Here is a 55,738-nt window from a genome sequence, read left to right as displayed (position 1 = left end):
CCCGGGCCTATTCGCAGGGGCCCGGGGCGGACCAGGGAGGCGACATCGGCTACATCAAGGCCAAAGACCTGGCAGGCCCCCTGGAACGCGTCACGCGGGATCTGGAAGTGGGAGGCGTGAGTCAAGTGGTGGAGTCGTCAGCGGGATTCTATATCGTGAAGCTTCTGGATGTGCAGAGGACGGACTTGAAGAGCGTGGATGAGAGACTGCGCGAGAAGGCCCGGCAGGAGCTGTTCCAACAGGAAGTGAACAAGAAATACGAGAAGTGGATCCGGGAGTTGGAGGCCAAGTCCTTCATCCAGGTGCACCTGGCGCCGCCCTCGGAGGGGTCCTGACCTAAGGCTACGGGGGGTGGACGGGGAATGATCAGCCAATCATGAGGTTGCCACGAAAGGAAAGGCGGTTTGCCCATGGAGGCGATGCGGGAGATCGGTGCCTTTCTTGAAGGTGAGCGGAAAAGGCAGCAACTGACCCTGGATGCCGTATCCCGGCATACTCGGATCAGTGTGAAGGTGCTGCGCGCCATCGAAGAGGGGGAGCTGGAAGTGATCGGGACGCCCCTGCTGATTCGGGGCTTCCTGAGGACCTACTGTGAGGCCCTTGGTATCGACCCGCGCCCCATTCTGGAAGAATACGGAACCGAAATCCACCAGTACGACGACGAAAGGGACCGGCTGCGGCGCTTTGAGGGGTGGATGAAGTCGGCCCCATCCCGGGGGAAATTCTTTTTCGGGGTTCTCGCCCTTTTCGCGGTGGTGGCGGTTCTGGCCGCCGGCTGGGCCCTCTGGTGGCCGGGATATCAGCAGAAAAAGGCGGCTTCCTTGTCGGAGTCACCGACGGTTCCGAGCCAACAGGACCTGCCAACCGACCTGGCGACCGGAAAATCCGCTCCGAAAACGGGGGGGCCTCCGGAAGCCGTCAGCCCGGACGAAGAGCCGGGGCGGTCCAAGGAAGCGGAGGCGCCCGCTCCTGGGGCTGGATCACCGATCGCCGTTTCCGTGCCCAAGATCGAAGAGACAACAGTGGGGGAAGACGGGGAGAACCGGGAGCCCATCTCGCCCGTTCCTTCTCCGGAAGACGGTGCAACCCCGGCAGGAAGGTCCGACGAGACCCCGTTGGACCAGGCAAGCTCGCCGGTTCTCCCGGCCGGGGATGCGGTTCCGGTTGCCATGGAACCGGAATCCGGCGGAGTGGTCCCGCCGACGGATGAATCTGCCGGGGAACCGCAGGTTGCAGTGCCCGAACTGCAAAAGACGGCGGAACCGGAAACCGGGGCGGAGGCAGAAGAGTCCCGGGCGGGAAAGCACACGGTGCGCATCGTGGCCGCTGAAGAATCCTGGGTGCAGGTTCGGGTGGACGGAGCTGCGTCTGAGAGCTGGCTCATGAAACCGGGTGAAGAAAGGGTCTTCTCTGCGCAGGAAACCCTCCGCCTGTGGGTCGGCAACGCGGGCGGCATCCGCGTCTTCTGGGATGACAAGCCCTTGAAGCCCCTGGGGCAGAGGGGCGAGGTGGTCCGCGTCAAGCTGCCCAATCCCAGGTTCATGCCCGAGCCCTGAAAGACGTGCCTGGCCCGTGAAAGACGCTCGTCTGATCCGCTCTTCCGTCCCTGGATCTTTCCGCCGGGAACCGCTTATCACGCAACAGAGCCCCGGGCCGTACCCGACGCTGGGAGGCGCGTGTTCCCAATCCCCCAATCGGCATCCTCCGGCTTGGGAACGGCCATGGGATTCATGAAAACAGTCGAGACGGAAGCCATCGTACTGCATGCCTCCGATTACGGCGAATCGGATCGCATAGTGAGTTTCTATACCCTGGAAGCGGGCCTGGTTCGGGGGATCGCCAAGGGAGCGCGACGAAGCCGCAAGCGATTCGTGAACAGCCTGGAGACCGGCAGCGTGGTGCACCTGTCCTACAGGGTGCGTCGGGGATTGTTCTGGGTGGAAGGTTGCAAGCTGCTGGAGCTTCATGAACCTCTCCGTTCCGACTTCTTCCGCTGGGGCCATGCATGCCTGCTGTGCGAGGCCGTCTTGAGGATGAGTCCCGAAGGATTGAACCAGCCCGAGCTGTTCCATCTCCTTCGCCGGGGCTTGGAGCGGTTGGGCAGCGATCGGGATCCCTGGAATGTGACGGCGCTGTTCCTGCTTCGGCTGGTGGTGCTCTCCGGAAACATGCCCGCCCTGGAACGGTGTTCCCAGTGCGGAAAAGGGTTGGAACGGGGGCAGGGCTGGATCTGGAATCTTCCGCGGGGCCTCCTCTTGTGCTCCGAGCACGGGCTGCAGCCATCGGAGAGCGTTTCGCTGGACAGGGGATCCGTCCTGCTCATGCGCCTGGCCGCAGCGGCTCCGCCCGAAAAGCTCTGGAGGATGCGCTTTCGAAAAGACGCCGCCCGGGCCCTTGTCCGAGCCATGGCCACGTGGATGGAACATCAGAGCGGGCGGAGACTCCGGTGCATGAAAATCTTGAATCCGCCGGGAGCTGTGCCGCTCCCGCAAAAGGAAAGGAACCACCGTGGAATGGATGAATCAATTTGAATCCATAGCCACCTCCAATCCCTGGCTGGCGCTTCTTTTGGCCTTCGGCGGCGGGGTCTTGGCCGGGTTTACTCCCTGCACCTATCCCATGCTGCCCATCACCGTGGCCTTTGTGGGCAGTCGGGCTCAGGGGAGCCGATACAAGGGGCTTATTTTGTCTTCTTTCTATGTGCTGGGGATCGCCATCGTCTATTCGCTGCTGGGATTTCTGGCCGCGGCCACGGGGCGCATGTTCGGCTCCCTCACCATGAACCCGTGGATCTACCTGGTGGTGGGCAACATCTGTCTCCTCTGTTGCCTGGCCATGCTGGAAGTCATCCCCATGCCGGTGCCGGCCTTTCTCAGCCGTGTTCAGGTGCGCTGTGTGCCGGGTTATGAGGTGCTGAGCAGCATCCTGGTGGGGGGGGCTTCGGCCCTGGTGATCAGTCCGTGCACCACCCCGATTCTCGGGGTGCTCCTCACCCTCGTGGCCACGGGCAAGAGTGTCCTCTGGGGGGGCATGATGCTCTTCGTCTTTGCCTATGGTATGGGCAGTCTGGTGATTGTGGTGGGGACCTTCACCGGCGTGCTGGCCTCCCTGCCCAGGTCGGGCGTGTGGCTCAAAAGGGTGCAGAGGGGTTTTGCCGTGCTTATGTTGATTGCATCCGAATACTTTTTCGTGAAAGCAGGGGAGATGTGGATATGAGGAAAGAGTTTCGATCGGCAACGGCGGTCGTGCTGGCGGCGGTTCTGGTGGCCGCCCTTTGTGCCGCGGCCCCGGCTCAGTCCATGATGGACAAGGTGATGGGCCTTATAGGTGCGGGAGGCACCGCCGAAGCGGCCGATTTTGAGCTCCCCGCCGTGGACGGAACCCGGGTGCGCCTGAGCGACTATCTGGGAAAAAGGCCGGTGCTGCTCTACTTCTGGGCCATTTGGTGTCCTGCGTGCCGGTCGGTCAAGCCCGAGGTGGCCAAGCTGAGACGGGAGATCGCCGACGACCGGCTGGAGATCCTGGCCATCAATGTGGGTTCCGGGGAATCCTTCACCAAGGTGAAGCGCTATCAGAAAGCCCATCCCATGCCCTTCAAGGTGCTCTACGACGGCAACAGCGCCGTCACGCAAGCCTACCGGGTCCAGGGGATTCCTCTTTTTGTGATCGTGGACAAGGAAGGCAAGGTGGTCTATCGGGACCATCAGCTGCCCGGGGATATGGATCGGTACGTGAACTGAGGCACCGAGTGCCCGCTATCGAAGGTGAATCATGAAGGACGTGCTGACCATCATCATGGCGGGGGGGAGAGGCGAAAGGCTGCTGCCTTTGACGCGCGACCGCTGCAAGCCGGCCGTTCCTTTCGGAGGCATCTACCGTCTGATCGACATTCCCTTGAGCAACTGCGTCAATTCCCAGCTCTACAAGATCCTCGTCTTCACCCAGTACAAGTCCCAGTCCCTGGTGGATCACCTGGAGGACGGCTGGAACATCTTCTCGGGGGCGCTGGGCCACTTCCTGAGGATCGTGGCTCCCCAGCAGCGCCTGGGCGAGGACTGGTACCGTGGGACGGCCGATTCGGTGCGCCAGAACTTGTATCTGATCGAGAGGGAACGGCCGAAGCATGTGCTGATTCTGTCCGGCGACCACGTCTATAAGATGGATTACGGCATCTTTCGCCGGTTCCACGAGGAAAAGGATGCGGACGTGACCGTGAGCCTTCTGGAAGTGGACCGGGCCACGGCCTCCGCCTTCGGCATCGCCCAGGTGGATGCGGACTTGAAAATCTGCGGCTTCCAGGAAAAGCCTGCGGATCCCACCCCCATGCCCGACGACCCCCGAAAGAGCCTGGCTTCCATGGGAATCTACCTCTTCCGCACGGAAGTCCTTTTGCGCGTGCTCAAGGAAAGCCGGTACGAGGACTTCGGGAGGGACATCATCCCCTGGCTGGTGCGGGAGGGCAACGCCTACGCCTATCCCTACCGGCGCTACAATCACATCAAGGACGACGTGCCCGTCTATGTTCCTTCGGTGGGCTATCGCTTCCAGCGGGAAGACCCCACTCGCGATTCTTCCTACTGGCGCGACGTGGGCAGCCTGGACGCCTACTGGAATGCCAATATGGATCTGACCGGGCTCAACCCCTTTTTCAACCTTTACGGGCGCCGGTGGCCCATCCGGGGCCTCACCCGGCAGGTGCCTCCCGCCAAGTTCGTCTTCGCCCGGCATGGTTCGGAAAAACAGCGGGTGGGAACGGCCCTGGATTCGGTGGTGCCCCACGGGTGTATCATCAGCGGGGGCGTGGTGCGAAATTCCGTCTTGTCCTACAATGTCATCGTCAATAGTTGGGCGGAAGTGGACGAATCGGTGGTGATGGACAACGTGGAGGTGGGGCGGCGTTGCCGGATCAAAAAGGCCATCATCGACAAGGATAACGTGATCCCGCCGGACACCCAAATCGGCTTGAACCCGGCGGAGGATCGCAAGCACTTTGTGGTGACGCCGCGGGGGATTACCGTGGTGCCGAGAGGAACCTTTCCCAGGGCGTAGCGTAAGGATTTGCGACGGGCGGCCTGCGGGTTCCTCCAGATCACTCCTCCAAAGGACGAGGAACCAGACGTTTGACCGAAACGCCTCGCACGGGATCCTTGACCGACATCTCCCGGATCAGGCTCCGACCCAAAGTTTCCGGGAGTTTCCATTGGGAGGCGGGGGCCTTGATGGTCGAACCGGCGGCGATGTTGCCCCGCACCTTGATGCACGGATTGGCGGCCCGCGCCTTCATCCATTCCACGAGGGCTTGGTACTCTTCGTGATGGTTCGCATAGAGGCCGCGCAGCTCGTTCTGCCTTTCCCGCAGCCGCTTGACCTTCTTCTTAATGGTTTCCACCTTGGCGAATAACGCCTCCAGCGCTTCCTCCGCCTCGGTCATCTCCTTTTGCAAACTCTTTTTCTCTTCTTCCAAAACGGTGTCTGGGCTGTCGGGATTGGCGGAAAGCATCTCCTCCAGCTGGCGCAGTTCCGCGTTCATTTGGTCCTGCCTCTGGACGACGATACCGATCTGCAATTCGACCTTGTCGACTGCTTCCCGAAGCCTGGATTCGGCGTTTCTCAGCCGCTCGGACTTCTTCTTGAAACCCGCCAACTGGTCTCGAAGGACCCCCAGCTTCTCTTCAAATATGGGATCTTCTCCGATGGTCAGGCGACAACCGCGCGATTTTTCCGAACCGATGTTCAGGGCATCGATGCATTCAAAGGCCACAATGTCCGTGGAAAGAATGCTGCCGCTGCTGGCATAGAACGAGCCCGAAGTCTCAATGACGGAATCCACCACGCTCGATTCCACCACCACGTCGCCGGCGGCCCGGACGCGGCTTCCCGTCATGTGCCGGGCCTTCACATGACCACCGCTGATTACCCGGCCGCCGATGATCCCGCCCGTGATGACCACGTGACCCGTCGCCACCACCTCCCCTTGATGCACTTCCTTGGCCGAAACGGATGCCGCCTTGACGCGGAATCCCGGCGTGACGGTCCCGGCGATATGCACGTGACCGTCGAAGATCACGTGACCCGTGGCGAGATCCACATCCCCGGGGATTTCCAGCTCCGGATAGACCGAAATCTTGCCGTCGGCCGTCACCAGCGGTCGTCCCGCGCTCTTGGCAAACACCTTGGTGCCGTCTTCCGAGCGGGCCGCCCCCACCCCACATCGGAGCGTCACGTCCATGGGCTTGGGGGGAGGCACCGGATCTCCATAGATATCCACGCCGGGTTTCCCGGGCTGGGGAGGGATCCTTTCGGCGAGAAGCGTTCCTTCCTGCACCTGGGGGATCTGGCCTCGGTCTCGAAAATCCATGGCCCCCCCCTCCTTGATGCGCCCCACTTGCAGGGGGTCCGTCTCGAAAAAGTATTTGACCGTAGCGTCCCGTCCAGGCTCGGGTGGTCTGCCCTGCGCGATTCGCAGCGAGCCCTTGGGGGCCGTGCGGCCTTTCAGGGCCTTCACGATGGGCTCCAGATCCACGATTCCCGCCCGGATCCCCCGGCTGCGGATCAAGGCCTCGAGGCGGTCTCGATCCATGGCCACTTGCGGTCGTTGCGACCAGGTGAGAACAACTTCCAGCTTGTCCTGACTGATCCGAATCTCGAAAAACTTCTCCAACTCCTCGATGATCGAGGGGGGGACGGCCTTCGGCTTTGCGTCTCTGGTCGGCGCCTCCTGGGCATCTTCCTTCAGGGGTTCTCCGGGCGGACCGGCGGTTTCCAGTCCCCTCCGGTGCTCCAGTTGAACCTTTTCAAGAGCACTCTGGTCCAGAACCCCTTCCTGCACCAGCACCTGCCCGACGGGCACCACGCGGCGCTCCCTCCGGAACAGCTCCATCTGTTTCTTGAGAGCGAGCTTTTCATCCCGGGGCAGGATGTATCCTTTGGAGATGGCGAAATCGAGAAAGGGTCGTTCCTTCTGGCGAAAGGAAAGAAACTGCTGGATCCGAATCAGGGCCTGGCACTGGGACGGGGTCAACACCCCCTTCTCCACCAGGATGTCGCCCAGGTGCCGCTGGTGACCGTCTGTGGCCAGTCGCTTTTGAAGGGCCAGAGCTTCGCGCACCTGCTCAGGGGTTGCCAGTCCATACTTGATGGCGAGCTTGCCCAGCAAAAGAACCTGGTCCTGGTCACCGATCCTTTCATAAAGGGTCATGGCGGCTCCCACGAAAGGGGTGGGAAGGGAAGATCTTCGGGCCTTCTGGGGCCGCAGGGCCTTGCCGCTTGCGTTGTCCCCATTGCCAAGTCTTTGCGGCTGGTTAGGCGCCCTCACCAGCCGCGCCGAATGTACACGGATCACGTCGTCGATGTCAAGTATTTGACGACATGTTTAAGGGAAAGAAGGTTTCTTATTTCCATGGTCTGTGTTTTTTTCGAAGTTATGGGCCAGCTGAAGGACCACGGCTTCGCCGAAGTGGGGACCCAAGACTTGCAACCCCACGGGAAGGCCGCCGGAGGTGTGGCCGCAGGGTACGGAAATCCCCGGAATTCCCGCGAGGCTTGCCGGCAGTGTCAGAACATCGCTCAAATACATCTGGAGCGGGTCCTGGGTCTTTTCGCCTATCTTGAAGGCCGGCGTGGGGACGACCGGTGCGATGATAGCGTCACAATTATCAAAGGCTTGGATGAAGTCCTGTTTGATCAGGGTGCGCACCTGCGAGGCCTTTCGGTAGTAGGCGTCGTAATAGCCCGCCGAAAGGCTGTAGGTTCCCAACATGATGCGTCGTTTCACCTCGGCGCCGAACCCCAGGTTCCGGCTTTCCCGGTACATGGTCAGAAGATCCCGGGCTTCCTGTTTTCGAAATCCGTATTTGACCCCGTCGTATCGGGCCAGGTTGGAACTGGCCTCGGCGGGGGCGATGATGTAGTAGGCGGCCACCCCGTAATCGGTGTGGGGAAGGGAGATCTCCACCAGGCGCGCCCCCAGGTCCCGAAAGACCGCGAAGGCCTCTTCCATGGCCCGGGCCACTTCCGGGTCCATCCCTTCCACGAAGTATTCCTTGGGAATTCCCAAGGTCATGCCGCGGATGGGCTCGTCCAGGCGCGCCTGCAGGTCCCCCACCGGCTGTTCCAGGCAGGTGGAGTCCCGGGGGTCGTGGCCGGCGACGACCTGAAGCAGCAGCGCCGCATCCCGGACGTCCTTGGTAATGGGGCCGATCTGGTCCAGGGACGACGCGAAGGCCACCAGCCCGTAGCGCGACACCCGGCCGTAGGTGGGTTTCATGCCCACCACGCCGCAAAAGGACGCAGGCTGACGGATGGATCCGCCCGTGTCGGTTCCCAGGGCGCCGGCGCACAGATCGGCGGCCACGGCCGCCGCCGATCCTCCGCTGGAGCCTCCCGGAACCCGTTCCATGTCCCAGGGATTGCGGACGGGACCGTAGGCGGAATTCTCATTGGACGATCCCATGGCGAACTCGTCCATGTTGGTCTTCCCCAGCAGGATGGCTCCGTTTTCCTTGAGGCGCGCCACGGCGGTGGCGTCGAAAGGGGGGATGAAGTTTTCCAGGATTCGGGACCCGCAGGTGGTGCGCACTCCCTGGGTACAGAGCACGTCCTTGAGAGCCAGGGGGACCCCGCCCAAGGGCTTATCCTGCAGCGGCAGGGTTCCGGAATCGTAAGCGCGCGCTTGCTCCAGGGCCTGGTCGGCCAGCACGGTCAGGTAGCTGTTGAGGCTCTTGTCCAACTCTTCGATGCGCTCCAGATAGGCCGTCACCACTTCCGTGACGCTCGCTTCCTTACGCAGCAGCGCACCCCTCGTCTCGTGAATGGTCAGCTCATGCAAACCCGCCATGGATCTTCTCTCTCCTCGCGTGGGCGTTTCCTAGATGACCTTGGGCACCACGAAATGGACTCCGTCCGTTTGGGGGGCGTTGGCCAGGGCGCTGTCCCGTTGCAGGGATGGGCCCACCACGTCCTCCCGAAAGACGTTGGCTCGTTCCACCGCATGGGTGGTGGGTTCCACCTGCGAGGTGTCCACTTCGTTGAGTTTTTCCATGTAGTCCAGGATGGCATTCAGCTGCTGGGTCATCTGGACCTCTTCGTCCGGGTTCAGATCCAGGCGCGCCAGATCCGCCACGTGCCGCACCTCTTCGCGGGTGATCTTCTCCTTCATGATTCCGTCCTTTTTTGTACGAAATGCGACCTTGTACCGTCCATGCACCTGGTGCGTAGGGGCGAATCTTCCTTGGCCCCCACGGTGGCCTGCTTCCTGAAAGCCCGTTGCATCCTTACGTTGTCATCGACTTCCGTCTCTTTCAGCCATGTCGGGTGGCAAGCCTTGCCAGGAACATTCTGTTGTTGCGCCACGCCACGCGGGGGTCCTCACAGCCCTGGCTGGGGAAGGAGCCCGTGGGCGACACTAACACAGAGCCGAACGGCCGCTCAAGGGCGGCTTCTATACAAATCAAGAGGGGGAATGGACCACCGTCCATTCCCCCTCCTGACTCCCCTCGGGAGGTAACGGCCGAAGGGTCTGGGAAGGTGTTTTGTCAAGACAATATATCCAATGCAGCACAAAGTACAAGCCTTTCTTGTGCATATCCCGCCCTTGACGGCCGGGGCCTCACCTGCCATAAAAGGCGCCTTTGCAAAACGACCTGGATCGGAAAAACAAAGGAGTGTCCGTGCGGATCTCACTGTCTGCAGCCCAGCGGGAAGCAGTGGAAAGTCTCGGTCGCCCGGTTTTGGTGACAGCCGGGGCCGGCAGCGGCAAGACCCGAACCCTCACCGCCAAGATCGCCTACCTGGTCGGCGACCTGGGATACGATCCTCGGAGGATTCTCGCCATCACCTTCACCAACAAGGCGGCCGAGGAGATGAAATCCCGGCTGCGGCAGATCACCGGCCGCCCGCCCCAGGACTTCCCCTGGGTCCGAACCTTCCACAGCGCCTGCTTCCAGATTCTCAAGGAATATTGCGAAGAATTGGGCTACCGGCGGCCCCTCACCATCCATTCCGAATACCAGCAGAAGGTGACCCTCAAAAAAGTCCTGGCCCAACTGGACCTGGATTCCAAGTATCTGGCACCGCTGCGAAGTGCCATCTCCCGGGCCAAGAATTCCGAGGATCCCCGGGGCTATCTGGCCCAGGCGAACCGGATCCCCAGGCGCCTGGAGGCCCTGGAGCTCTACAACGAGATCCTCGCCCAGCACAATGCCGTGGACTTCGATGACATTCTGGGGCTTACCCGGGACCTGCTGGCCCGAAACGAGGCCGTTCGGGAAAGATGCCGCCATCTTTTCGACTACGTTCTGGTGGATGAATTTCAGGATTCCAACGCCGTCCAATGCCGGATCATGGATCTTCTGGTGCGCGACGGGAACCTCACCGTGGTGGGAGACGACTACCAGAGCATCTACCAGTTCCGGGGCGCCGACCCCTCCCACTTCATCCACTTCCCCAAGACCTATCCCAACGCCCACGTAGTGAGGCTGGAAGAAAACTACCGTTCCACCCGGCCCATCGTGGCGGCGGCCGAAGCCCTCATCGCCCACAATGCCCATCGGCTGGAAAAGAAGTGCTTCAGCCGGCGGGACGGAGAACCGGTGGAGGTCCGAGAATTTTTGAGCGATGAACAGGAAGCGCTCTGGGTGGCGGACACCTGCCGCAATCTCCATGAAACCCGGGGGATTCCCCTGGATCGTATGGCGGTTCTCTACCGCACCAGATTCTGCTCCATGGTCTTGGAACAGGCCATGCGTCGTCGAGGCGTTCCCTACAAAATGATGGGAGGGCGCGGCTTTTTCGAGCGCCGGGAAGTCCGGGATCTCAACGCCTATCTCCTCTGTGCCGTCAACCCCCGGGACGACGTGTCGTTGGAACAGATTCTCAATGTGCCCAAACGGGGCCTGGGGACGGGGACGCTGAAAAAGATCTTCGCCATCGGGGGATCGGGCACGCCTTTACGGGAAAAGTGCCGGCGTGCACTGGAACGCGGCCTCCTTTCCAAGAAGGCCGCCCGGTCCCTCAGGGAATTTTTGGACCTCCTGGAGGAGCTGCGCGGGCTGCCTCCCGCCTCCGCCCTGCAGCGGGTGGTGGAGGCATGCGGCTATGAAGCGTATCTTCGGCAAATCAGTACGGACGAGGACGACTTCACGGCCCGCATGGAAAACATCCAGCAGATGCTCCACGCCGCCTCCCAGGCCCCAGACCTGGAAACCTACCTGGAAGAGTGCGCCCTGGTCACGGAAGAGCAGGACGACGGCGACGACGGCTACGGCGTTCGCCTTTCCACCTTCCACGGGGCCAAGGGCCTGGAGTTCGAGGCGGTCTTCGTGATCGGGCTGGAGGAGGGGCTCCTTCCCCACTGGCGCTCCCTGGGGGCGTCTCCCCGGGGCGGCTCCGGCGTCGGGGCGGAAGGGGAAGAAGACGCGCCGGGGTTGGAGGAGGAACGGCGGCTGCTTTATGTGGCCATGACCCGGGCGGAAAAGCAGCTCTATCTCTCCCATGCCAAGGCGCGCAAAGGCGACCTGGTGCGGCCCAGCCGCTTTCTGGCGGAACTTCCCGAGGAACACGTCCGCCACCGCTCCTGGTAGGGTCGGTCCCGTGGGCCCCTAAAATGCCACAAGCAGGTGCTTTCCCGCATGGGCGGGCGTGGGTGTGTTGGTCATGGTCATGAGACGTTTCAGCTCGCCCGTGATTTCCTCGATAACCGCCTGGACGCCCCTTTCCCCGTCGGCCGCCAGGCCGTACAGGATGGGTCTTCCCAGGCCCACCAACCGGGCGCCGAAAGCCAACCCTTTCAAAACATCGCTCCCCCTGCGGAAGCCTCCGTCCACGCAGATCACCGTATGCCCCCCCACCGCCGCTACGATCTCATCCATTACCTGCAGGGGATGAGGCAGGTAGTCCAGGGTGTGTGCGCCGTGGTTGGACACCACGATGGCGTCGGCCCCTGCATCCACCGCCTTCACGGCATCCACGGCGCTCAGGATCCCCTTGAAGATCAGGGGCCGGTCCACCATGGCGCGGATCTCCCGAAGCTCCTTGGATTGGAGCGGGGAGCAGTCCTTGGCCATCTGACGGTCCCTCACCTTGGTGCCCTGGCCGGAATCGATCTCAATCCCCACCTAGTGCACCCCTTCCTCCTGCACGGCCTCGACGGCCTCGAACATCTTCTTTCGATCGCTGAAAGGTTTCACGTTGGCGGCCAAGGGAACCAGGGCGGCGAGACGGGCCAGGTTCTGGGGGATGGGGGTTCCCGTCCACATGAGGCTCCCGGCGTTCTTGAGTCCCCGGGCCACCTGCTCCAGGGCGTCTTCTCCCATGGACGGGATGGGCATGGTCATGGCGGACATGACGACGGGAGTGGCCAGATCCACGCCCAGAATGCGGCAGCGCGTGTCCGCCTTCACCGCGTCGATGCACTGCTGACGAAAGGTGTAGCGGTCCAGAACCCGCCGGTCGTTTTCCAGGATGAATTCCGTCTCCACGCCGTCCAGAAAGAATCCGATCTCCTTTTGCCTCAGGGCCGCTTCGCCCCGGGTGTAGATGTCGGCCAGGCCCATGCTCTTCCTCCCTGTCATCCGGATGATCCTTCGTTCACGTTGATTGGGTCCATTCGCGGTTCCCCGCCACACTCAAGCTATCTTGACCTTTCCGCTCCCTCACGGCAAGGCTTCCCCGTGCCTTCGAAAGTGTGGTACGCAGAAGACACGCATTGGCCGAGGGGAACGCTTTTGGTCCCCATGTGTTCCCGCGTTTTGCCCTTTCGCCGGCGAAGGAGGTCGTTATCACCGTGATTTGCCCTTTCTGCGGCCAGGAAACGGGAGAGCCCGGGGGCCACGTGACCCAAAGAGAGTGCCGTGAGGCCCTGTGCCGGCGCCTGGAGGCCCTGCGCCGCCAGCTGGAAGGCGCCCACGAAGTGAAATTGAGCGGCGTGGCGACGGACGATTCCCTGGACGCCCTGTGGCGGGAGATGGAATCGGTCAGTCAACGAATCAATGATCTGCAGAAAATCGACGGGGCCCTGAAGCACGCCCGCCTGCTGGGGACGCGCTCGGCCTGGGAGCACTTGCTGCAAACCCTCGAGGCATGGAGGAACAGGACATGGGAGGAAGAATCTTCCGGTTCCTGATGACGGCTCTTTTGGGCCTTGGGATGGCGGCCCCACAGCCGGCCTCGGCCGTGGAGCGCGCGCTCACGATCACGCCTTCCGACGGGGCGTGGGTGAGGGAACGAATGACCGTCCGAGTCGATCCCGGCAGGCGGACGATCAGTCTCAACGGCTTCCTGCGGACCGTGCGCCCGGAAACGGTGGAACTTCGCCTGCCCTCCCCGGAGTCCGGCGTCCGTGATCTTGGTCTCGTCTTCCGGTACCGGCCGATCAACCGGGCCAATCTGCTTCGGGAATACGAGGGCAAGGACGTGCAAGTCGTGCTCTTTGACCCGCGCGGTGCCCAGAACGCGCGGGTGATCAAGAGCGCCCGGGTGCTGGATGCCGGAGGAGGCGGGGAGCCTGTCTTTTTGTTGGACGAAGGGGTCTGGGCGGGCGACGTGGAAGCCGTTCTGTTCCCGGAGGTTCCCGATGGCCTGGACGGGGAGCCGCGCGTGTTCTGGAACGTGGAAAATCTCGGATCCTCCCCCGTGGAACTGGATGTGGAACGAACCTACGAGGCGGGCGGCTTCGGCTGGAAGGCCCTGTACGTTCTCACTTTGGAGGCGGATTCGGAGAAAGCACACCTGGCCGGGGATGTGCTGGTTCAAAACGCAAGCGGCTCGGACCTTTCCGGTGCCCGGGTGGTGCTGCTGGCGGGGGATCTCCAAAGGGTTCGAAGCCGCCGGGATGACGATGTCATGGAAATGGCGGCGGCCCCCATGCGCCTGAAGGCGGCCCCCGTGGAGGAAGCCCCGGTCCTCGAATATCACCTCTACCGGTTGGGTGATCCGGTGGATCTTCGGGACGGGGAGCGGCTTCGCCTGCCCCTGGTTCGGGGGGCTGCGATCCTGGTGAAGAAGCGACTGGTGAGCACGGGAAACGCGGCCTTTTACGGGAGCTGGAGAGGGGCCGAAGAAAGCCGGCCGCAGCCGGTGGATGTTTTCTTGGAAATCAAAAACGAAGCGTCCAACGGCCTGGGAAAGCCCCTTCCCGCCGGGGTGGTCCAGGGGGCCATGGTCACCGACGCGGGGGCCCGGGTGCCCCTGGGCGAAGATCGGATCGGACACACCCCGGAAGGGGCGACCATGAAACTCCACTTCGGTCGCTCCTTCGACGTGCAGGTGCGCCGCCGTCTCACGGACTTTCAGCGGATTTCCCAGCACACCACCCGGTGCACGTGGGAGCTGGAGGTGCAAAGCGGCAAGGCCCGGCCGGAAACGGTGGAACTGGATGAACAGGTGCCGGGCCGCTGGCAGGTGCTCCGGTCCAGCCACCGCTGGGAGAAGGTGAGCGCTGGACTCCTGCGGATCCCCGTGGAGGTGCCCCCCCAGGGGGTGGTGCGCGTCACCTACGAAATCGAAATGGACACCCGGTCAGGGTAGCCGATGGGACGTGACGGGGAGTTCTTTGTGTGTAGGGGCGAAAGATCTTTCGCCCCCACGGGCTGGGAAGCCGGACACCGTTCCTTCAATGCTTAGAACCGCCACGTGAAGCCGAAATCCAGGCTGTTTTCGCTCAGGGAGGATTCCAGGTTGACCGGCTGGCCGGTGATGTCGGTTCCCGATTCCTTGATGGTCTTTTCAAAAGCGTGGACATAGCCCGCGTGCACGGAAAAGCGCGGGGAGAAGTCATAGCCCACGCCGAAGGTCACATGGTGTTCCACCACGGCCGGGAAGCCCACGATCCGGAAGGTTTCGTAATAATATTTCATCATGGATTTCCCCTGGACGGAAACCACTTCCTGACCGTTGAACCCGTTGTGCTCCTTCACCGGGTTTTCCGCGTAGTTGTAGCCCACCCGAAGGGTCAGCTTGGGATGCACCTTGTACTGGGCGCCCACCGCGAAAACCCATTGGTCGTTCCAGTCGAAGTCTTCATACCCGTTGGCGTTGGACCAGTTGAGCCACTTCACGTCCGCTTCCACCAGGAACTTGTTGGTGGGCTGATAGGCCACGCCGAAGGCCACCTGGTGGGGCGATTCCAGCTTGAGCCGATCCAGGGTGCCGTCCTGGTCGAAGTCGGCCACATCGTCGTGGTTCACGTTTTGAGGTGAGGTGTAGCTCAGGCCGAAGGACCAGGTGTCGCTGGCCTTGTAGATGGCGCCCAGCTGCACGCCCAGCCCGTAGCCGGTGGACGAACCCGCCCGGAGATCCAGGGTGGCGTAGTCCACGTGGAGGGCCGCCCCGAAGGAGAGCTTTTCGAAGGGCTGGAAGGCGATGGCCGGTGCGAACTTCATGATGGCCAGCTCCGTGTAGACGCCGGAAGCATAGGGGTATCCGCCGAAGTAGGGATTACCCCGGTCCACGGCCTTGCCCTTGTAGTCCACGCCCAGACCCGAGACGCCGTAGGCCGAAAGGCCGAACCGCCAGAAGGGGGGCTTGTCGGTCAGGGGCACCGAGAGGCCGATGGCGGGGATGGGATAGACCTTTTCCTCGCCGTCCGAAGAGACGTTGGCGGAGGGGGTGTTGGGAAAGCTGATCTTGGTGTCCACCTTGGGCATGAAGAGCGTGCCGCCGAAATTCACTTCCGATGCGGGGCAGTAGGGCCCGAAGCACATGGCCGCCGGGTTCACGAAGACCGCGCCGATGGCGTCCTGGGGTGCCGCCACGCCCACGCCGCCCATGGCGCGGGAAACGGGGCCCACGGCGATGAGGTTGTCTCCGTTGGTGGCCTGCGCCGGGGGCGCGGCCAAGGCCCCTAAAAGAAACAGTAAAAAGACAATGGAAAACGTTCTTTTCATCTCAACTCTCTCCTTCCAATCGATCTGTTAAGGGATGTTCCGGCGGGGTTCCGAGCGCCGCCGAAAGGCGCTTTGCATCCTTGGTCAGGGATCACCTCCTTTCCTTGTTGGGGATTGTGGGCGGGGGTACGAGCCGACTTTGTGTCTTTTGGCACGTGCCCCCTTTCAAAAAAAGGCCGCCTGCCTCGGCAGCGGGCCCATCATCCGGATCCGGCCGTCTCCATCCCTTTAAGAGCTCGGCCGACGGCGAGAAAACGGCCGTTTGTCTCGTGGCGAAGCCCTTGGGGGCTGCTCCTGAATGGGACGGTCCCTCCCCAACGTGTGCTTCTTGCGGGCGGGCGTAAAGCCCGCCCCTGCGAAGGAAAATGAACCTGCTGGGTAGGGGCGGCGGGGTTGATCCCCGCCCGCTCATCCCGCGGGGATGGAAGAATCTGACAATCGTTTTTCTAGATCACCAAAGCATCAGCCACCATGGAGGTGAGAAACTGCACGTTCATGCCCAGCTTGTAATGGTGGTTCAGGTTTTCCAGCTGGGTGTGGCAGTTTTCGCAGGCTGTGGCCAGAATGGCCGCCCCGGTCTTTTGCACCTGCTCGGCCTTAACCCGGGCCGACTTCATGCGGAAGTCCAGCGTCTCCTCGCCCAGGGCCACCAGGCCGCCTCCGCCTCCGCAGCAGTAATTGTAGCGGGGGTCGGGAGCCATCTCCCGGTAGTCGTCGGTGAGGTGCTGGAGGATGTAGCGCGGTTCCTCCAGGATCCCGCCGTTTCGGGCGATCTGGCACGGGTCGTGGTAGGTGACGGGCCCCTGGAAGCGGCTCTTGTCCAGCTTGATGCGCCCTTCCCGGATGTAGCGGGCGTGCACCTCGGTGACGGAGGAGACTTCAAAGGGCTGCTTGCCGGAAAGCTGCTTCATCACCCGGTAGGCCGTGCCGCATTCGCAGATGCACACCTCCTTGACCTTGAGGCGCTTGGCTTCGTTGACGATCCGATCCAGGATGAGCTTGGTCTTGGTGGGATCGCCCACGAAGGCGCCGAAATTCACCGCTTCGAAAAAGCTCAGGGTCCAGTTTTCGCCCGCCGCGTTGAAGACGGCCGCCGCCGGAATGATGGAGTGCGCCCCCGCCAGAGCCACGTAGAGCAGATCGGCGCCCTCCACGTCCACGGGAATGACGGTCTTTCCCTCCGCCTCCAGCTTCCACTTTTCCACCACCTGCTGTTCCAGGTTCTTCACCCCCTGGAGAAAGCCCTCCTTGAAGAACTCAATGGATTTTCCCTTCTCGATGGAGGTGTCCGCCAGCAGGGTGAGGATTTCCGGTTCGGCATGGGCGCCCACCAGAAGGAGCTTGGCGATGGACATGATCATCTGGGTGTCGATGCCGAAGGGGCAATAGACCATGCAGCGCCGGCATCCCGTGCAGGAATAGGCCGCCTCGTAGAGCTCCTCCAGGGCCATCTCCGTGAGTTCCTTGGCCTCGCCGTAGGACGGCCACACCTTGCCCTGGCCCTTGAAGTATTTCTTGTAGATGCGCCGCACGATTTCCGCACGATAGGCGGCGATGTACTTGGCCTGGGGCATGGACTGATAGACGTGACAGGCGGTGGTGCACACGCCGCAGCGGGTGCACGTCTCCAGATAGTAGGTCATGGCCCGGTTCAGTTTGGACTGAAACAGCTGCAAAAGGTCGTCACGCGTCTTGGCGTCCATGGTTAACCTCTTCTCAGTTTGTTCACGGGCAGCGCGAAGAAGGTGTGCATGATCTTGCTGAAGGGAAAGACCATGAGGAAGATGTTGGCGAAGAAGACGTGGAGCACCAGCATGAAGGAGTGTCCGGAAAAGAGAATCTCATCGGGCACCTGGGGCTGGAAAGTGATGAGGCTCCACAGGTAGGTGCGGTAGGCGTCCACGCCCATCACGTCGTAGTCGTACCAGCGCCGGGCCCAGTCCATTTCGCTTCCGAAGATGACCGTGAGGAAGAGCAGGATGAGCAGGTAGTAGTCCTCGGCCACCGAGATGTCCCGCACGGGCGAGGTGAAGCGCCGGAAGAGAAAGTAGAGCAGGGAGACGGCGGCGGTGAGTCCGACCAGGCCCTTTCCGATGAAGACTTCGTGGGGAATGATCTGAAAGAGAGCGAAATCGCTGAAGAGCTCCAGGTGTCCGATCACCAGCAGCAGGACGGCGCCGTGGAAGAGAACCAGGAAAACCCACAGCAACGGGTTGTGTTTGAGCACCGTGGGCATGAGGAAGGTGTCCGAAAGGGCATGGAGCCAGGCCGGTTCCTTCTTGGGAAAGATCTGGAGCGTCGTGGGATGCTTGGGAGTGCGAAGGATCTTGATCATGCGGACGATCGAACCCACGATGAAGACGGCGAAGGCCGCATAGACCATGGGGACGAGAACCAGGTAATAGATCGTGTGCACGGGAATCCCCCTTGTCGAATCCTCATGGGAAGGCGGGGCCCGAAGGGGCCCCTTCCCGTTAGACGTTCCTCTTGATGAAGATGCGGATCACGCCGTTTTCCTGGATCGTGTCCACGATCTCGTTGCCGCTGGTGCGAGCCCAGGCGGGAAAGTCGGTGAGGGAGCCCGGGTCCGTGGTCTGGGCTTCCAGGATCTGGCCCACTTCCACTTCCTTGATTCCCTTGCTCACCTTGACCACCGGCATGGGACAGGGCAGTCCCTTGAGATCCATGACTTTGTCGGCTTGAATGGCGTTGCTCATGATGGTTCCTCCTTTTGGGATGGGGATGGTTTCCCATGTTAACTGAAGCCTTCCGGCTTCTCGGCTTGCTTCCCAGGAGCCTGTCCGACAATGTCTCTCCGAGACAAGAGCCGGGGCTATGGCCCCTCTTTTCGTAGCCGCGGGGCCTCAGCCCCGCGGAAAGGGCCATCGTAACTCCATGAAGTGACAGGAAATACGGGATGGTCCATCCAACGTTCGAGGGTTCTTCCGCAGCCCTAAAGGGCTGCGCTACGAGAAAAGAGATATCCGCGACGTTTTCGGACAGCCTCCTAGATGAACAGCTGCACCCGGCTGTCCATGGCCTCTTCCAGGAACTTGGCCACGCCGCAGAAGTCCATGGACGGATAGTCGATCATCTCCTCTCGCTTGAAGCCCATGAGGTCCATGGACAGTTCGCACACGTAGATCTGCACGCCCAGCTCTCCGGCCAGCTCGATCATCTGATCCAGGGACGCCACGTTCTTCTGCTTCATGAGGTTCTTCATCATGGCCGTCCCCATGCCGCCCATGTTCATCTTGGACAGCTTGACGGAACAGGCCCCCTTGGGCAGCATGGTGCCGAACATCTTGCCCATGAGGTCCTTGTCGTCCACCTTCTTCTTGGGATCCCGCAGGATGGGCGTGGCCCAGAAGGTGAAGAACATCACCACTTCCATGCCCATGGCCACGGCGCCCGTGGCGATGATGAAGGCGGCCAGGGCCCGATCCAGGTCCCCGCTGAAGACCACCATGGAAAGCTTGTTGGACGGGCTCTTCTTCTGGAGCGCCTCCAGCTGGGCCTTCATCTCGGCGATCTGCTGTTCGATCTGCGCCAGTTCTGTGCTCATGAAAAGGTCCTCCCGCATTTTTTGTTAATACTATGAACCACCAAATCAAAAAAAGGGGCTCACATCATCCGTTCCTTCACCGCCTCCATGCTGGTGCGCAGCCGCTCCAGGGCCGTCAGAACCATCTTGCGCTCCTCCGGCTCCATCTCCAGGAGGATCATCTCGTGCATCCGGCTGCTGAGTGAAGCGATCTCCTCCGATTTGGCGCGGCCCTCCCGGGTGAGGCTGATGAGCTTCACGCGGCCGTCCGACGGGTCGTCGATCCGGGTGACCAGCCCCTTTTCCAGAAGGCCGCTCACGATCTTGGTCACCCGGCTCTTGGCCACATCCAGCTTCTGGGCGATGCCCTTCACCGTGAGGTACTTTTCTTCCCGAAAGAGCATGAGGCAGCGCAGCTCGGCGCTGGGAATGCCGAACTTTTCGGAGAAGTAGGCCGTGCGCGTCTCACAGCACTGAACCACCTCTGCCATGAGTTCCTGGAAGCGCCGGGCCTGGTAGCGAAAGAAATCGTCTTTGAAGGGCCTCATCTCGTTCATAGTGTGATCTATATAGCCGCCGCGCCGGCCCCCGTCAAGGGAAAAAACGAGATGGGCGAAACTGGGTCAACCGTACGTAAGGAAAGCATAAACGGACCGAGAAGGCCCAGGAAAGGCCAAAAAACAACCCAAAGGAATCGATTATCAGAATAAACGATCTATTTCCTCAACCGGGAAAGAAAAGGTAGAACAGGACGGCGAAGAGGGCCACGCTGGCGGCCCGAACCGTCTGGCCCAGGCAGAGCAGTGCCAGGCCCAGTCGGGGGGTGTAGATCCCCATGTAGTAAGGCAGTTGATGGCGCAGGGCGCGAATGGGGGTGGAGATGATGTTTCCGGCCAAGAGGGCCAACACGGTGGCCTTGACCGAGAGGGTGCCGGCGTCCAGGAGGGCTCCCGCGGCGGCGGCGCCCGCCGAGAATTCGGCCATGATCTGGAAGGCCACCACGGTCACGGCTTCCACGGGGACGACGTGGGTGGGGACCCATCGGGCCAGGTGCGTCTCCAGCCATTCAAAAAGGCCGATTTGGTTGAGCAGGAAAAAGAGGGTGTAGATAGGCAGGGTCCAGCGGAGCACCCGGAGGAGCCGGCGCCGGAACTTCCGCCAGGTCTTTCCAAGTGCTTCTTTGAGCGATGGGGAAGATCCGGGTTCCCCGCTCGCTTCCTTCCCATGGGCTGGCGGTTCGGGCAGCAGGCGGCGTCCCACGCCCAGGACGGCAACGGTGCGTGTGATGGCGGCGCTCAGGGTGACGGCCAGGTACAAAATCCCCGCTTCCCGCACCAGCGGCAGGAGGATGAAGAAGGTGGTGGGAAGGTGCAGGAAGTAGGACGGCAGGGTGTTGACCAGGCAGGACAGGGCCAGTTCCCGGGTGGTGAGGGTGCCGTCCTTGTGGGCGTTCATGAGCAGCGTGTTGGCGGTGACGCCCGAAAAGAAGGCCGCCATGAACGCCACGGCGCTCTGATTCCCGAGCCGCCCCCAGCGCAGGAGCGGGCCGGTGAGGTGCCCCAGGGCACGGGTCCATCCCAGGGCTTCGATGACGTTTCCCACGAAGAGTCCGATGGCGATGAAGATGGTGAGGCGCACCAGGGGTTTGATGAGTCTTTTCTGGATCGTCGGCCACTGGAGCCATGAAGGCCGGAGAATCTCCGAGGTCTCGCGGGGGCTTGGCTGCCCGGCCACCTCGCCCACATATGCGCGGGGGCCGTTTCCGCCCGTGTCAGCTGATGCCGTGGGGGCGAACAGGTCCGGATGGAGCTGGCGCGCGAGCATTTCCACGGCGTCCACGCATCGCGGTCCCGGCCGGGAAAAGAGATGTTCGTCCACAACCAGAACCCGACCGGCCTGCACGGCCCGAAGTCTTTGAAAGTGGGGTCGCTGGGAAGGCGGCTCGGGATTCCGGTTCATGGGGCCTTCCTGGACGATGTACACGTCCGGATTTAGAGCCAGCAGGGCTTCCTGGCTGAAGAGGACCACGGCGCCGGGGTGGGTCACGGCGTTTCGGGCTCCCGCCGCCTCCAGGATCTGGTGGGCCATGGACCCCGTGCCCGCCACCGTGAGAGGCCGGCTTCGGATTTCAAAGACGACCCGAGGCCGATGAACGGCCTTGGACGTCGTGCGTCGGACGGCCTCCAGCCTTCGGCTCAGTCCCCGGACCGCCTCCCGGGCTTCCCTTTCGCGCCCTGTCAGGATTCCCAGGCGCTCCATGGTCCGGAAGACCCCTTGGAAGTCCTTGGGAGCGAAGATGGCCACGGGAATTCCCACTTCCTGCAGGCGCTCCATTTCCGGGGTGGCGGTGCGGCGGCTGGCGCTCTGAATCACCAGGTCCGGGCGAAGTCCCAGGATCATTTCCACGTTGGGCCGCATGTGGGTGCCCACGGCGGGGAGCGGCCGCACGGCGTCGGGATGGGCATCGGCCTGCGTCCGAGCGATCACCCGGCCGCCGGCCCCGATGGCGTAGAGCATTTCGGTGAAGGCGCCGTAGAGGGGAATGACACGACTCGCCGGTTGCTCCAGCCGAATCGTTTGTCCCCAGTCGTCCGTGACGGAAACGGCGGCTTGGGAGGCGCCGGTGAGCGCCAGGAGGATGGACAAGATCAGGGCCGGCAGGCCGTATCGACGGGTTGTCACCGATGGGCTCCTTCCGTATCGGGGACGAAGAAGACCTGGCGGGCGCCGTTTCCCGGAACGTCGTAGACCACGGCCGGGCTGTCGTAGACCCGTTCCAGGGTGGCGGGAGTCAGCACCTCCCGGGCGGGGCCGTCGGCCACCACGGCCCCGTCCTTCAGGAAGATGAGCCTCGGGCAGAAGACCGCTGCCAGGTTCACGTCGTGCAGGACGGCCAGGATGGTCTTGTGCTCCTTGCGCTGCAGGTGCGCGAGGAGCCGGAAGGTTTGAAGCTTCCAGTGGACGTCCATGGCGGACGTGGCCTCGTCCAGGAGCAGCACCGGGGCGTCCTGGGCCAGGGCCTTGGCCACCAGCACCCGCTGCCGCTCCCCGCCGCTGATGTCGGAAACGGGCCGTTGGGCCAGATCCAGGGTGCGGGTGAGCTCCATGGCCCGCCGGACCGCCCGGGCGTCCCGAAGCGTGGGGCCGCGCCAGCGGCCCTGGTGGGGATAGCGGCCCATGGCCACCACGTCGGCGCAGGGATAGGGAAAGCGCACCTGGGTGTCCTGGGAAACCACGGCGATCCTTCGGGCCCGGTCCCGGGACGGGAGATCTTCCAGGCGATGCCCGTCAATGGTGATGGTTCCTTTTTCCGGCCGGAGGATTCCGGTGAGGGCCAAGAGAAGGGTGGTCTTGCCCGAGCCGTTGGGCCCCAGGATTCCCACGAACTCTCCGGCTTCCACCTGGAGGTTCACATCCCGCAGAACGGGGCGCCCGGGATAACCGCAATACAGGTGGGACACACGAATCACGCCAGCACCGCTCTTTTCTTGTGGAGGAGCAGGTAACAGAAGAAGGGAGCGCCCAGGATGGCTGTCACCACGCCCAAAGGGATCTCCTGCCCGTGGGGCAGGAGGGATCGGGCCAGGGTGTCGGAAAGCAGGGTGAGGAGGGCTCCCGTCATCATGGCCGCGGGCAGCAGACGCCCGTGCCGGGGGCCCAGGAGAAGCCGGACCAGGTGGGGAACCACCAGTCCCACGAAGCCGATGACGCCGCTCACCGCCACGGCCGCGGCGGTGATGAGGGAGGCGGCCGCCAGGAGGCGGAAGCGCACCTGGGAGACGGCCACGCCCATCTGGTGAGCGGGGATGTCCCCTAGGGCGAGGATGTCCAGCTCCCGAACGTACAGGAAGATGACGCAGGCTCCGCCCAGAAGGTACGGCAGAACGATCAGCACGTGTTGCCAGCTCCTTCCGGAAAGGCTTCCCATGATCCAGAAGACGATGGTGGAAAGGGAGTCCTCGTTAAGGCTCTTGAGCAGGCTGATCCAGGCGGAAAGAAAGGTGGAGACGATGATGCCCGCCAGCACCAGGGTGGTGGTCTGGACCCGGCCTTCCACGCGCCCCAGGAGCAGGACGAGAAGCAGGGCCCCCACGGCCCCTGCGAAAGCCGCCAAGGGCAGCGTGCCCAGCCCGGCCAGGCGCCACGCCGTCCACCCTCCCAGGATGGCCAGGGAGGCCCCGAAGGCCGCTCCGGTGGACACCCCCAACGTGAAAGGATCGGCCAGCGGGTTGAGGAGCACTCCCTGGTAAACCGATCCGGCCAGCGCCAGGGCCGCCCCCACCAACAGGGCCAGGACCACGCGGGCCAGGCGCACGTTCAAGACGATGTAGCGCGCCGTCTCGTCGATCCCGGAGGCCGATCCGGCGTCCAGGGGGTGGGTGATGATCCGCCACACCCGGGAGGCTTCCACATGGAATGGGCCCACGGCAGCGCACAAAAGGGCGGCCGCGGGTACCAGGAGGCCAGCGACGGTCCAGAAGAGGAGCAGCCGGTTTCGGCCCGAACGGGTGGCTGGAGTCATGGTTCGAGGCCCCGTTTCTTGAGGATCAAAAGGGACAGGTAGTGGGGGTTGAGTTCCGAGAGTTTTTCGAAATCCTTTTCCACCGTCTGCCCTTCCAGGCCGCACCGGCTCACGAAACAGCACCGGTCGGCCAAACCCATGGCGCGGATGCGGTCCAGGATTTCGGGAAATTTCTTGTAGGTCTTCATGAGCACCACGTTGTCGGAAAAGGGAAGGACGTGGGGAAGGGCCTCTCCGCCCTTGGCCCCGGAGATCACGGTGAAGGTCTCTTCCGCTTCCGCCAGGGGCACGCCGGCGCAGGCCGCGGCAGCCTGGTATGCGGTGATGCCGGGGACGGTGACCACGGGCACCTGGGGCAGCCGGCTGCGTACCTTCCGGAGCAGGTAGATGAAGGTGCTGAAGGTCATGGGATCCCCCAGGGTCACGAACGCCACGTCCCAGCCGGCTTGCAGCTTTTCCACCACGGTGAGGCAGTTGGTATGCCAGGCCTCTTCCAGGCGGGCCTTGTCGAAGGTCATGGGAAAGTCCAGGAGGCTCACGGGCGTGTCCGCCGGCACGTGTTGCCGGGCTATTTCCAGGGCCAAGCTGTAATCGTTCTTGCTGGATGCCGCCGCGAACACGTGCCGCACCTTCTTGAGAGCCCGGACCGCCTTGAGAGTCAAAAGCTCCGGGTCTCCCGGACCCACACCGATGCCGTAGAAAGTTCCCAGCATGTCCTTGTCCTTTCGTTTAGGAAGGCCTTGATCCCTTTTGGGGATTGTGCCTCGCCGGTTCACGGAGAGACGGTTCGCGAACCGCCCCCCCAAGAGCGGATCACCTTCTCGGGTAGGGGCGGGGTTTCTCACCGCCCGCTAAGCTGACAGTCACCGCTTTTCTCGTGGCGCAGCCCTTCAGGCCTGCGGGCGTCCACCCGAACGCAGGACAGGCCTTCGGGTGGTGCATGGCATTTCATGGGGTTGCGACGGTCCCTTCCCGCGGGGCTGAAGCCCCGCGGCTACGAAAGAAGATGGGTCCCTTGGCGGTCGATGAAGGGACCCCGTTCCCGGACAGGTCCCTGTTAGCCTGTCCGGGAACTCCCCCAACCGTCACTCCCGCGCAAGCGGGAGTCCATAACTTACTGGAAATCCTGGATCCCCGCTTTCGCGGGGATGACGAATGTGCGTTGAACGACGCAAATCAATCGTTCCCGGGCAGCCCCCTAACGCGATTCCTTTTGGGCCAGTTCCAAGAGGGCGTGGAGAACGGCCACGGCCACCGTGCTGCCGCCTTTCCTTCCCTTAACCGTAATGGAGGGGATCCGGTCCGCTTCCCAGAGGGCGTCCTTGGCCGTGTCGGCCTGAACGAACCCCACGGGAACCCCGATCACCAGAGCGGGGCGCACGCCGTCCTCCCGCCAGAGGCGCAGCACCTCCAGGAGCGCCGTCGGTGCATTGCCCACGGCCACGATGTTTCCCGTGAGGCGCTCGCCCATCTTGCGAAAGGCGGCCACGGAACGGGTCAGTCCCAGCTTCTCCGCCATCAGGTGGGTTTCGGGATCAGCCGCCGGCGTGAAGACCGGGTTTCCAAACCACTGGAGCCTCCAGGGGGAAAGTCCCACCTGGATCATGCGGGTATCGACGTAGATGGCGGCTCCGCCCCGGAGGGCTCGGACGGCGGCGGAGACGGCTTCCGGATGGATCCGGATGAGCTGCGCGTATTCGAAGTCCCCGGTGGTGTGGATGATCCGTCGCACGATGGACCAGGCCTCGGGATCGAAAGAGTGGGGGCCCATTTCGGCCTCGATGATGCGAAAGCTCTCCTCTTCGATATTCCGGCCGGCCTGTACCAAGCCGGGACGATACGAAGTGCCGTTGCTCTCCTCGCTCATGACTTTCCCCGCTTTTCCAAAAAAAAATCCTTGAAGCCTTGCGGCTCCAAGGATTGCACCCGTTTCTCTTCATCCCCTGTGACGAAAGGCTCCCGTTTATGGGATATGCCCTTCGCGGAAAGACGCCGTTTCCCATCCGGTGTCTCTCCCCGCAGGTCTCAGGCAGGTCTTCTGGCTCACGGATCCTCCTACTGGCCGCCCTTCCCATTGCAGGCGTGCTGCAACAGTGGCCATGCGGCGTTCGTCCCCGTTCACAGCGGCGGGACCGCGACGGATTTGCACCGTCTTCCCTTTTAAGCCCGTCCGGCGGGCACCTGATCCTGGCTCAATGTCAAGGAACCTTGCACCCTCCTATTTAGCCAAAGGTTTCCGTCCCGTCAATGAGGGATCTCTGGGTTGAGTGATGAGTGATGGGGGATGCAGCGGTGGGCGCGCCGGGGTGGACAGGCGGACGGCTTGGTGTCAGAATGCGTTTTCTTCGGATCTGGGGGCATCGCGGTGGGCGCGAAACGGAAAATTCGGGTTTTGATGGAAAAATGAGCGGCACGAGCGGGCAAGAGACGGCGGGGCGCCGCCGGCTTCGCATGGGCTTCAGTACCGGCACGGCCATGACGGCGGCCGCGAGGGCCGCCGCGCGGTGTCTTCTTTCCGGCGAGTGTCCTTCGTCTGTGGCGGTCCGGCTTCCGGCGGGCTACTACCTGCCCGTGGAGGTGGCCCGTTGCGTTGGGCACGGCGACTGGGCGGAGGCCTGCGTCATCAAGGACGGCGGGGACGATCCCGATGTGACCCACCGGGCGCGGGTTTGCGTGCGGTTGTGCCTGGGGCGCTTTTCATCGGATCCCGAAACAGGCGGGCTGGAGGTCGGTGCCGGTTGGATTCGCCTTACGGCGGGGGCCGGAGTGGGCCGGGTGACCAAGCCCGGACTCCCCGTGGCCGTGGGGGAGCCGGCCGTGAATCCGGTGCCGCGCCGGATGCTGGCGGAGAACCTTCTGGAGGAAGTGGGACGGGTGCCGTCCCAGGCGCTCCATGGGGTTCCCCTGGGTTTCGGAGCGGATCGTGTGCCGTGGGAGTCGCCTGCCGGAAGCCCGGGGGTTTGGATCCCGGCGCCCGGCCCGCTCGAAGCGGCGCCGGCGGTCACCGTCCATGTGGAGGTGTCTGTTCCGGGAGGCGAAGATCTGGCGCGCCACACACTCAATGCCCGGCTGGGCGTCCTTGGTGGGATTTCCATCCTGGGCACCACGGGCCTTGTCAGACCGTTTTCCCATCAGGCATACGAAGAAACGATCCAGGTGGCTCTGGACGTGGCTCGGTCCACCGGATGTTCCCAGGTGGTGCTCAGTACGGGCGGCAAGAGCGAGAAGATGGCTCGCGCCCTTTTGAACGGGCTGCCGCCGGAATCCTTCGTCCAGATTGCGGATTTCTTTGCCTTTGCCGTCAAGAGAGCCGTGGCGGAGGGTTTCCGCTCCATCGTCCACAGCGTCTTTTTCGGCAAGGCGGTCAAGATGGCCCAAGGCCACCCGTACACCCATGCCCACAAGGTGGCCATGGATCTGGAAGCCGTGGCTCGGTGTGCGGCGGAGATAGGCATGCCGGATGAAACCGTCCGGCGGATCCGCGGGGCCAACACGGCGCGGCATGCCCTGGAGATTCTCAAGGCGGCATCCGGCCGGGAAGGATCGGAAGTCCGGGACGCTCCCCCACGGCACACCCTGCCGGTCCACCGGGTGGTGCGAAGGATTGCCCGGGAGGCGGCCCGGCAGTCCAAGGCGCTGGCGGGCCGGGAAACGGACGTGCGGCTGCTCCTTTTCGATTACGACGGGGCGCTTCTGGCCGATGTGACGGCTTAGCCGAAGGTGCAAAAACGGGCGATTGCCTATTCCATCGCAGCGCAACCCTGTCATGGGGAAGATAACCGCGAATGAATGCAAATGCGTCGTTTGCAGCCTAGGAGCGGCCTTGGCCGCCAGGTCGCAGGCAAGCCGGCTCCCAGGGAACGGGATTCCAGGTTCGTTCTCTCCTAATCGGGGGGGATTCTTTATCGTGGCGCGCTCCTGAAGGGCGGGCGTAAAGCCCGCCCCTACTGAAGCGCGTTGATCCAGAGGGTAGGGGCGGGGTTTATCCCCGCCCGCCAATGGCGCGGCAGACCATTTCCAGCGGAGGAGAGGGTGCAGGAAGACCTGAAGATCCGGGAGATAACCGCTGAGGACGTTTGGGAGCCTCCCACGGTGGCCGTGATCGGAGTGGGCGCCCGTCCCGAAGAGTGCTCCGGGCGTGCCTTGGAACTGGTCCGGCGGGCTCAGGTCCTGGTGGGCGGGAGCCGGATCCTGGCGCTGTTCGACCACCACACCGGAGAGAAGGTTCCGATCCGGTCTCCGTTGGATCCCGTTCTGGACCGGATCGAAGATTGGAGCGGGTCGCATCGGGTGGCCGTTCTGGCGTCGGGAGACCCCCTCTTTTTCGGGATCGGGCGCCGGCTGTTGAAACGTTTCGGAAGAGATCGTCTCCTTTTCGTTCCCGGCCCCACCACGGTTCAGGTCTTCTGCGCCCGGGTGGGAATGCCGTGGGACGATGTGCGGGTGGTGAGCCTTCACGGACGTGAGCCCACGCTGGAATGGCTGTGGCACCTTCGCTTGGGCACTCCGGTGGCGCTGCTCACGGACGCCCGACACTCGGCCGCCTGGGTGGCGGCTCGCCTGGTCGCCTCGGGGTTGGAAAGCCTGCCGTTTTGGGTGGGCGAAGACCTGGGGCTTTCCTCGGAGCGCATTCACTGCTTGACGGCGGCCGAAGCCAAGGGCCAATCTTTTTCGTCCCTCAACGTGGTGCTGGTCCAACCGTCGGCGGACACCGGGCTCTCCGGGACGCCGGAGCCTCCTCCCTTTTGCGGGATCGACGACGAGGCCTTTGCCCACCACCGGGGGCTCATCACCAAGCGGGAGGTGCGAAGCGTCGTCCTGACCCTGCTGGGGCTTCGGCCGGGCCAGGTGCTCTGGGATCTGGGGGCGGGGAGCGGAGCCGTCTCGGTGGAGGCCGCCCGCCTCGTGCCCCTCCGGGCCGTCTGGGCGGTGGAACGGGTGCCGGAAAGAGTCGCCCAGATCCGGGAGAACGTGCGCCGGTTTCATTGCGGTGAGATTTGCGTGGTGGAAGGGGACGCCCTGGAGCAGGTGGACAAGCTTCCGAATCCGGACCGGGTCTTCGTGGGCGGAGGCGGAGCCGACCTGCGGGCCTTGCTGGAAAAGGTACGGCCCAGGATACGCCCCGGCGGACGCCTGGTCGTCACTTCCGTCACCTTCCGGAGCCTCGCCCAGGTGCAGGATTTCGCCCGGGCCCACGGGTGTTCCCTGGAAATGAGCCAGATCCAGGTGAGCCGTGCCGTTCCCATCGGGGATACCGCTCGTTGGGAGGCGCTCAACCCGGTGACGGTCTGTGCCATGACTCCCCGCGGGGATGCGAACTGAGAGCCGATGGAGCGGTAGACATGGCTGACGCCGAGAAAAGATGGAACGGGAAGGTCTTCTTTGTGGGGGCGGGGCCCGGCGATCCGGATCTCATTACGGTGAAGGGGCGGCGCCTTCTCCGGCGGGCGGATCGGGTGGTCTATGCGGGATCTCTGGTGCCCCGGGCTCTTCTGGACCAATGCAAGCCGGAGGCGGAGATCCACGACAGCGCTCCGCTGACCCTGGAGGAAACCCATGCCCTGTTGGTGGAGGCGGCGAAACGGGGTCGGCTGGTGGTGCGGCTTCACACGGGAGATCCCGCCCTGTATGGAGCCGTCCAGGAACAGATGCGCCTCTTGGACCGGGATGGCATCGACTACGAGATGGTCCCGGGAGTGTCCGCCGCCTTCGCCGCTGCCGCCCACATCCGCTGTCAGCTCACCCTGCCGGAGGTGTCCCAGACGGTGATCTTTACCCGCGCTGCCGGCCGCACGCCCGTCCCTGACCGGGAATCGCTCCGGAGCCTGGCCGCCCACCGGGCCACCATGGCCATCTACCTGAGTGTCTCGCGGATGGACGCCGTGGTGGAGGATCTGTGCGGTTCCTACCCGCAAGAGACGCCCGTGGTGGTGGCCTACCGGGTGGGGTGGCCGGATGAGCGCTTCCTTCGAGGAACCCTGGCCGACATCGCCGAGAAGGTTCGCGAGGCGGACATCGGCCGGCAGGCCGTGATCCTGGTGGGGGACGTGCTGGATCCCGGGCGCCACGGGACGCGATCCCGCCTTTACGATGAGTCGTTCGGCCATGGCTTCCGACCCTCCTCTCCATGACGTTTCGGGACCCACGGCGGTGTTGGCGCTTACGGCGAACGGCGCCTCGCTGGCCCTGAGGCTCGGGCGGGCGCTGAAGCGCGCCGTCGTGCACGTTCCCCGGCGCCATGGCTTCGCGCTGGCCATGGGCGCCGAGCCGTTCGACCGCCTGCGCGACCGCGTGACCGAGCTTTGGAAGGATCATCGCGCCCTGGTCTTCATCATGGCCACGGGCATCGTGGTGCGCTCCATCGCCCCTCTTCTGCGCCACAAGAGCCGGGATCCGGCAGTGGTGGTGGTGGACGAGAAAGGGCGGTTCGTCATCAGCCTGCTTTCCGGTCATCTGGGCGGCGCCAATCGACTGGCCCGCCGCATCGCCCTGGAGCTGGGGGGGCAGGCCGTCATCACCACGGCCACGGACGTGACGGGAAAGGCCGCCGTGGATCTCACGGCCCGGGAGGCGGGGCTGGAGATCGAGGGGATGGAGCATCTCCCGCGGCTCACGCGGGCGGTGCTGGAAGAGGAACCTTTCTGGATCCTGGATCCGGAAGGCAGGCTGAACCCTTACCTGGATCGGTTTCCCCGGGCCGTCCCAATTTCGCTGCCACGGGAGATCCTCACCTCGCCGGAAGGGCCGGTGCGGGCCCGGGAAATCCTTTTCGATCGGCTGCGGGCCCTGGGAATGGAAATCCAGGAAGCGCCCGGTATCTGGGTGTGGGAGCGACTGGCGCCGGAGGAGGTTCGGGCGGTGAGCCTTCGCCCGAGGGTTCTCACGGTGGGGATCGGATGCAACCGGGGCACCCCGGTGGAAGAAATCGTGGAGCTGGTCCGGGAGGTGTTCCGCCGAAACGGTCTGTCCCTTCAGGCCATTCGAACGTTGGCCAGCGTGGACCTCAAGGCGGATGAGCCGGGCCTTCTGGAGGCGGCCCGCGTCTTGGATCGGCCCATTCGATTCGTCAAGCGCGCCGAACTGCGGGCCATGGAAGTTCCCAACCCGTCGTCTGCGGTGCAGGAGCACATAGGAGTGGAAAGCGTATGCGAAGCAGCGGCTCTTCGGACGGCCCCGAAAGGCCGGTTGATCGTCCCGAAGCGGAAGTCCCGAAACGTCACGGTGGCGGTGGCTCGGGACGCCTCACCGTGGTGAGTCTGGGCCCGGGGGATGCCCGCCACCTGACGCCCCGGGCCCGGGAGGCCTTGGAACAGGCGGAAGTCATCGTGGGCTACAAGACCTACGTGGATCTCATCGGTAGCCTGGTGGAGGGGAAGGATGTTCGGGCTTCGGGCATGAGGCGCGAGATCGCCCGCTGCCGGGAAGCCGTCTCGGCGGCCCTGGACGGGCGCCGTGTGGCGCTGGTATCCAGCGGGGATGCGGGAATCTACGGCATGGCCGGCCTGGTCTTCGATGTGTGCCGGGCGCAAGGCGTTCGTGTGAAGACCTGGGATGGGGCCGAGACTTCGGAAGAGGGGTGTCTGTCGGTGGAGGTGGTGCCTGGAGTGGCGGCCTTCAACGCGGCCGCGGCTCTTCTCGGCGCACCGCTCATGCACGATTTTGCCGCCGTGAGCCTGAGCGACCATCTGACTCCGTGGGAACTCATCGAAAAGAGACTGGACGCGGCCGGAGCCGCCGATTTCGTCATCGCCGTCTACAATCCCCGCAGCAAGAGCCGCCCCGATCTGCTGGAAAAAGCCCGCCGGATCCTGATGCGCCATCGGAGCCCGGAGACGCCCGTGGGCGTGGTGCAAAAGGCCATGCGGGAAGGGCAGCGCTGCCGGATCACCACCCTGGGTGGTCTCAACCCGGAGGATGTGGACATGCAGACGGTGCTGCTGGTGGGAAACAGCCGCACGTACGTGTGGGAAGGACGGATGGTGACACCCCGGGGCTACCTGGACAAATACGCCGGGGACGTTTGACCGAGCACGCGCCTAGAAGCGTATCCGAGAGCGGGTTTCCTTCATCAACCGACAAGGGACCTTGGTTCGCGGCCGCGGGGCTTCAGCCCTGCGGAAAGGGGTCATTGTGACCCCAACACGTGACAGGGAACATCCGTCGGCGCACCCGAAGTCCGAGGATTTCTCCGCAGCCCTGAAGGGCTGCGCCACGAGAAATTAGGTCCTAAACTGAGCGATTTTTTCTTCGGGTGTCTTTTACACCGCGTGATTAGCGGGCGGGGATAAACCCCGCCCCTACCCAATGGATCCGTGCCCTTTTGTAGGGGCGGGCTTTACGCCCGCCCTTCAGAACCTGTCCATGAGAAAGAATCGTCCAATTCAGGTAGGTGATTCCCGGCGGTTTCACACAGGCTCCTGGGAGCGTGTCCGAGAACTTCCCCAACCGTCACTCCCGCGCAAGCGGGAGTCCATAACGTGCCGGTGATCCTGGATCCCCGCTTTCGCGGGGATGACGAATGGGCGTAGAACGGCGCGAATCTGCCATTCTCGGACAGCCTGCTAGGAGAGCGCTCCGGCTTCCTCCTGGAAGTTCCGGCGGATCTCCTCTTCCAGCGCGGCCAGCTTCTCTGCGCTCAGTTTCAGCGCCTTGGCGCTGGGAACGCCGGTCATGTCCAGTTCCGGCTTCTTGGTGGGACCCAGTTCCAGCTTGTGGCAAAACGCGTTGGCCAGATGAACGATCACGGAAAGAGCCGGCAGGATCTTGGCCCTGGCCGGGTTGTGATGGCAGCCGATGGCTTCGTCGATTTCTTCCGGAAATTGCCACTTTCGGGCCAGAAGCCGGCCCACCTGGGCGTGGTCGAACCCGAAGGTCTCCCGTTCCAGCTTGGCGAAGGACAGGGAAGGGTCATTGTAGACCTCCTGGATAATCAGGCGCATCTGGTCGGGAAAACGGGTAAACAGGATCATCTTGCCCACATCGTGCAGAAGACCCGCCAGGAAGGATTCGTCCACCCGGGAATAGCGAAGACGGGTGGCGATGGTTCGTGCGCCCAGGGCGCAACCCACGGAGTGCTCCCAGAGGAGCTTTTCCGTGAGGCCGAAGGGGTCGAAAAGATCCCGCGTAACGGACGCCACCACCAGGGAGCGCACGGTCTTCATCCCGATGATCACCACCGCGTCCCGCAAGGTGGCAATGCTTCGGGACCGGGCGTAGAAGGAGGAGTTGGCCAGCTTGAGCACTCGGGCGGCCAGGGACGGGTCCTGTGCGATGAGTTTCTGAACGTCTTCGGCACCGGCGTCGGGGTCGCTGATTTTCTTGATCACTTGACTGGCCACGTGGGGCATGGCCGGCAGGTCGCCCGTCAGTTGAACGAGCTTGTCCAGATTGGGAGAGGTCTGTGCTGCTTCCATGGAGATCCTGTCCTTCAGCAAGAGGTGGTCAGTCGCTCGGTCCTTTGTTTTAATCGTCCGGATAGTCGGAAAACTTTAATCAAAACACACGCCCACGCGACGGCCGGCTTTGGCGTTTTCCGACACACGCGCTTGAAGGACACGATACCTCAAGATAACGAGCTCGCTGCCGGCCCGTTCCACTTCTTCAAGGGAGAGATCCATGGCCACGTCTGGGGAGAAAAGGCCGAGACCGGTGCCGAAGATCTTCGGGGAAAGGGTGACCACGACGGCATCGATGAGGCCCTTACGGGCGAAGAGGGAGTTGACGCAGGTTCCACCCGCCAGGACGACTTCACCATAGCCTTGGCTTTCCAGTCGTTCGAGAATTTGCCGGGGCGGGTCGGCGGTAAAGACCAGGTTGTCCCATGGGGACTTGCGGGATGGATCGCGGGTCATGACCACGTTCAGCCGCTCCGGAAGCGGCTTCCCAAGAGTGTCGAAGGTGCGCGATCCCATGATGACCACACCCGCCCGCCGACTCAAGGCGGCGAAGATCTTCTTGTCCTCCGGAGGCGTCCAATCAGGGAAATGGTCGGCATGCTTGGCGATTTTACCATCCAGCGTCATGGCCATGAGCAGGGTCACTTTCATGGGCGGATGCTCCCAGTTCTTTTGGGGAATGTGGATCTCAGCGAAACAGATCCAGATATTGTGGGTACCCTTCCTTCTCCAGGTCCCTGGCGGGAATGAATTGCAGGGCTGCGGAATTGATGCAATAGCGAAGGCCCGTGGGAGGCGGGCCGTCCGCAAAAACATGGCCCAGATGGGAATCCCCCAGGCGGCTTCTGACTTCCGTCCTCGTCATAAAGAGCGATCGATCCTCGTGTTCCACGATGTTTTCCGGTTCCAGGGGGCGTGTGAAGCTGGGCCACCCCGTTCCGGAATCGAACTTGTCCAGGGAGCTGAAGAGAGGCTCGCCGGAAACCACGTCCACATAGATCCCGGGTTCCTTGTTGTCCCAATATTCATTCCGAAAAGGGGGTTCCGTGCCGTTTTCCCGGGTCACCTTGTATTGCATGGGGGTGAGTGTACGTCTGAGTTCTGCGTCCGACGGTCTGGAATAGGGGGACGGGTGACTTCCTCGGGAAGCGGGTTTGGGTTCCTCCTTCCACGCCTTTTTGAGGAAGCTGTCCCGGCCCGAGTGGAACCGATAGAACCGGTAGCGAAGCGGGGACTTTTTGTAATAGTCCTGATGGTATTCCTCCGCCTCGTAGAACCGCTCCAACGGCAGAATCTCCGTCACGACGGGTTTGGAGAAACGCCCGGAACGCTCCAGTTCTTCCTTGCTTTCCAAGGCCAGCCGTTTCTGTTCTTCCGTATGATAGAAGATGGCTGTGCGATACTGGTTCCCACGGTCCACGAACTGCCCTCCGGGGTCGGTGGGGTCCACGTGGCGCCAGAAATAATCGAGAAGCTCCCGGTAGGTGACCTTCCGAGGGTCGTAGACCACCTGCACCGCCTCCAGATGACCGGTCCCCCCGGACGAGACCTCTTCGTAGGATGGATCCTCTGTGTGACCGCCGGCGTAACCGGAGACCGCCTCCATCACGCCCTCCAGTTTTTCAAAGTCGGCCTCCACGCACCAGAAACAACCGCCGGCAAAGGTGGCCCGTTCACGTTCCTTCTTCTCTTCCGCCATGACACTGTCTCCTGTCCGGACCCAGCCGGTTCCAATCCCCGCCGCAAAGACCGCGAGAAAGATCCAGAGTCTTCCCAATGTCCTCATTTTCACCGCACGCTCCTTCGCTCTTCTGCGCCGCCGTTCGGGAAGAGGCGGAGAAGGGCTCCTGTCGTTTGACGATCTTCATTGATTATAAGCATGGACGGAAAGGAACGCACGGGAGGGGGACTTGTAGTGAAGCCGAAACGGGGGGCCCGGGTTTTCGGCCCCGGAGGCCCCGTCTCAGCTTTTCTTGCTTGTTTGGGCGATGAACAGGGAGACGAGCTGTTTGACCTGTTCGTTCCGGCACTGAGGACAGTGGACCGGCACCTTTCCGTGTTCGGAGAGGCTCTGGAAGACGGCGAATTCATGGCCGCACGACTGGCACTGATATTCGTAGGTCGGCATGGCACCCTCCTTTCCGATATGGGTGGATGGTTCGCTCTTTGCCGGATCCCGGTGGTTTGGTTATTTTTTAACATCCCGTTTCACCTGCAGCCAACCCGTGAGGTAAAAACCCATGACTCCGCTGGACAGGATACACGTTTCGCTGCCTCCGCCCCGCCTGGACGGCGCGGTATCCCTGGAGGCGGCCTTGGGAAGGCGCCGCTCCGTCAGGGCCTTTGCATCCTCCCCTCTTTCACTCCATGTCCTTTCCCAGCTTCTGTGGGCGGCGCAAGGCGTGACGTCCCGGCGCGGGTTCCGCACGGCCCCGTCCGCGGGAGCCCTTTACCCTCTGGAAACCCACGTGGTGGCGGGCGCCGTGGAGGACTTGCCCGACGGGGTCCACCGTTACCTGCCCAACGAGCATGGTCTGGTCGTCGGCAAAAGCGGGGATCTTCGAGGGGAGTTGTGCCGAGAGGCGTTGCACCAGCGCTTTGTGGAAAAGGCCCCGGTGAGCGTCGTCTTTTCCGCGGTGTACGATCGCATCACCGGCCGCTACGGACGCAGGGGGGTCCGCTACGCCCATCTGGAGGCCGGGCATGCGGCTCAGAATCTCTGCCTGCAGGCCGTGGCCCTGGGTCTGGGGAGCGTCGTGGTCGGTGCCTTTCAGGATGAAGGCGTGCGTCGCGTGCTGGGGCTGGGGGAGGAAGAAGTGCCTCTGTATATCGTACCGGTGGGCCGGCCGCTACGTTCGTGAAGACGCCAAAGGGCTCGAGGGGGTCAGCAGCAGCCCGAATCCAGGCTGCAGCAGGAATCGCCTTTTCGTCCCAGCGCCGAATTGATCACCGCCTGGGCGCATCCCACTCCCGTCTGGACCCAAATGGCCTCGGCGGGGCAGTTGCGGGCGCAGGCGCCGCATTCCATGCACGCATCCCGCTCGGTGATGCGGGCTTTGCCGTTTTCCTGGACGAAGACTCCGTGGGGACAAACAATGGAACACATGCCGCACCCCACGCAGCGCGACGCTTCGTACCGGAGGGTGACGACGTCTTTCAGATAGACCAAGTTGGGGCCCATCCTCTTGCTCCCTAGCTCCATTTCACGATACCCATCGGGCCGCCAGCCACAGACCCACGAAGGCTGCAAACCCCGCGATCTCCATCGGCACGGCCCACCGCATCTCCTTCTTGACCCCCGAAAGGGACGTGTAGGTGGAAGAGCCGGTGAAATTCATGCCCAGGTAGGCGGCCACGGAAACGACTCCGAAAATCCACGACAAGGCGTCCAGGGCTCCGGAAGCGCGCCCCGGCCCCAGGGGCCACAGGAGAGCCGTCAGAAAGATCCCCGCGCAGACGCCCTTGGTGGTAAAGGCCCGCCCCGGCAGCCAGGGCAAGAGGAGCGGGGTGAGGACCGCACCGGCGAAGACCCCGGCCGCCATGGCCGTGACCGGCCCCAGGCCGGCCGCGACGGCTGCTGCCGCAAAGGGGCCGCTCCCCAGGACGCCGCCCACCCCGAAGAAGATCACCGCCGCCAGCGCCAGCCACTTGAAGGTGTGCACCAGTTCCACGGGAACGAGGACCATTCGGTCAACCGGGCCGAATCGCTTGCGGCGCATTTCCGGAGAGGCCTTGAAGCCGGCATCCAGAAACGCCGGAAGATCCCGCGCCTCCACGGGGCCGTACAGAGCCTTGAAGCCGCAGAGGGACTTGACCTTGTGGGCGGCCACCCCCGGAGCGCTCAGCTGCGGCAGGATGAGCCGACGGTGACTCACCACCTTGTCCAGACCGCTGGCCCGGACCCGGAAGGCCAGCTCGTCGGTCCCGAAGGTTCCCTTGCCCGCCGCACACCACACATTGATTCCCTTGGTGTCCAGAACCAGGATCCAGGCGGACCGGCCCGGCAGGGCGGATCGCAGGCGGTCGAAGCTCAGCTTGTAGTTGGCCGTCACCAGCACCGGATCGTCCGGTCCCGGCTGGCCCAGGGCGTACAGGCCCGGATCCACCGTGTAGTGCATGCGGCCGATGCCCCAGCGGGCCTTGATGGCCCCCCACCGGTCCCGGCCCGTGAGTCGGCTGGAAATCCGGGGAAGGGTCCCCGCGGGCGTTTCCACCCGGCCGATGACGAACGGCTGGTCCAATCGGGGCGGACTCGCCTGAGCCGCGGAAGAAGGACATCAGCCGCCGGGCCTGGCGGGCTCGCACGACGAGGGCTGCGCCAAAGGCAGGCTCTGACGGGTTTGTTCACCTTGCATAAAGGCCTTTTGGTTCATGGAGAAGTCCTCTCATCGGATCCTAAAAACTTATTGACGTGTAAGACCTAATCTGAGCGATTTTTTCTTCGGGTGTCTCTTACGCCGCGTGATTAGCGGGCGGGGATAAACCCCGCCCCTACCCAATGGGTCCGGGGCTTTTTGTAGGGGCGGGCTTTACGCCCGCCCTTCAGGACCTGTCCATGAGAAAGAACCATCCAATTCAGGTAAGAATATACAGGGCCCGGCCGCCTATCAAGTGGGTTCTCCGTCGGGGCGCGGCGCGCGGCTGAGAAAACAGAGGGCGGCCAGGCTTCCCACGATGGAAACAAGCGCAATGGGCTGGAGGGCCCCGAAGTGTTCCCACAGGGCCGGGCCCACCATCGCCCCCAGGACTCTTCCCGCCACCAGCAGGCTGTAGTTGGCGGCCAGCCATTTTCCCCTTTCGGCGGGTGCCAGTTGGGAAATGTAGGGAAAGGAACTCACCACGGAGAATTCAAAGAAGTAGGCCATGGCCATGAGGCTCGCCAGGGCCAGCACCAGGGTGTCGGCCACGAAGGAAAGAAGCAGGTAGCTGACGGCCGTTCCCACAATGCCGATATAGAGACCCCTTCGTTTGCCCAGGCGGTCCACCAGGAGGGCCACGCTGATTTCCGCGCTGAATTCCATGAGGCCGAGCAGGGTGGAGAAGAGACCCAGCGACTGGACGCTCAGGCCGAACCGGCTTTCCATCCAGGCCCCATAGACGATCATGACGTTTTCATTGCCGAAAAGGATGCAGAAGGTGACCGCCAGGGCCAGCCAGATCCTCCGAGGAGGCACTCCGGGGGGGGGGCTGTGGGAGCCGGAGATTTCGGAAGAGGCGGGTGTGGGCTCTTCCCCGGACGGTGCATCGGGCAGGCGAAAGGTGGCCGCAAAAAGAACGGCTCCGAGCACCAGAAGGAGCAGGTACGGGGAGTCCCATCCCCATCGGGCGATGAGCAGGCCGCTCAGGGGAATGCCCAGAAACCAGCTGGCGGACCAGGAAGATTCCACCAGGCCCAGGGCGCGGGCCCGATGCCGGTAGGGCACGTGGGCGCTCACGTAGGACTGCACGGACGGGTTGTAGACGGCCGTGGCCAACCCCATCACCACGAAGCCGACGAAGACGATCCAGTAGTTTTGAAAGGCGGTGACCAGAAAACAGCTGACCAGAAGAAAGGCGATTCCCAGAAGGAGGCCGGCCTTGTACCCGCGCTTTTCGGCGAAAATCCCGAAAGCGATCCCCGAAAGGCCGACGAAGGAGCGGGCGGCCACCATGAACCCGGCCTGCTCCAGACTGATGCCCAGACCTCGGGCCATGGCGGGCAGGAAGGGATAGGCCACCCGGAAGCTCATATTGAGCACGATGCGGCTGAGGATGAGAAGGAGCCAGGTGCGGCCCCGCATGCCCAAAAACACTTTCTCCGTCCTGGTCCGGGGAACGATGCGAATCCACAAGACAAACCAGGAACACATACTCCGAATCGGAGGTCGACACAAGCGGTTCCTGTGGGAAGGCGGGAATTCGGGAAAGGGGGCGGGCTTTACGCCCGCCCATGAGAAAGGACGTATATGAAACGCGACCTCGTTCCGTTCGTGCGCGCGGCGTGTAGGGGCGAATATTCATTCGCCCCTATCAGGGGCCTGCTTCCCAAAGGTGCGTTTCATCCTTCGTTGTCACGGGGCTCCCCGTGATGGGGGGCCTGTGAAAGAGAACCGCGAATGAACGCCAATAGACGGAAATGAGCTTTTTCTTTTGTAGGAGAAGCCGTAAATTCCCGGGCCTTTGGAACGGAAAAGCCGTTTTCGGACACGCTGCTAGCTCCAGTGGCCCTCCACGTTGGGACCGGCACTTTCCGGGTATTTCCCCCGTTTGAAATTTTCCACCGCCTCGCGAACCGTCCCGGACACCCCCGTGTAAACCGGTACGCCGGCGGCTCGAAGGGTCTGAAAGGCCTTGGGGCCGCAATGGCCCGTGAGGACCGCGTCGGGCTTATGGCGGGATACGGCGGCTGCGGCCTGAATACCCGCCCCTTGAGGCGCCTGAAGGTTCTGGGTGTTGGGGATGACTTGGCAGTCGAAAGATTCCGTATCGATGATGAGAAAATAGGGTGCCCGTCCGAAGCGGGCGTCCACCGGGCTGTCCACATCCTTTCCCGAACTGCTGACGGCGACTTTCATGGTTTTCCTCTCCCTTCAGTGATCACAGACGTTGGCGCCGGTCACCAGGGTCCCCTGGAGATAGCTGTTCACCAGGGTGGCGGGATCCAGAGGGGGAGCTCCCGTGATGACGCGGACCCCCCGTTCCTGGAAGAGGCCGATGGCCCGTTGCCCCATGCCGCCCGCGATCACCAGGCTCACTCCCAGCTCGGAAATCCAGCGGGGAAGCACGCCGGGTTCGTGGGGAGGCGGTGTCAGCTCTTCCAGGCTTACGATACGGCCCTCCTGCACGCGCACAACGGCGAAACGTTCGCAATGTCCGAAGTGGTTGCAAAGCAGTCCGTTGGCCGTGGGAACGGCCACCTTGAAGCTCTCCTTTTCCATGGGCGGAACCTCCTTTTGATCCTTGTAGGCCGTCTCTTCGGTTTTTTCTTCGGGCAAAGGCGGGGAACACCTCTCCTGGACCGTGGATAGAAGCTGGTCGAGTTTCTCCAGGAAAGAACTTGGCGTATCGGAGTTACCCAGCAGGGGGGTGCCGCTGTCTCCCGCCTCCACCACGCTCGGTTCGAAGGGCAGAGAGCCCAGGAAGGGAACGTTCATGCGCTCAGCCGTTCTCTTGCCGCCTTCGGAACCGAAGAGGGGGATGCTCTCGCCGCAATGGGGGCACACGAGACCGTTCATGTTTTCCACCAGCCCCAGGATGGGCAGGTGGACCTTCCTGCAGAAATTGATGGACTTTCTCACATCGCTCAAAGCCACTTCCTGGGGGGTCGTAACGATGACAGCGTGGGCGTCCGGGATGACCTGCGCCACGCTCAAGGGCTCGTCCCCAGTCCCCGGCGGACAGTCGATGACCAGGTAGTCCAGATCCCCCCATTGAACCTCCGAAACGAACTGGCGGATGACTCCGTGCTTGACGGGACCGCGCCAAATAACGGCCGAATCCGGGTCTTCCAGAAGGCATTGGATGGAAACCACTTCCAGGTTTTCATGGAGCTTGTGCGGGACCAGATTTTTCTCCTCGTCCACTTGGAACATTCCCGAAATGCCCAGGATATTGGGGATGCTGGGACCGTGCAGGTCCGCATCCAGAAGCCCCACCCGATGGCCCCTTTGGGAAAGCCCCAGGGCCAGATAGGCGGCCACGCTGCTCTTGCCCACACCGCCCTTGCCGCTCATGACCAGAAGCTTGTGCCGAATTCGTCGCAGCTGGTCTTTCAACCGGCGGTCCTCACCGCCTTCCTCTCTTTGGGTTTCCTCTGCATGTGATGCGCATGTACGTGAACCACACGATGTGCCCATGATCTCCTCTCCTTTTCCATTGGAAGCTGGAACTCTATTGCCGAAAGAAGGACGCCGGTTTGGAAAAGGCCTCCTCCGGAACGGAGGATTAGTCAATTTCCGTGCCGGGCGCCGGAAAAGGGCTTTCCGTCTGGGGATGGTTGGAAAAAGGGAGACGGGCGAAGGGGTTCTCTGCCAAGGAGCGGGCGGAGTGGGGGCAAAATGCACCCTTAGTCCCGGACCGATGGGTTCATTCCGTTTCCGGACGGGTCCATGGCTTCCAGACCGTAGCGGCGGATCTTGCGCCGCAGGGTGTTCTTGTCGATGCCCAGCTGGCGAGCCGTGGCCATGCGTTTCCAGTGGTTGCGTTCCAGGGCTTCCCAGATGGCGCGCTTTTCGATCTCCTGGAGCGTCCAGCCGTGGATCGGCTGAAAGCAGGGCACGTCCTTGGCCAGGTGTTCGGGAAGATGTTCCGGGCGGATCCATCCGTTGCGGCACAAGATGAAGGCGTGCTCGATGGCGTTTTCCAGCTCCCGGATGTTGCCCGGCCAGTCGTGGCGCATGAAGATATGGAGGGCTTCCTGGCTGAGACCCCGGATCTTCTTTCCCTGCAGCCGGTTGAACCGCTCGACGAAGTGCTCCACCAGCAGGGGAATGTCTTCCCGCCGCTCCGCCAGAGGCGGCAGCCACAGCTTGACCACGTTAATCCGGTAGTAGAGGTCCTTGCGGAAGATGCCCTCTTCCACCAGCTGGTTGAGGTCCTTGTTGGAGGCGGCGATGATCCGCACGTCGGCCTTGAGGCTCTTGGAGGATCCCAGGGGTTCGTACACCTTTTCTTCCAGAACCCGCAGGAGGCGCACCTGAAGGGCGGGCGACACGTCGCCGATTTCATCCAGAAACAGGGTGCCGCCCTGCGCCATGGCGAACCGGCCGGCCCGGCTTTTCTTGGCGTCCGTGAACGCCCCCGCCACGTGGCCGAAAAGTTCCGATTCCAGGAGGGTGTCGGGCAGGGCCCCGCAGTTGACGGCCACGAATGGCCCCTTGGCCCGCCGGCTCATGGAATGAAGCGTGCGGGCCAGGACCTCCTTTCCGGTGCCGCTTTCCCCCTGGATGAGCACGGTGCTCTCGCTCTGGGCGATCTCCGGAAGAATCGAAAAAAGCTTCTGCATGGCGGGAGCTTTGGAAAGGATGTCGCCGAATCGGTACTTCTTGTGGATCTCCTGGCGCAACTTCTCCACCACGGTGAGATCCCGAAACGTTTCCACCCCTCCCACGGTGCGGCCTTGATCGTCTTTCAAAAGAGCCGTGCTGACACTGATGGGAACTTCCCGGTTGGAGGCGTTCAGGATCGCCACGGGGCGGTCCACCACGGGTCGTCCCGTTTCCATGGTGTGGCGGAGCACGCAGGCCGTCTCGCACACACTGGCCCGGAAGACTTCGCAGCACGGCCGGCCCAGCGCCTCCTCCGCAGGGATTCCCGTGATCCTTTCCGCCGCACGGTTGAAGAAGGTGATGCGGAAGTCGGCGTCCACCGTGAAGACCCCGTCGGTGATGCTGTCCAGGATGGTCCGCGTCCATTCCGGAGCCGGCATGCCCGGCTCCGGCATCCTTGCGTCTCGGGGACCTCCAGGCGAACAGGCGGCCTTGTCCATGGGATCCATCCTGCTGGGTTTCAATGTTCTAATTTCCGTCTATTCGCGTTCATTCACGGTTCTCTTTCACGTGAACCCCCATCACGGGGAGCCCGTGAAAGCGAAGGACGAAACGCACCTTTGAAAAGCAGGTCCCTGTAGGGACGAATGATTATTCGCCCCTACAGGGCCCGCGCACGAACAGAGAAAGGTCGGCTTTCATGTAGGTCCGGGAGGGCGTAAAGGGCGGGGTTTCTCCCCGCCCGCTCATCCATCCAAGGGGCGTATCGTTCTTCTCCGTCCAACTTCCGTGTGCGACGGGATCGCGGGGACATGGATTCCCGGGCTCTCCGGCCCCTCAGCAACCGTCGAAGACCCACTCACAGACGGCTTCCCATATCCTCTGCATCTCTTTCAAAGCCGGTGTTTCACCGTAATCGACCAGGCTCCGAGCGTCAACTTGGGCGCGGGTGACCAGGGGATCGAAGGGGATGCGGCCCAAGAACCGGGCTCCCGACTCCACAGCGATCTCCGCGATCCGCTCCGCCTCCTCCCTGTGGAGATCCGCCTTGTTGACGCAAACCGCCGCCGGAACCTTGAAGTGCCGGGTCAGTTCCAGAACCCTTTCCATGTCGTGGCGCCCGGAAAGGGTGGGTTCGGACACCACCAGCACCGCGTCTGCATTGCCGATGGAGGCGATCACGGGGCACCCCACCCCGGGAGGTCCGTCAGTGAGGATCCTCTCCAGCCCTTGTTCTTCCGCCACGCGCCGGGCTTCGCTCCGGACCAGAGACACGAGCTTTCCGGAATTTTCTTCGGCAATTCCCAGCCGGGCGTGGACCATGGGCCCGTGGGGCGTCCGGGAAACGAACCATTCGCCGCACGTCTTCTCCGGACAGTTGACGGCCTCCATGGGACACAGGCGCGCACAGACTCCGCAGCCTTCGCACAGGAGCGGCTCCACTCGAAAGCGTTCGCTGATGGCTCCAAAACGGCACCAGTCGAGACAATGGCCGCATTCGGTGCACTTGTCCTGATTGATGACGGCTTCATGGCCCGCGACGAAGGGATGGCGCTCCACGATCTCGGGGTGAACCACCAGATGAAGATCCGCCGCGTCCACATCCGCATCGCACAGAACCATTTTCCGCGCCAAGGCGGCGAAAACGGCCACCAGGCTCGTCTTTCCAGTGCCCCCTTTGCCGCTCAAGACGACCAATTCCTTCATGCCGCAGGCTCCTTCCGGGCGGCCGGTCCATGAGACCGCACGATCTCCACGATTCTTCCATAGAGGTGGTCCATGTGCTCTTTCCATTGGGGGAGCACTTCCACCAGGAGATTCCCGCGGGCATAGGCCTCGGCCGCCCTTCGGTCGAAGGGCACCTCCAGGAGGATCGGGATGTCCTGTCTCCGCGCGAAGTCATGGACCCGTCGATCTCCGATGTCGCACCGGTTGATCACCAGCCCCATGGGCAGGTCCAGTTTCCGCACCACCCCCACCGCCAGTTCCAGGTCGTTCAGGCCGAAGGGGGTGGGTTCCGTAACCAGCAGGGCGAAGTCCGTTCCCCACAGGCTGGTCACCACGGGACACGAGGTGCCGGGCGGTGCATCGATGATGGTGAGATCGCCGTCCGGCGCATGCTCTTCCCGCACCTTGCGGATCAGGGGCGGCGCCATGGCCTCGCCCACCCGAAGGCGCCCTTCCACAAAGGTCACAAGCCCCCGCCAGCCCCGACGCACTTCTCCCACCAATCGCTTGGACCAGCGGATGGCGTCTTCTTCGCAAACCAGCGCACAGCCCCCGCAGCTGTGGCACAGTTCCGGAAAGGTCATGGCGATCTCCGGGAGGATCGCGATGGCATTGAACTGACAAATCTCCTGGCAGGCGCCGCAGAGGTTGCATCGTTCCGCGTCGATCTCGGGAACGTCCACATGGAACGGCTCCGATCCGGTCCAGCGCGGATGGAGAAAAAGGTGGGCGTTGGGCTGTTCCACGTCGCAATCCAGAAGGGTCACGGGCCGTTCCAGAGCGACGGCCAGATTGCACGCCACGGTGGTCTTGCCCGTCCCCCCTTTGCCGCTGGCCACGGCGATGATCATGCGTTTCCTCCTCGAACCATGGACGTGCCGCATTTCGGGCATGGGGTCTGCGCGCAGGGGATGCCCCGCTGGTGTTCCGCCTTGGCTCCACACTTGGGACACACGCAGGTGCCGGCCGCTCCACCTCCGCCGCGTCCGACTCCCTGGCCGCCTCCTTTCCCTTGACCTCCGCGTCCTTGGCCTCGTCCCTGTCCCCCGCCGCACCGTCCGGATCCTCTTCCGCTTCCAAATGACATGATGTCTCCTTTCGTCCAGGGTTCCACCGCCGTGGGGCCGGCCTTTCGATAGCGTCTGGGGGCGCGACACCCGGGCAGCCAGAACCGGGCCTGGTCCAGATTTCCCTTGTCGTAGGCCTCGAGGACTTCTTCAACGTCCCCCGCCACCCCGTGGATGATGCGAATCCCCAACCCTTGAGCGTAATGGAGAAGTTCTGGACTCAGGGCGCCGCAGATGAGCGTCTGGACTCCCTGGGCCCTCAGTCTCGCCAGCCGCTCATAGGGCCGAGAATCCGCCATTTCCATGAGCTCGAAGCCGGAAGTTCCGGCCCCGCTCACCACCAGGATGCGGGTGCTCCAGTCCAACACCGGGGCCACCCTCCCTCGCAGAACGGCTATCGCCACCATGGCCCGCCTCCTTGTCGACCTTCATGGGGCATTCTTCGTGCCAGGACGGACGATTGGACCCTTCGGACGGAGAGGTTGCGCCGGCAACCGGTGAAAAACGGCAGGGTTAAGACCGGAAAGAAAAGACGCCGCCCAGGGGTTTTCGGGGGGAGGGGTGGGAGGATCAGACGCCGGTTGGGTTCAAAATGCACCCGCCCGGGAACCCCCTTTCACCGGGGAGGCTCCGCGGGTGGGGGGAGGGGAAACGATTACTTGTCTGACTTGTAGCTTTCCTGGAAGACTTGAGGGTTCACGTTTCCCGAGTCCGGACCGCCGCATTCGGGAATGTAGCAGGTGACATCGATGAATTCGCACTTTTCCTTGCAGGACGGACAGGTCTCCGGCGGGGTCACGGCGTCCAAGGTGTTGCCGCACTTGTTGCATTTCCAAACGGTCATTTTCTCCTCCTTGAATGATGGAAGCTCTCTCCAAACAGCAACCAGCTGACTCACATCTTACCTTAACCATCAGACAGCCTAGAGCCAACGCCCGAAAACTGAGGATTGAAGGATTAAGGATTAGAGGATTAAAGCGTCGGAAAAGGGTGAAAAAAGCATCACGCATCACGGCTCACGGATTACGGATCACGCATCACGGATCACGTCACCAGCAGGCTCGAACAGGTGAGGCCCGCCTCGGCCTTTCGCAACTCGGAGATGTCCACGGTTTCCACGGAAAAGCCGGCATCCCTCAGCATCTTTTCCGTTCGGGGAAACCCCTCGGCCACCAGAACCGATCGGTTGAGCCGCAGGACGTTGGCCGCTTCGGCTTCTTCTTTGGGCACTTCCAGGACGCGAAAGCCGTGGAAGGGTTCCATGTCGATCCACTCAGGATAGGCCACCAGGGTGTCCTCGTCGGCGGCCGTGACGGCGGTCTTCAGGTGGAGGCAGCCGTGGACCGATACCGCCTTCACCTGGTATCCGTACGGAGTCAGCAGGGCCCGGAGTTGCTCCAGCCCGTCCAGGTTGGTCCGGGAGGAAAGCCCCACAAACAGGGTCTTTCCCACGCGCAGGACGTCCCCGCCGTCCAGGGTGCCGGCTGCGCGGATTTCCGCCACGGGGCGGTATCGTTCCAGCACCGGGCGGATGCCGGGCACCTCCTTTCTTCGCGAGGGTGCTCCGGGCCGGCACAGGACGGCGATTTCGTCCAGCACCACGGCGGTGTCTTCCACGAAGACGGAATCCGGGAGATCGAGGTTGACGGTGAGTTCCACCACGGTGAAACCGTGGCGGCGCAAGGCATCCTGGTAGGCGGCGTGCTGGCGGCGCGCCAAGTCCAGATCCAGCGGCTCCCTGGGCCGGTGGGTCAGTTCACATCGGTGGATGTGGGGAGATACCCCATGCGTCACGGCAATCATCTCGGCTTACTCCTCGTGCAATTCATCTATCAGCCCATTCCCTGGCCAAAGCGTTCACCTAACGGTCATGACTCTCCTTGCGTCACCCCGCATGGATGAAATAGTGGGCCGGGGCAAGGGCTTTCTGTGGGAGCGCCGCAAGGCGCGACCGTCTTTGCGTGATCGCGCGGCTGTTGAATGGCCGCCCACCCTTATCGCGGCTTTCGCCGCTCCCACACACCAGTCTTTCACATTTGCGTCTATTTGCGTTCATTCGCGGTTCTCTTTCACGTTAAACGGGGCGATTTTTTCGTTGTATTCTTCTTGTCTCCTCGCGATGAGAGGGCGGTGATAAACCCCGTCCCTACTCAACAGGTCCATCCGCCTTCGTGGGGGCGGGCGTTACGCCCGCCCGCCGGAACAGATCGCCCACGGCCCTGCGCGTGTTCAACCGTCGGCCATGGAAAAAGGGAGGCGGAATCCCCCCATCCCCCGCCACCCGAACCCCATCACCCGTCACTCGTCACCCATCACTCATCACGGGCATCCTACACGAACCGCTTGCCTCTTTCCATGGGGAGGTCTATGGTCTATCCTCCTTTGGGCCTTCATGCGGAAACGGGAATTTTGCACCAGTGAAGGACACCGGGCAGCCGGTCTCGGAGCGCGAGGAGAATGGTCGGCACGGCGATCAATGTGGCAACGGTGGTGACGGGGGGGCTCATCGGCACCTTCCTGGGGGCGCGGCTTCCGGAAAACACCCAGCGGTCCGTGATGCACGGCTTGGGACTTCTGACCCTGGTCATCGGCATCCAGATGGCCATGAAGACGGAAAACGTTCTCATCATCCTGGGAGCCATCCTGGTGGGCGTCATCGTCGGGGAGGGGCTGCAGCTTCAGGCGGGGCTGGAACGGTTCGGCAACCGGCTGCAAACCCTCTTCAAGGCCGGGCCGCATTCCACGGTGAGCGAAGGTTTCGTGACCGCCAGCCTGGTCTTTTGCGTGGGCCCCATGGCCATCCTGGGATCGCTCCAGGACGGCCTGTCGGGTGACTTCAAGCTTCTGGCCATCAAATCCATGCTGGACGGCTTTGCCGCCGTCGCCTTCTCGGCCAGCCTGGGCTGGGGGGTGCTGCTGTCGGCGGGGAGCATCCTCCTGTATCAGGGAAGCATCACGCTTTTGGCGTCCGGCCTGGACAAGGTCCTCACTCCGGAAATGATCACGGAAATATCCGCCGCCGGCGGACTGCTCATCGCCGCCATAGGACTCAAGCTCTTGAACGTGAAGGATATCCGCATCGCCAACTTCCTGCCGGCCCTGGCCGTGGCTCCGGCCATCGTGGCTCTCCTGCCTTTGCTCAAGGCCTGGTGGCCCTATTGACCCCGGGACCGGCACCGAAACGCCCAGGAGTCTTTCCATGAAGTGGACCGACTTTCCCGAATCCATCCGTTCCTACGTGTTGCCGGAAACGGCCGGCCGCTATGTCTATCGCTGTCTGGGCTGCCGGGCGACCTTCGGGGTGGAGAAGCTCCTCTACACCTGCCCGGAATGCGCCAGCGTGCTCATGATCCAGGACGAGGACTGGGATCGGCTGAAGGCCGTCTCCGGTCCCACGTGGCGCCGGATTTTCGATTATCGGGCCATGACCACCGAACCGGCCCTCAAGGGCATCTACCGCTTCCATGAACTCTTGGGCTCGATCCTGCCGCTGGACGCCGTGATCTATCTGGGCGAAGGCCACACGCCCGTGGTTCAGGCCAACGGGCGCATGCGGGACTGGACGGGTCGCCCCTTCTTTTTCAAAAACGACGGGCAAAACCCCAGCGCATCCTTCAAGGACCGGGGCATGGCCAGCGCCTTCAGCTACCTCAACTATCTCATCAAGACCCAAAAGCTGTCGCAGGTGCTGGCCGTTTGCGCCTCCACGGGAGACACGTCGGCGGCCGCGGCCCTGTACGCTTCCTACCTGGTGGACGGGGTGACTTCCGCCGTGCTCCTGCCCCACGGCAAGGTGACCCCGCAGCAACTGAGTCAGCCGCTGGGAAGCGGCGCGCGGGTCATCGAGATCCCCGGGGTTTTCGACGACTGCATGAAGATCGTGGAATACCTGGCGGAACGTTACCCGGTGGCGCTCATGAATTCCAAGAACGCTTGGCGCATTCTGGGGCAGGAATCCTACAGCTACGAGATCGCCCAGGCCTTCGACTACGACGTGTCCGATCTGGTGGTGACGGTTCCCATCGGCAATGCGGGCAACATCACGGCGGTCATGGCGGGGTTCCTCAAACTGCACGACCTGGGGATCATCACGCAGCTGCCTTGGATCCTGGGCGTTCAGTCCCACCACGCCGATCCGGTCTATCGCTACTACCTGGAATCGGATCCGCAAAAGCGGGTCTTTCAGCCGGTGACGGTCCAGCCCAGCGTGGCCCAGGCGGCCATGATCGGCAACCCGGTCAGCATGCCCCGGGTGATGCAGCTGGTGGAGCAGTTCCGATCCATAGGCGGGGAAAAGGCGGTCCAGGTGGTCCAGGTGACGGAGCAGGAGATCATGGACGCCATGCTCCTGGCCAACCGAAACGGACACATCGCCTGCACCCAGGGTGGCGAATGCCTGGCGGGATTCCGCCGCGCCGTCTCGGACGGCAACATCCCGGACGGCAAGGTGGGGGTCCTGGACGCTACGGCCCATGCCCTCAAGTTCGCCGTTTTTCAGGAAAAGTACTTCGAGGATCGATTCGAGCCCGAATTCGGGGTGGTGCCCAAGGAGGAGCTCCGGAATCGCCCGGTGCTGGTGCGCCCTCCCCAGGGAGTGCCGTGTCCCGTGCCGGGAACCGCCATGGATCCCCAGTCCTTCCGATCCTTCGTGACCGCCACGGGCGACGCCGTGGCCGAACTGCTGGGGCTTCGCCGGTAGGAGCGTCCGGCGCCGGACTCGATCCGGCCGGCGGGGAGGGGTGCTGTGCCGGCCGGATCAGCGCAGCACCAGCACCGACGTTCGGCAGGTGCTCACGAAATGCCCGATGGAATCGGTCTTCTTCTGGAAGAGGCGCGAGAGGAGGGATTTCTTCCCCAGCCAGAGGGCCAGGAGTCCCTCGGTGACCTGGGAGGAAATGAACTGTTGGAACTCGTCGATCTCGCTGAATCGGATGTTGGTGGGCACCCCCTTGCCCTTGTAATAGTCGTAAACGGCGTTGAGCCACGGAAAGACTTCCCTTTTGATGCCTCCTCCCTTGGTGAGGCCCACCACGTCCAGTTCGGCGCCGGTGATGGAGGCCATCTGGTTGACCATCTCCAGGGCGTCCTGGGTCACGTCGCTGTCGTCCAGGCACATGAAGAGCTTGCGGATGGGGGCCGCCTCCTTCACCAAAAGCACGGACACACCGGCTCCGTCCACCACCTTTTGGGGAACCGCGGGCTCGTCCTGCCACAGGCATTGGTCCCCTCCCGTGCAACCCATCACGATCAGGCTGCAGCCTTCCTCCTTCCTTTCGCGGTCTTAAGCCCACATCGGGTTGTGGGGGTGAATCATGGTTCGCCCCCACAAGCGGAACCACGGCTTCCATTTCCTGCGATCAACTATAAGGTGCAAGGAACGGACCGGGACATCCCCCGCCGGATCTTTTGCCGGGGTTGATAAGGCGACTCCGGTGAGGCACAATCGAAGACGCCGAACAGAGGCAACCCATGAGGCCGGAGTCCCTTTTCAAGCATGCTTTTCCCCGGCGGCGATGAAAAGGTTTTTGGGAAGTCTTTCAAACGGAGACGGATAAGGATGAATCGGACAAGCTGTGGGCCGGTCGATGGACAAGGCGGATGCGGGAGGACGTCGGCATCGCCTTCCAGCGGGCACGGGGCCGTGCGGACACGGCCGGGCATCGTCCCGTACAAGGGGATCTTTCCCACGTTGGGAGACGATGTCTATGTGGCTCCGGGGGCCTGGATCGTGGGCGACGTTGAGATCGGCGACCGGTCCAGCGTGTGGTTCAACACGGTGATCCGGGGCGACGTGAACATCGTCCGGATCGGCCGGGAAACCAACATCCAGGATAACGCCACCCTCCATGTGACCGGAAAGAAATACCCGCTTTTTATCGGGGATCGGGTGACCATCGGCCATCGGGCCGTGGTGCACGGCTGCGTGGTGGAAGACGAATGCCTCATCGGCATGGGAGCCATCGTCCTGGACGGGGCCCGGGTGGGGAAGGGCTCCATCGTAGCCGCCGGTGCGGTGGTGAGCCCCGGTGCGGAGGTGCCTCCCGGCTCGGTGGTGATGGGGGTCCCCGCGGAGGTCAAGAAATACCTGGACGAGGAGGAAAAGGAGCGGCTCCGGGTCACGGCGGAGCACTACGTGGGCATGGCCCGGCGCTACCTGGAGGCGGAGGCCCAGGAGGAGACGATCCGCGTCAGAGGATTCCTTCGCTGAAGTTGGACCCATAGAGGCGGGCGTAAGATTCCAACGCCCCCTCAATCTTTCGTTCGGCGGCCTCCAGATCGTCCACCGATTGGAACCGGGATCCCAGCGCCTTGAGAATGCGGTCGTAGGGCGAGGGGCGCCGCCCCCAATGGTCGTAGGGGATGCGGATCTCCCGGTAGGTTTCCCCCTCGAAGAGGTATTTTCCAAACCGGTTGGTTCCCGGAGGCCGGAAAGGCCAGTCCAGCTTCCATCGCCACAGGGATTGGGTCGCTTTTCGAATCTCCGGCATCTGAAGCGACGAAGGGCGCACCCCTTCGCCGATCCTGTCGGAAAGGGCTTGATAGACTCCTTTCACCAGGTCGATGTCCGTGACCACCAGCCCGTAGAGATACCAGTCGTCGATGGATTCCACCACGAAGCGCTGCTCGTCTTCCGAAAGATAGTAGTAGCTCAGGCAAAAATGCCCGTCGCACAACTCCTTGCCGTAAAACGAGACGCTGCGAAGATCCGTGCCCCCGTTAGTTGCGGGATGGAGAAGGCATCCCACGCGGCGCCGCTCCGAATCCAGGAAGCCCACGAACTCGCAGTTGAAGACCGTCTGGAACCGCCTGGCCAGGCCGTTGTCCAGCGGTCGGTAGCAGTCGCTGTGGCAACGGAGGTCTTCCCGGTCCTTGTCTTCCTGCAAAAGGACGGTATTTCGAAGGAGCCTTTCAGAAACGGCTCTCCGGGAATTGTCCTTGAAATTGTAAATGCCGCAGCAGGCGGCGCACGACTTTCCTGCGTCGGGCTGGCATAAATGGATGGGGAACGCGGGGCGGGGGGGCGCTGAGCTTGCTACTCTTTCCAGTTCCATGATTCCGTCGGTTGAACCTTGAGCGGGGTTTGCCCGTCCGGTGGGGTCGGGGAAAGAACGCCCAGCCGGATCAATTCTTCCAGGCCGGCGGACAGGGCTTCGTCCGAGCCCGTCCACTGATTCCGCACATTTTCCAGCGTGGCCGCCTTCCCCTCGTCCATCAGCGCGCAGATGAGGATGTAGAGGGACGTGGCTTCCACGCCGGCCTTCAGTTGGAAGATGGCCCGATCCATTTGCATGCAAAACTCCTTCCGGTTCCGTATCGGCGGCGCCCACCATAGCAACCGAACCGGTATCCGTCAATTGCGGCCGGGCACCCTTTATGCTTAAATGCGCAATAGAAACGGATGTTCGCCAACGCAATGACAAGGGGGTTCCATGCCGGGAAGAAGAGAAGGTGACCGTTTGGTCTTCGAAGAAAAGGAGTTCCGGGAGCAGCTGGACCGGAAGCTCCACAGCGTGGCGGAACTGATCACCAACATGAGCATGAGTCTTGCGGTGGTGAGCTTCGCCCTACTGTGCCTTTACTTTCAAGTCCCCACTTACGTTTATCTGTTCGCCTTCCTGATTCCCTTTCTTCTGCGGAACCTGGCGGGTCAGTGGATACGGGGGTGGCTGGACCGGGAATTCGAGATGTTGAGGAATCCCCAGGGATGAAGGGGATCTGCGGACCGCAGGGTAAAGGAGGAGTCGTGGCCGACAAGAGTGCGTTGAGTTGGGAGGAATGGAAAGAGGAGCTGGAACGGGCGTGGGCGGAGATCCCCAAGCCCTTTCAATCGCCCGCGACGGTGAGGCGAACCCTTCAGTGCCACCTTTTTGCGTGCCTTCGAGGGGCGGGGTACCAGGTCCTTGCCGACTACATGCCCCCGCGCGTCGCGGACCGCCCGGTGGATCTCCTGGTTTTGGACGGGGAGGGAAAGATCGCGGGCGCCGTCTGCTTCGACGAGGTGGTGACCCTCTATGCCGTCAAGAGCCTCACGTCCTTTGATTCGCCCCGAAAAGTGATTTTCACGGTGGGGCGGCTCAAAAAAAAGGTGGAGGAAAGCCGCTTTTTCCTGAAGGAGGGCGTGGAGCACGTGCACCTGGAGGCCCAGGGCCTCCAGGGCCCGTGACGGGCACGGCGACAGCCATTGTGCATTATGTAACAATCTAAAAACAGTTGAGAATTCCCCTTGACACCCCTCTGGACCCTGGCGTATATGCAAAGGGGAAGGTGGCAAAGGTGAAGCTGCAACTCAAGCAAGAAAGGAGGTGCATTCAACACGTAAGAAAGGAGGTGTGAAGAAAACAAGTCTTTTTTGAACCGTGCAACCAACCTCGGCTTCTCTTTCGGCGATCGTCCCCTGCGACGACGGAATGCGGCTTCCGCAGTCTCCCGTGGGCATCCAAAGGCTTTTTCTCATCTTGATCGGTTCCACAGCAGGCGTACTTCTCGCGCTGATTTCCCTACGTACTACCGAGTACCACCGGCAGTAAAGGCGTCGTCCGGCTTTCATCAACAACAACTACCGATTTCGAGCATTATTTCAGACATTTCAAGTTAGCTCCCATCGGCCATGAGGGCGTTTCTTCGGGGCAGTGGACTCTTCTTTCATTTCCCGAAGAACGTATGTTCGGAATTTCAGACGTGGGAGGATCGGTTATGGCAAGTGCTCAACAGGCAGTGGACAAGGTTCCGAGCAAGGCCTGGCAGGTGGTCTTCGCTGGAACGACCATCAATTTGTGCCTGGGCTGTCTGTACGCCTGGAGCGTGTGGGTCAAGTACCTTACGGACAAGGAATACATGTTGAGCCAGGGTTGGACTCCGCTCACGGCGGAACAGGCTTCCAACCCGGCGTCCTTGTGTATCCTGGTCTTTGCCCTCCTCATGATCCCCGGCGGCCGCATCCAGGATAAGTACGGTCCCAAGTTGGCGGCTTCCATCGGCGGCATCGCCATCGGCTTGGGCCTGATCGTGGCGGGGGCCATGAAGAGCTACGCGGGCATCCTGCTGGGGTTCGGCATCGGCGGCGGCATCGGCATGGGCATCGGCTACGCGGCGCCCACCCCTGCGGCCCTCAAGTGGTTCGGCCCCCACAAGCGCGGCCTCATCGCCGGTCTGGTGGTGAGCGGCTACGGTCTCGCCGCCTTTTATGTGGCCCCGGTGGCCAAGTGGCTGATCACCAGCTACAGCATGAGCGCCTCGTTCTACGTGCTGGGTGTGGCGTACCTGGTCGTGATCCTGGTGGCGGCTCAATTGTTGGCTTGGCCGGAACCGGGCTATGTGCCTCCGCAACCGCCTGCCACGGCGGCAACGGCGGCCCGCGCTGCGGCTCAAACCCGGGCGGACTGGACGGCCGGCGAAATGGTCAAGACGTGGCAGTTCTACGCCTTGGTGATCATGTTCTGCATCAACACCCAGGCGGGCCTTCTGCTCATCGGCCATGTGGCCAAGATGATCTCGGGTATCATGGCGGCGGGGTACCTGCTGGTTTCCTGGGGCGCCATCTTCAACTCGGTGGGTCGTATCGGAACGGGTATCATCTCCGATAAGATCGGCCGAACCAACGGTTTGATCGTGAACTACATCGCCGCCGCGGTGGTCATGTTCCTGCTGCCGTACCTCTTTGCGTTGAAGAACATCCCGCTTCTGTTCCTGGCCTGCGCCATCGGTTTCTGGTGTTACGGAGGCGGTCTCTCCCTCTTTCCCAGCTTCACCGCCGACTTCTACGGGCCCAAGAACCTGGGTTTCAACTACGGCCTGGTGTTCATCGGCTGGGGTCTGGGAGCTTTCATGCCCAAGCTGGCAGGCCGCATTTACGACAAGTACCAATCCTATGATTACGCGTTCTATATTGCAGGGATTCTGCTCATCGTGGGAATCGTCCTGGCCCTGGTGACCAAGCGGCCTCGCTACTCCACCGAGTGAGGGCGCCCCATCCCATGATCGAGCGGTGAGGTGCAACACGAAGGAGCGGGAAGCGCATCTTCCCGCTCCTTTTCTATTGGGAACCGCGAATGAACGCGAATGGACGACAAGGGGCACGAATGGAGTGTGGGGGTGGTGAGGCCCACTGTGCGGGAAGGCCCGTGATCGCAAGGTTTGGAAAAGGGCGACCATGGCGTTGATGTCCGGAACGGTACTTCTCATCGGCTGCGACCCGGAGGAGGATCGAATCCTTTCCGACCTGGTCCTGCGGGAAGAGGGCGATCTTGCCGTGGAACGGGTGGCCACGGTGGCCGACGTCCTGCGATGCGCTCCGGAAGACGTCCGTCTGGTGGTCCTGAACCCAAGTTTGTCACTTTTGTGTGTAAGTTACTGATTTTGTTGTAGAGTGTTTTCAAATTCTACACTACAAATTTTTCATTCGATGGTGGTCAGCCTCCTTAATGGTCGTACCGGCAGCCCGAGAGCATTGTAAATTTTCACGTGAACCGGTTCCGGCTCGGACGTGTGTCGTATGTGAATGACCTGCCCTTTGTCATTGACCATGCTGGTGGTCACCCGCACCTGGCCACTCAGATGCGTTCGCAAGGTGGCCCAGTGGTGACGAATTCCGCTTTCGCGAAGCGTCCTCTGGATGACGCACAGCAGATGGTAAGC

At 62.6% G+C, this 55,738-nt stretch carries 56 protein-coding genes, 1 pseudogene and 1 riboswitch (1 of these 58 cut by a window edge); of the genes and pseudogenes, 22 read left to right on the top strand and 35 right to left on the bottom strand.

All coding sequences use genetic code 11. From position 1 onward, the window contains the following. The 6 genes from BUB04_RS13035 to glgC form a co-directional block, all read left to right on the top strand. Window positions 1-335, top strand: the final stretch of a protein-coding gene (locus BUB04_RS13035) for a peptidylprolyl isomerase (RefSeq protein ID WP_084076477.1). It extends 658 nt beyond the left edge of the window; 335 of the gene's 993 nt are visible here — the last part of the coding sequence; its start codon lies beyond the left edge, outside the window; its stop codon occupies window positions 333-335. Window positions 336-410: 75 nt separating this feature from the next. Further along, a complete protein-coding gene (locus BUB04_RS13030) occupies window positions 411-1,556 on the top strand; it encodes a helix-turn-helix domain-containing protein (protein ID WP_073040212.1) in 1,146 nt (381 codons plus the stop codon). Window positions 1,557-1,730: 174 nt separating this feature from the next. Next, entirely contained in the window at window positions 1,731-2,531 is an 801-nt protein-coding gene (gene recO / locus BUB04_RS13025) for a DNA repair protein RecO (protein WP_178371988.1), read from the top strand. Then, complete coding sequence (locus BUB04_RS13020) at window positions 2,518-3,216, top strand: cytochrome c biogenesis protein CcdA (protein ID WP_073040208.1); 699 nt, start codon at window positions 2,518-2,520, stop codon at window positions 3,214-3,216. The genes recO and BUB04_RS13020 overlap by 14 nt, the downstream gene beginning before the upstream one ends. Further along, window positions 3,213-3,740, top strand: coding sequence for a peroxiredoxin family protein (locus BUB04_RS13015; protein WP_073040206.1), 528 nt, complete (start codon window positions 3,213-3,215; stop codon window positions 3,738-3,740). The genes BUB04_RS13020 and BUB04_RS13015 overlap by 4 nt, the downstream gene beginning before the upstream one ends. A 31-nt stretch (window positions 3,741-3,771) precedes the next feature. Further along, complete coding sequence (gene glgC, locus BUB04_RS13010) at window positions 3,772-5,049, top strand: glucose-1-phosphate adenylyltransferase (protein WP_073040204.1); 1,278 nt, start codon at window positions 3,772-3,774, stop codon at window positions 5,047-5,049. A gap of 40 nt (window positions 5,050-5,089) precedes the next feature. Here glgC and BUB04_RS13005 read toward each other — a convergent pair whose 3' ends face one another. From BUB04_RS13005 to gatC, 3 genes are all read right to left on the bottom strand, one after another. Next, window positions 5,090-7,198 carry a flagellar assembly protein A gene (locus BUB04_RS13005; RefSeq protein ID WP_073040202.1) on the bottom strand — a complete coding sequence of 703 codons (2,109 nt, stop codon included), beginning with the start codon at window positions 7,196-7,198 and terminating at the stop codon, window positions 5,090-5,092. 174 nt (window positions 7,199-7,372) lie between these two features. Continuing rightward, a complete protein-coding gene (gene gatA, locus BUB04_RS13000) occupies window positions 7,373-8,836 on the bottom strand; it encodes an Asp-tRNA(Asn)/Glu-tRNA(Gln) amidotransferase subunit GatA (protein WP_073040200.1) in 1,464 nt (487 codons plus the stop codon). A gap of 30 nt (window positions 8,837-8,866) precedes the next feature. Next, window positions 8,867-9,157 (bottom strand): Asp-tRNA(Asn)/Glu-tRNA(Gln) amidotransferase subunit GatC, encoded by a 291-nt coding sequence (gene gatC, locus BUB04_RS12995; protein WP_073040198.1) that lies wholly within the window; start codon window positions 9,155-9,157, stop codon window positions 8,867-8,869. A 511-nt stretch (window positions 9,158-9,668) separates the two neighbouring features. Here gatC and BUB04_RS12990 point away from each other — a divergent pair. Continuing rightward, a complete protein-coding gene (locus BUB04_RS12990) occupies window positions 9,669-11,579 on the top strand; it encodes an ATP-dependent helicase (RefSeq protein ID WP_218588452.1) in 1,911 nt (636 codons plus the stop codon). Between the two features lie 18 nt (window positions 11,580-11,597). Here the strand turns inward: BUB04_RS12990 and BUB04_RS12985 are convergent, their stop codons facing one another. Both BUB04_RS12985 and BUB04_RS12980 read right to left on the bottom strand, forming a co-directional pair. Further along, window positions 11,598-12,113 carry an alpha-hydroxy acid oxidase gene (locus BUB04_RS12985; RefSeq protein WP_073040196.1) on the bottom strand — a complete coding sequence of 172 codons (516 nt, stop codon included), beginning with the start codon at window positions 12,111-12,113 and terminating at the stop codon, window positions 11,598-11,600. After that, the gene (locus BUB04_RS12980) at window positions 12,114-12,569 is read right to left on the bottom strand and encodes an alpha-hydroxy-acid oxidizing protein (protein ID WP_073040194.1); all 456 of its coding nucleotides are present in this window, start codon (window positions 12,567-12,569) and stop codon (window positions 12,114-12,116) included. A gap of 212 nt (window positions 12,570-12,781) precedes the next feature. On the opposite strand from BUB04_RS12980, the gene BUB04_RS12975 reads away from it, so the two are divergent. Continuing rightward, complete coding sequence (locus tag BUB04_RS12975) at window positions 12,782-13,120, top strand: hypothetical protein (protein ID WP_073040192.1); 339 nt, start codon at window positions 12,782-12,784, stop codon at window positions 13,118-13,120. Beyond that, on the top strand, window positions 13,093-14,523 hold the full coding sequence (locus tag BUB04_RS12970; RefSeq protein WP_073040190.1) for a DUF4139 domain-containing protein: 1,431 nt from the start codon (window positions 13,093-13,095) through the stop codon (window positions 14,521-14,523). The genes BUB04_RS12975 and BUB04_RS12970 overlap by 28 nt, the downstream gene beginning before the upstream one ends. A gap of 92 nt (window positions 14,524-14,615) precedes the next feature. Here BUB04_RS12970 and BUB04_RS12965 read toward each other — a convergent pair whose 3' ends face one another. The 11 genes from BUB04_RS12965 to BUB04_RS12910 all read right to left on the bottom strand — a co-directional run bounded on the left by BUB04_RS12965 (window position 14,616) and on the right by BUB04_RS12910 (window position 25,814). After that, entirely contained in the window at window positions 14,616-15,881 is a 1,266-nt protein-coding gene (locus BUB04_RS12965; RefSeq protein WP_073040188.1) for an OmpP1/FadL family transporter, read from the bottom strand. Between the two features lie 446 nt (window positions 15,882-16,327). Beyond that, window positions 16,328-17,584, bottom strand: coding sequence for a (Fe-S)-binding protein (locus BUB04_RS12960; protein ID WP_073040186.1), 1,257 nt, complete (start codon window positions 17,582-17,584; stop codon window positions 16,328-16,330). A 2-nt stretch (window positions 17,585-17,586) separates the two neighbouring features. Continuing rightward, entirely contained in the window at window positions 17,587-18,297 is a 711-nt protein-coding gene (locus BUB04_RS12955; RefSeq protein ID WP_073040184.1) for a respiratory nitrate reductase subunit gamma, read from the bottom strand. A 58-nt stretch (window positions 18,298-18,355) separates the two neighbouring features. Next, entirely contained in the window at window positions 18,356-18,598 is a 243-nt protein-coding gene (locus BUB04_RS12950) for a sulfurtransferase TusA family protein (RefSeq protein ID WP_073040182.1), read from the bottom strand. A gap of 290 nt (window positions 18,599-18,888) precedes the next feature. Next, window positions 18,889-19,446, bottom strand: a complete 558-nt coding sequence (locus BUB04_RS12945) for a DsrE/DsrF/DrsH-like family protein (RefSeq protein ID WP_245795193.1) — start codon at window positions 19,444-19,446, stop codon at window positions 18,889-18,891. Window positions 19,447-19,505: 59 nt separating this feature from the next. Then, entirely contained in the window at window positions 19,506-19,982 is a 477-nt protein-coding gene (locus BUB04_RS12940; protein WP_073040178.1) for a MarR family winged helix-turn-helix transcriptional regulator, read from the bottom strand. Window positions 19,983-20,148: 166 nt separating this feature from the next. Beyond that, on the bottom strand, window positions 20,149-22,107 hold the full coding sequence (locus BUB04_RS19620) for a helical backbone metal receptor (RefSeq protein WP_218588451.1): 1,959 nt from the start codon (window positions 22,105-22,107) through the stop codon (window positions 20,149-20,151). Continuing rightward, the gene (locus tag BUB04_RS12925) at window positions 22,104-22,895 is read right to left on the bottom strand and encodes an ABC transporter ATP-binding protein (RefSeq protein WP_073040169.1); all 792 of its coding nucleotides are present in this window, start codon (window positions 22,893-22,895) and stop codon (window positions 22,104-22,106) included. The genes BUB04_RS19620 and BUB04_RS12925 overlap by 4 nt, the downstream gene beginning before the upstream one ends. Continuing rightward, window positions 22,892-23,947: a FecCD family ABC transporter permease gene (locus BUB04_RS12920; protein ID WP_073040167.1), complete on the bottom strand. Its 1,056-nt coding sequence runs from the start codon at window positions 23,945-23,947 to the stop codon at window positions 22,892-22,894. Before BUB04_RS12920 ends, BUB04_RS12925 begins: the two co-directional genes overlap by 4 nt. Continuing rightward, on the bottom strand, window positions 23,944-24,660 hold the full coding sequence (gene cobI / locus BUB04_RS12915; protein WP_073040165.1) for a precorrin-2 C(20)-methyltransferase: 717 nt from the start codon (window positions 24,658-24,660) through the stop codon (window positions 23,944-23,946). Before cobI ends, BUB04_RS12920 begins: the two co-directional genes overlap by 4 nt. 485 nt (window positions 24,661-25,145) lie before the next feature. Next, the gene (locus BUB04_RS12910; RefSeq protein WP_073040163.1) at window positions 25,146-25,814 is read right to left on the bottom strand and encodes a precorrin-8X methylmutase; all 669 of its coding nucleotides are present in this window, start codon (window positions 25,812-25,814) and stop codon (window positions 25,146-25,148) included. A 144-nt stretch (window positions 25,815-25,958) separates the two neighbouring features. After that, a riboswitch (cobalamin riboswitch) is annotated at window positions 25,959-26,147 on the bottom strand. 203 nt (window positions 26,148-26,350) lie between these two features. On the opposite strand from BUB04_RS12910, the gene cbiD reads away from it, so the two are divergent. From cbiD to cobJ, 5 genes are all read left to right on the top strand, one after another. Next, entirely contained in the window at window positions 26,351-27,661 is a 1,311-nt protein-coding gene (gene cbiD, locus BUB04_RS12905) for a cobalt-precorrin-5B (C(1))-methyltransferase CbiD (RefSeq protein WP_073040161.1), read from the top strand. Window positions 27,662-27,979: 318 nt separating this feature from the next. Next, window positions 27,980-29,269: a precorrin-6y C5,15-methyltransferase (decarboxylating) subunit CbiE gene (gene cbiE / locus BUB04_RS12900; protein WP_178371987.1), complete on the top strand. Its 1,290-nt coding sequence runs from the start codon at window positions 27,980-27,982 to the stop codon at window positions 29,267-29,269. A 20-nt stretch (window positions 29,270-29,289) separates the two neighbouring features. Further along, window positions 29,290-30,078, top strand: coding sequence for a precorrin-4 C(11)-methyltransferase (gene cobM / locus BUB04_RS12895; RefSeq protein ID WP_073040159.1), 789 nt, complete (start codon window positions 29,290-29,292; stop codon window positions 30,076-30,078). Continuing rightward, window positions 30,053-31,201: a cobalt-precorrin 5A hydrolase gene (locus tag BUB04_RS12890; protein WP_073040157.1), complete on the top strand. Its 1,149-nt coding sequence runs from the start codon at window positions 30,053-30,055 to the stop codon at window positions 31,199-31,201. Before cobM ends, BUB04_RS12890 begins: the two co-directional genes overlap by 26 nt. Then, window positions 31,195-31,971 (top strand): precorrin-3B C(17)-methyltransferase, encoded by a 777-nt coding sequence (gene cobJ / locus BUB04_RS12885; RefSeq protein ID WP_245795192.1) that lies wholly within the window; start codon window positions 31,195-31,197, stop codon window positions 31,969-31,971. The genes BUB04_RS12890 and cobJ overlap by 7 nt, the downstream gene beginning before the upstream one ends. Before the next feature lie 537 nt (window positions 31,972-32,508). On the opposite strand, the gene BUB04_RS12880 is transcribed toward cobJ, so the two are convergent. The 4 genes from BUB04_RS12880 to BUB04_RS12865 all read right to left on the bottom strand — a co-directional run bounded on the left by BUB04_RS12880 (window position 32,509) and on the right by BUB04_RS12865 (window position 35,470). Then, window positions 32,509-33,360, bottom strand: a complete 852-nt coding sequence (locus BUB04_RS12880) for an HDOD domain-containing protein (protein ID WP_073040222.1) — start codon at window positions 33,358-33,360, stop codon at window positions 32,509-32,511. Between the two features lie 75 nt (window positions 33,361-33,435). Further along, window positions 33,436-33,993 (bottom strand): dihydrofolate reductase family protein, encoded by a 558-nt coding sequence (locus BUB04_RS12875; protein WP_073040153.1) that lies wholly within the window; start codon window positions 33,991-33,993, stop codon window positions 33,436-33,438. 37 nt (window positions 33,994-34,030) lie between these two features. Next, a complete protein-coding gene (gene msrB, locus BUB04_RS12870) occupies window positions 34,031-35,128 on the bottom strand; it encodes a peptide-methionine (R)-S-oxide reductase MsrB (protein WP_073040151.1) in 1,098 nt (365 codons plus the stop codon). A 177-nt stretch (window positions 35,129-35,305) separates the two neighbouring features. After that, complete coding sequence (locus BUB04_RS12865; RefSeq protein WP_073040149.1) at window positions 35,306-35,470, bottom strand: FmdB family zinc ribbon protein; 165 nt, start codon at window positions 35,468-35,470, stop codon at window positions 35,306-35,308. Between the two features lie 112 nt (window positions 35,471-35,582). On the opposite strand from BUB04_RS12865, the gene BUB04_RS12860 reads away from it, so the two are divergent. Beyond that, the gene (locus BUB04_RS12860; protein ID WP_073040148.1) at window positions 35,583-36,203 is read left to right on the top strand and encodes a SagB/ThcOx family dehydrogenase; all 621 of its coding nucleotides are present in this window, start codon (window positions 35,583-35,585) and stop codon (window positions 36,201-36,203) included. Between the two features lie 23 nt (window positions 36,204-36,226). On the opposite strand, the gene hgcB is transcribed toward BUB04_RS12860, so the two are convergent. The 11 genes from hgcB to BUB04_RS12795 form a co-directional block, all read right to left on the bottom strand. Then, window positions 36,227-36,523 (bottom strand): mercury methylation ferredoxin HgcB, encoded by a 297-nt coding sequence (hgcB, locus tag BUB04_RS12855; protein WP_073040146.1) that lies wholly within the window; start codon window positions 36,521-36,523, stop codon window positions 36,227-36,229. 22 nt (window positions 36,524-36,545) lie between these two features. Further along, window positions 36,546-37,715: a mercury methylation corrinoid protein HgcA gene (gene hgcA, locus BUB04_RS12850; protein WP_264175410.1), complete on the bottom strand. Its 1,170-nt coding sequence runs from the start codon at window positions 37,713-37,715 to the stop codon at window positions 36,546-36,548. Window positions 37,716-37,949: 234 nt separating this feature from the next. Beyond that, on the bottom strand, window positions 37,950-39,134 hold the full coding sequence (locus BUB04_RS12845) for an MFS transporter (RefSeq protein ID WP_178371986.1): 1,185 nt from the start codon (window positions 39,132-39,134) through the stop codon (window positions 37,950-37,952). Between the two features lie 399 nt (window positions 39,135-39,533). Further along, entirely contained in the window at window positions 39,534-39,896 is a 363-nt protein-coding gene (locus BUB04_RS12840; RefSeq protein WP_073040142.1) for a NifB/NifX family molybdenum-iron cluster-binding protein, read from the bottom strand. Window positions 39,897-39,911: 15 nt separating this feature from the next. Then, a complete protein-coding gene (locus tag BUB04_RS12835) occupies window positions 39,912-41,096 on the bottom strand; it encodes an iron-sulfur cluster carrier protein MrpORP (protein ID WP_073040140.1) in 1,185 nt (394 codons plus the stop codon). A gap of 290 nt (window positions 41,097-41,386) precedes the next feature. Beyond that, window positions 41,387-42,748 carry a sigma-54 interaction domain-containing protein gene (locus BUB04_RS12830; protein ID WP_073040138.1) on the bottom strand — a complete coding sequence of 454 codons (1,362 nt, stop codon included), beginning with the start codon at window positions 42,746-42,748 and terminating at the stop codon, window positions 41,387-41,389. 397 nt (window positions 42,749-43,145) lie between these two features. Further along, window positions 43,146-44,015, bottom strand: coding sequence for an ATP-binding protein (locus BUB04_RS12820; protein WP_073040135.1), 870 nt, complete (start codon window positions 44,013-44,015; stop codon window positions 43,146-43,148). Then, complete coding sequence (locus tag BUB04_RS12815; RefSeq protein ID WP_073040133.1) at window positions 44,012-44,887, bottom strand: ATP-binding protein; 876 nt, start codon at window positions 44,885-44,887, stop codon at window positions 44,012-44,014. The genes BUB04_RS12820 and BUB04_RS12815 overlap by 4 nt, the downstream gene beginning before the upstream one ends. After that, a complete protein-coding gene (locus BUB04_RS18815; RefSeq protein WP_084076469.1) occupies window positions 44,884-45,510 on the bottom strand; it encodes a NifB/NifX family molybdenum-iron cluster-binding protein in 627 nt (208 codons plus the stop codon). Before BUB04_RS18815 ends, BUB04_RS12815 begins: the two co-directional genes overlap by 4 nt. A gap of 248 nt (window positions 45,511-45,758) precedes the next feature. Next, window positions 45,759-45,947, bottom strand: a complete 189-nt coding sequence (locus BUB04_RS12800) for a rubredoxin-like domain-containing protein (protein ID WP_073040131.1) — start codon at window positions 45,945-45,947, stop codon at window positions 45,759-45,761. A gap of 200 nt (window positions 45,948-46,147) precedes the next feature. After that, window positions 46,148-46,906 carry a dimethylarginine dimethylaminohydrolase family protein gene (locus tag BUB04_RS12795; RefSeq protein WP_073040129.1) on the bottom strand — a complete coding sequence of 253 codons (759 nt, stop codon included), beginning with the start codon at window positions 46,904-46,906 and terminating at the stop codon, window positions 46,148-46,150. Between the two features lie 654 nt (window positions 46,907-47,560). Between BUB04_RS12795 and BUB04_RS12790 the strand changes: the two genes are divergently transcribed. Then, window positions 47,561-48,265, top strand: coding sequence for a DUF554 domain-containing protein (locus BUB04_RS12790; RefSeq protein ID WP_073040127.1), 705 nt, complete (start codon window positions 47,561-47,563; stop codon window positions 48,263-48,265). 37 nt (window positions 48,266-48,302) lie between these two features. Next, window positions 48,303-49,802, top strand: coding sequence for a threonine synthase (gene thrC / locus BUB04_RS12785; protein ID WP_073040125.1), 1,500 nt, complete (start codon window positions 48,303-48,305; stop codon window positions 49,800-49,802). Between the two features lie 57 nt (window positions 49,803-49,859). Here the strand turns inward: thrC and BUB04_RS12780 are convergent, their stop codons facing one another. After that, the gene (locus tag BUB04_RS12780; RefSeq protein ID WP_143156478.1) at window positions 49,860-50,348 is read right to left on the bottom strand and encodes a hypothetical protein; all 489 of its coding nucleotides are present in this window, start codon (window positions 50,346-50,348) and stop codon (window positions 49,860-49,862) included. A gap of 312 nt (window positions 50,349-50,660) precedes the next feature. Here BUB04_RS12780 and BUB04_RS12775 point away from each other — a divergent pair, with 312 nt between their 5' ends. Then, window positions 50,661-51,311: a gamma carbonic anhydrase family protein gene (locus BUB04_RS12775; RefSeq protein ID WP_084076468.1), complete on the top strand. Its 651-nt coding sequence runs from the start codon at window positions 50,661-50,663 to the stop codon at window positions 51,309-51,311. Here BUB04_RS12775 and BUB04_RS12770 read toward each other — a convergent pair. Both BUB04_RS12770 and BUB04_RS12765 read right to left on the bottom strand, forming a co-directional pair. Continuing rightward, complete coding sequence (locus tag BUB04_RS12770; protein ID WP_073040119.1) at window positions 51,292-52,155, bottom strand: hypothetical protein; 864 nt, start codon at window positions 52,153-52,155, stop codon at window positions 51,292-51,294. The two genes, BUB04_RS12775 and BUB04_RS12770, sit on opposite strands and share 20 nt — an antisense overlap. Then, the gene (locus BUB04_RS12765; protein WP_073040117.1) at window positions 52,137-52,394 is read right to left on the bottom strand and encodes a hypothetical protein; all 258 of its coding nucleotides are present in this window, start codon (window positions 52,392-52,394) and stop codon (window positions 52,137-52,139) included. The genes BUB04_RS12770 and BUB04_RS12765 overlap by 19 nt, the downstream gene beginning before the upstream one ends. Before the next feature lie 139 nt (window positions 52,395-52,533). Between BUB04_RS12765 and BUB04_RS12760 the strand changes: the two genes are divergently transcribed. From BUB04_RS12760 to BUB04_RS12745, 4 genes are all read left to right on the top strand, one after another. Further along, window positions 52,534-52,812 (top strand): hypothetical protein, encoded by a 279-nt coding sequence (locus tag BUB04_RS12760; RefSeq protein ID WP_073040115.1) that lies wholly within the window; start codon window positions 52,534-52,536, stop codon window positions 52,810-52,812. Between the two features lie 35 nt (window positions 52,813-52,847). Beyond that, window positions 52,848-53,267, top strand: a complete 420-nt coding sequence (locus tag BUB04_RS12755; protein WP_143156477.1) for a hypothetical protein — start codon at window positions 52,848-52,850, stop codon at window positions 53,265-53,267. Window positions 53,268-53,797: 530 nt separating this feature from the next. Beyond that, entirely contained in the window at window positions 53,798-55,063 is a 1,266-nt protein-coding gene (locus tag BUB04_RS12750) for an L-lactate MFS transporter (RefSeq protein WP_073040111.1), read from the top strand. Between the two features lie 190 nt (window positions 55,064-55,253). Continuing rightward, complete coding sequence (locus BUB04_RS12745; RefSeq protein WP_073040109.1) at window positions 55,254-55,457, top strand: hypothetical protein; 204 nt, start codon at window positions 55,254-55,256, stop codon at window positions 55,455-55,457. A gap of 41 nt (window positions 55,458-55,498) precedes the next feature. On the opposite strand, the pseudogene BUB04_RS19380 reads toward BUB04_RS12745, so the two are convergent. Beyond that, a pseudogene (locus BUB04_RS19380) lies at window positions 55,499-55,738 on the bottom strand (IS1634 family transposase); the annotation flags it as partial.

The organism is Desulfacinum infernum DSM 9756, from assembly GCF_900129305.1.
Classification (GTDB): domain Bacteria; phylum Desulfobacterota; class Syntrophobacteria; order Syntrophobacterales; family DSM-9756; genus Desulfacinum; species Desulfacinum infernum.
Note: the sequence above shows the minus strand (reverse complement) of the source record. Positions and strands in the feature narration are given on the sequence as shown.

Excerpts from the sequence above, each read along its gene's own strand:
- BUB04_RS12960 (WP_073040186.1), bottom strand. The coding sequence starts at position 17,584 with ATGGACGCCAAGACGCGTGACGACCTTTTGCAGCTGTTTCAGTCCAAA.
- BUB04_RS12745 (WP_073040109.1), top strand. The coding sequence starts at position 55,254 with ATGGCGTTGATGTCCGGAACGGTACTTCTCATCGGCTGCGACCCGGAG.
- glgC (WP_073040204.1), top strand. The coding sequence starts at position 3,772 with ATGAAGGACGTGCTGACCATCATCATGGCGGGGGGGAGAGGCGAAAGG.
- gatC (WP_073040198.1), bottom strand. The coding sequence starts at position 9,157 with ATGAAGGAGAAGATCACCCGCGAAGAGGTGCGGCACGTGGCGGATCTG.
- hgcB (WP_073040146.1), bottom strand. The coding sequence starts at position 36,523 with ATGGGCCCCAACTTGGTCTATCTGAAAGACGTCGTCACCCTCCGGTAC.
- BUB04_RS13005 (WP_073040202.1), bottom strand. The coding sequence starts at position 7,198 with ATGACCCTTTATGAAAGGATCGGTGACCAGGACCAGGTTCTTTTGCTG.
- BUB04_RS12940 (WP_073040178.1), bottom strand. The coding sequence starts at position 19,982 with ATGAACGAGATGAGGCCCTTCAAAGACGATTTCTTTCGCTACCAGGCC.
- BUB04_RS12965 (WP_073040188.1), bottom strand. The coding sequence starts at position 15,881 with ATGAAAAGAACGTTTTCCATTGTCTTTTTACTGTTTCTTTTAGGGGCC.
- gatA (WP_073040200.1), bottom strand. The coding sequence starts at position 8,836 with ATGGCGGGTTTGCATGAGCTGACCATTCACGAGACGAGGGGTGCGCTG.
- BUB04_RS12775 (WP_084076468.1), top strand. The coding sequence starts at position 50,661 with ATGAATCGGACAAGCTGTGGGCCGGTCGATGGACAAGGCGGATGCGGG.
- BUB04_RS12815 (WP_073040133.1), bottom strand. The coding sequence starts at position 44,887 with ATGATCATCGCCGTGGCCAGCGGCAAAGGGGGGACGGGCAAGACCACC.
- BUB04_RS12860 (WP_073040148.1), top strand. The coding sequence starts at position 35,583 with ATGACTCCGCTGGACAGGATACACGTTTCGCTGCCTCCGCCCCGCCTG.
- cobI (WP_073040165.1), bottom strand. The coding sequence starts at position 24,660 with ATGCTGGGAACTTTCTACGGCATCGGTGTGGGTCCGGGAGACCCGGAG.
- BUB04_RS12920 (WP_073040167.1), bottom strand. The coding sequence starts at position 23,947 with ATGACTCCAGCCACCCGTTCGGGCCGAAACCGGCTGCTCCTCTTCTGG.
- BUB04_RS12795 (WP_073040129.1), bottom strand. The coding sequence starts at position 46,906 with ATGATTGCCGTGACGCATGGGGTATCTCCCCACATCCACCGATGTGAA.
- recO (WP_178371988.1), top strand. The coding sequence starts at position 1,731 with ATGAAAACAGTCGAGACGGAAGCCATCGTACTGCATGCCTCCGATTAC.
- BUB04_RS12890 (WP_073040157.1), top strand. The coding sequence starts at position 30,053 with ATGGCTTCCGACCCTCCTCTCCATGACGTTTCGGGACCCACGGCGGTG.
- BUB04_RS12760 (WP_073040115.1), top strand. The coding sequence starts at position 52,534 with ATGCCGGGAAGAAGAGAAGGTGACCGTTTGGTCTTCGAAGAAAAGGAG.
- BUB04_RS13015 (WP_073040206.1), top strand. The coding sequence starts at position 3,213 with ATGAGGAAAGAGTTTCGATCGGCAACGGCGGTCGTGCTGGCGGCGGTT.
- BUB04_RS12750 (WP_073040111.1), top strand. The coding sequence starts at position 53,798 with ATGGCAAGTGCTCAACAGGCAGTGGACAAGGTTCCGAGCAAGGCCTGG.
- BUB04_RS12790 (WP_073040127.1), top strand. The coding sequence starts at position 47,561 with ATGGTCGGCACGGCGATCAATGTGGCAACGGTGGTGACGGGGGGGCTC.
- cobM (WP_073040159.1), top strand. The coding sequence starts at position 29,290 with ATGGCTGACGCCGAGAAAAGATGGAACGGGAAGGTCTTCTTTGTGGGG.
- BUB04_RS12980 (WP_073040194.1), bottom strand. The coding sequence starts at position 12,569 with ATGACAGGGAGGAAGAGCATGGGCCTGGCCGACATCTACACCCGGGGC.
- BUB04_RS13030 (WP_073040212.1), top strand. The coding sequence starts at position 411 with ATGGAGGCGATGCGGGAGATCGGTGCCTTTCTTGAAGGTGAGCGGAAA.
- BUB04_RS12865 (WP_073040149.1), bottom strand. The coding sequence starts at position 35,470 with ATGCCGACCTACGAATATCAGTGCCAGTCGTGCGGCCATGAATTCGCC.
- BUB04_RS12910 (WP_073040163.1), bottom strand. The coding sequence starts at position 25,814 with ATGAGCGAGGAGAGCAACGGCACTTCGTATCGTCCCGGCTTGGTACAG.
- BUB04_RS12945 (WP_245795193.1), bottom strand. The coding sequence starts at position 19,446 with ATGAGCACAGAACTGGCGCAGATCGAACAGCAGATCGCCGAGATGAAG.
- BUB04_RS12840 (WP_073040142.1), bottom strand. The coding sequence starts at position 39,896 with ATGAAAGTCGCCGTCAGCAGTTCGGGAAAGGATGTGGACAGCCCGGTG.
- thrC (WP_073040125.1), top strand. The coding sequence starts at position 48,303 with ATGAAGTGGACCGACTTTCCCGAATCCATCCGTTCCTACGTGTTGCCG.
- BUB04_RS12875 (WP_073040153.1), bottom strand. The coding sequence starts at position 33,993 with ATGAAAGTGACCCTGCTCATGGCCATGACGCTGGATGGTAAAATCGCC.
- BUB04_RS12800 (WP_073040131.1), bottom strand. The coding sequence starts at position 45,947 with ATGACCGTTTGGAAATGCAACAAGTGCGGCAACACCTTGGACGCCGTG.
- BUB04_RS12830 (WP_073040138.1), bottom strand. The coding sequence starts at position 42,748 with ATGCCGGCTCCGGAATGGACGCGGACCATCCTGGACAGCATCACCGAC.
- BUB04_RS18815 (WP_084076469.1), bottom strand. The coding sequence starts at position 45,510 with ATGGTGGCGATAGCCGTTCTGCGAGGGAGGGTGGCCCCGGTGTTGGAC.
- BUB04_RS13020 (WP_073040208.1), top strand. The coding sequence starts at position 2,518 with ATGAATCAATTTGAATCCATAGCCACCTCCAATCCCTGGCTGGCGCTT.
- BUB04_RS12820 (WP_073040135.1), bottom strand. The coding sequence starts at position 44,015 with ATGAAGGAATTGGTCGTCTTGAGCGGCAAAGGGGGCACTGGAAAGACG.
- BUB04_RS12880 (WP_073040222.1), bottom strand. The coding sequence starts at position 33,360 with ATGGAAGCAGCACAGACCTCTCCCAATCTGGACAAGCTCGTTCAACTG.
- BUB04_RS12770 (WP_073040119.1), bottom strand. The coding sequence starts at position 52,155 with ATGGAACTGGAAAGAGTAGCAAGCTCAGCGCCCCCCCGCCCCGCGTTC.
- msrB (WP_073040151.1), bottom strand. The coding sequence starts at position 35,128 with ATGAGGACATTGGGAAGACTCTGGATCTTTCTCGCGGTCTTTGCGGCG.
- BUB04_RS12970 (WP_073040190.1), top strand. The coding sequence starts at position 13,093 with ATGGGAGGAAGAATCTTCCGGTTCCTGATGACGGCTCTTTTGGGCCTT.
- cbiD (WP_073040161.1), top strand. The coding sequence starts at position 26,351 with ATGAGCGGCACGAGCGGGCAAGAGACGGCGGGGCGCCGCCGGCTTCGC.
- BUB04_RS12765 (WP_073040117.1), bottom strand. The coding sequence starts at position 52,394 with ATGCAAATGGATCGGGCCATCTTCCAACTGAAGGCCGGCGTGGAAGCC.
- BUB04_RS12950 (WP_073040182.1), bottom strand. The coding sequence starts at position 18,598 with ATGAGCAACGCCATTCAAGCCGACAAAGTCATGGATCTCAAGGGACTG.